Genomic DNA, 54580 nt, shown 5'->3' on the forward strand with positions numbered 1-54580 from the left:
GTCCGCGCCGTGGTGTGGGCGGCCCGGATCGTCGGCCTGCTCACCGTGGCCACCGCGGTGCTGCCCGCGCCGCGCCGGCTGCTGGGCAGGGGGGTGGGCGGCGCGCGCGCGGGCCCCCCCCGCCGGGGCCCCGGCGGCCCGCGACGACGTACAGGAGCGCGCATGTCCGACGACCGGCCGGGCATCGTCCCGCTGCGCCCGCTGGACGCCGTCGAGATCATCGGCGGCGCCGTCCGGCTCGCCCGGCGGTACCCCCTGGTGGTGCTGGGCCCCGCCCTCGTCGTCGCCCTGGTCATCGGCGCCGGGCAGTACGGCCTGCAGCTCTCCGGTGCCACCGCGCCGGAACCCGGTCAGGGCCTGACCGAGACCTTCGTCGATTCGCTGGTCTCCTCGATCCCGCTGGCCCTGCTGAGTGTCGCGCTCCTTCCGCCGGTGGTGGGCATGGTGCTGTCGGCGCTACGACCCGCGGTACTCGGCCACACCCTCTCCTTCGCGCGGGCGTGGGCGACGACCCGGCCGCGGTTGGCAGGTCTGTACGCCCTGTTGCTCGGCCTGAACCTGCTCGGTCTCGTACCGATCCTGCTGTTGGTCGGTGTCGCCGTGCCGCTGGCGGGCGGGGGCGCGGTGGCGGTCGTGATCGCGGTGCTGGCCGTGCTGCTCCCCTACGCCGTTCTCACCTGGATCGGGGTGCTGCTCTACCCGGCGACCGCGGTGATCGTCGTCGAGGGGCTCGGCGTGCGGGACGCCCTGTGGCGCTCGGCCGAGCTCGTCCGCGGCTCGTGGTGGCGGTTCTTCGGGGTGCAGCTCCTCGCCGCCCTGCTGATCACGGTCGTCGGGCTGGCCGTGATGCTGCCGATGGTGTTCCTGGGCGTCGGCCTGGCAGCCGCCGGCGCCGGGATGGTCGCGGTGCTCGCGACCACCGGGATCGCGAGCACACTGGTGGCGGCCGCGGCCCTCGCCGTCGCGCCCGGCGTCGTCGGCCTGCTGTACCTGGACCAGCGGATCCGCCGGGAGCGTTACGACCTGGACCTGGCGCGCGACGCCGCCGCGGGTTGAGCGGCGCCGATCAGCCGACGACCACGGAGTCCCAGCCCTCGACCTCGCTCGGGCGCCGGGCGCCGGGACCGATGTACTGCGCGGAGGGCCGGACCAGCTTGCCCTCGCGCTTCTGCTCCAGCACGTGCGCCGACCAGCCCGCCGTCCGGGCCGAGGTGAACATCGCGGGCATCATGTGCGGCGGCACCTCGGCGAAGTCCAGGATGACGGCGGCCCAGAACTCGACGTTCGTCTCGATCGGCCGGTCCGGGCGCCGCTCACGCAGCACCCGCAGCGCGGTCCGCTCCAGCTCGGCGGCCACCTCGAACCGGGGTGCGTTCAGCTCCCGGCAGGTGCGGCGCAGCACCCTCGCCCGCGGGTCCTCGGCCCGGTACACCCGGTGGCCGAAGCCCATCAGCTTCTCCTTGCGGTCCAGCAGCCCCGTCACCAGCGCCTCGGCGTCACCGGTCCGCTCGACCTCGTCGATCATCGGGAGCACCCGGGCCGGGGCCCCGCCGTGCAGCGGACCGGACATGGCACCGATCGCGCCGGACAGCGCCGCCGCGGCGTCGGCGCCGGTGGAGGCGATCACCCGGGCGGTGAAGGTCGAGGCGTTCATGCCGTGCTCGGCGGCGGACACCCAGTAGGCGTCGACGGCGGCGACGTGCCGCGGGTCCGGCTCGCCGCGCCACCGGGTCATGAACCGTTCGGTGATCGTCGAGCACTCGTCGATCCGGGCCTGCGGGACGGCCGGGACGCCGATGCCGCGGGCCGACTGGGCTACGTAGGACAGCGCCATCACCGAGGCGCGGGCCAGGTTGTCGCGGGCCTCGGCGTCGTCGATGTCGAGCAACGGGCGGTAGCCCCAGTAGGGCGCGAGCATGGCCAGTGCCGCCTGCACGTCCACCCGGACGTCACCGGTGTGCACCGGGATCGGGAACGGCTCGGCGGGCGGCAGGCCCTGGCCGAACCGGCCGTCGACCAGCAGGGCCCACACGTCGCCGAAGGTGACGACGCCTGCCAGGTCCTCCAGGTCGACACCGCGGTAGCGCAGCGAGCCGCCGTCCTTGTCCGGTTCGGCGATCTCGGTGCGGAACGCGACGTGGCCCTCGAGACCGGACCGGAATCCGGGAGGTGGCGGGGGTACGGCGTGGGACGGTTCGGTCACGGTCACCGGGTCTCCTTCGGCTCGGGCCTCGCCGGTCACCCTGCTCCGGGGATGCGGACCTCGGCAACGTGCGGTGCCGTGTGCTCGGTCACCCGAGCGGCGTGTCCGGGAAAACGCCGTTCGGCGGGTGCACCGGCGACCGGGTCCCGCCTACGGTCGGGGCCTGCGCCACCCGGCCGGGGGTGCGCGAGGGGAAGGGGACCCATGACCGACGCTCCTGAGCTCGAGCGGATGCGGATCGACTACGACGGGCGGCCGTTCGACGTCTCCGACCTCGCCCCCACCTGGCACGAACAGCTCGCGATCTGGCTGGAGGAGGCCCGCGAGGCGAACCTGGCCGAGCCGAACGCGATGGTCCTGGCCACGGCGGACCCGGAGGGCACGCCGTCGTCGCGCACGGTGCTGTGCAAGGGCCTCGACTCGGGCGGCATCGTCTTCTACACGAACTACACGTCCGCGAAGAGCCACGACCTGGACCGCACCCGGGTCGCCTCGGTCACGTTCCCCTGGTACGGGCTGCACCGCCAGGTGCAGCTCGCCGGCCGGGTCGAACGCTGCTCGGAGGCCCAGTCCGACGCCTACTGGGCGACCCGCCCGCGCGGCTCGCAGCTCGGGGCGTGGGCGTCCGCCCAGTCGAGCGTGGTGGCCGGGCGCACCGTGCTCGACCAGGCGCTGGCCGGCGTCACCGCCCGGTTCGACGGCGTCGAGGCGATCCCGCGCCCGCCGCACTGGGGTGGCTGGCGGATCCTGCCGTGGCAGGTCGAGTTCTGGCAGGGCCGCGGCGACCGGATGCACGACCGGCTCCGGTTCGACGTGGGCCGCGACGACCGCTGGACGGTGCGCCGGCTCGCCCCGTAAGGGGAACCCCGAGGCGGAGCCCGGGAGCCCCGGTGTAGACGTGGTCTCGTGAGCGAACGCAACGATCCCGGCGACGGGCCGACGCTGCCGGTGCCGGGCGGGGACCGGGAATCACCCACCCGGCCGATCGTCGACGAGAACGCCGTCGCCCCGACCCGGCGGGTCCGGGCGGGAGCCCGGATCACCGGCGCGCTGCGGTCCGCGTTCGCCGACACCACGCCGCTGCGCACACCGGCCTACCGGCGGTTGTGGACGGCCGGGATCGTCACCGTGGTCGGCGCCCAGCTCGCCGTGGTGGCCGTCCCGACGCAGATCTACCAGATGACCGGGTCGTCGGCCTACGTCGGACTGACCGGGCTGTTCGGCCTGGTCCCGCTGGTCGTGTTCGGGTTGTGGGGCGGCGCGATCGCGGACGCCGTCGACCGCCGGGTGATGCTGCTGTTCACCGGGTCCGGGATCGCGCTGACCTCGCTGGCCCTGTGGGTGGTGTCGGCGAGCGGGGTCGGGAACGTCTGGACCGTGCTGGTGCTGTTCGCCGTCCAGTCGGCGATGCTCGCGATGAACCAGCCGACCCGCAGCGCCGTCATCCCCCGGTTGCTGCCCGCCGAGCAGCTGCCCGCCGCGAACGCGCTGAACATGACCGTCGTGCAGATCGGGGCCGTGGTCGGTCCGCTGCTCGCGGGCGTCCTGATCCCGGTCATCGGCCTGCCGATGCTGTACCTGCTGGACGCGATCGCGCTGCTCGCGACGCTGTGGGCGACCTGGCGGCTGCCGCCGTTGCCCAGCTCGGCGCAGGCGGAGGGCGGCCGCAGGCCCAGGGTCGGGTTCCGGGCCGTCGTCGACGGCTTCCGCTACGTCGGCATGCACCGGATCCTGCTGGTGTCGTTCCTGGTCGACGTCATCGCGATGGGCTTCGGGATGCCGCGCGTGCTCTTCCCGGAGATGGCCGAGCGGACCTTCGGCGACCCGCCGGGCGGCGGGTTCGCGCTGGGCATGCTGTTCGCCGCGATCCCGCTCGGGATGGTCGCCGGCGGGATCCTGTCCGGCTGGCTGCAGCGGGTGGAACGCCAGGGGGTCGCCGTCGTCGTCGCCATCTGCGTGTGGGGTGGCGGGATCGTCCTGTTCGGCCTGACCGGGTCGCTGTTCCTGGCCGTGCTGGCCCTCGCCGTCGCCGGGGCCGGCGACCTGGTCAGCTCGGTGTACCGGTCCTCGATGCTGCAGACCGTCGCCACCGACGAGATGCGCGGGCGCATGCAGGGCGTGTTCATCGTGGTCGTCGCGGGCGGGCCCCGGCTGGCCGACATGTGGCACGGCGCCGCCGCCACCGCGATCGGCCCCGGCGTCAGCGCGATCCTCGGCGGGCTCGCCGTCGTCGTCGGCACGCTGGTCGTCGTCGCCCGGTTCCCGGAGTTCTGGCGGTACCGCGCGCCCGTCGCCGGGCGCGAATCGGGGTGACCCTCGTCGCCGCGTTCTGCGGATCGGCCGCAGCGGGCTAGCGTGTGCGGCTGAACCCACATGACCCAGCTGTGAGAGGGAACCTCCACATGTCCGACGAGACCGCCGCCCGCGCCGACTCCGCCGTCCTGTCCCATTCCGGCGGGGAGTTCGAGATGGCGGTGCACACCCCGACGGAGGGGTCGCAGGCCGTCGACGTCAGCAAGCTTCTCGGCAAGACGGGCCTGGTCACCTTCGATCCGGGCTTCACCAGCACCGCCGCCTGCGCGTCCGCGATCACCTACATCGACGGTGACGCGGGGATCCTCCGTTACCGCGGATACCCGATCGACCAGCTGGCGACGAACTCGACGTTCCTCGAGGTCAGCTACCTGCTCATCTACGGCGAGCTGCCCTCGCAGGACAAGCTCGCCGCGTTCACCAACCGGATCAGCCGGCACACGCTGCTGCACGAGGACCTGAAGCGCTTCTTCGAGGGCTTCCCGCGGGACGCGCACCCGATGCCGGTTCTGTCGTCGGCGGTGAGCGCGCTGTCGACCTTCTACCAGGACAGCCTCGACCCGCACGACGAGGCGGCCGTCGAGCTCTCCACCGTCCGGCTGATGGCGAAGGTCTTCACGATCGCCGCCTACGCCTACAAGAAGTCGGTGGGCCAGCCGTTCCTCTACCCGGACAACTCGCTGGGGCTGGTGGAGAACTTCCTCCGGATGACCTTCGGCTTCCCGGCCGAGCCCTACGAGGTCGACCCGGACATGGCCCGGGCGCTGGACACCCTGCTCATCCTGCACGCCGACCACGAGCAGAACTGCTCGACGTCGACGGTACGGCTCGTCGGCTCCAGCCAGGCGAACCTGTTCGCCTCCATCTCGGCCGGGGTGAACGCGCTGTTCGGCCCGCTGCACGGTGGGGCGAACCAGGCCGTGCTGGAGATGCTGACCCGGATCAAGGACGTCGAGGGCGGTGACGTCGACGACTTCGTGAGCCGGGTGAAGAACAAGGAGCAGGGCGCGAAGCTGATGGGCTTCGGGCACCGGGTCTACAAGAACTACGACCCGCGCGCGAAGATCGTCAAGGAGCAGGCCGAGACGATCCTGAAGAAGCTCGGCGTCAACGACCCGCTGCTCGACATCGCCATGCGGCTCGAGGAGAAGGCGCTCGCCGACGACTACTTCGTCGAGCGCAAGCTGTACCCGAACGTCGACTTCTACACCGGTGTGATCTACCGGGCGATGGGCTTCCCGACCAGGATGTTCACCGTGCTGTTCGCGCTCGGCCGGCTCCCGGGCTGGATCGCGCACTGGCGCGAGATGATGTCCGACCCGCAGAACAAGATCGGCCGTCCGCGCCAGCTGTACACCGGCTCGGCGGAGCGGCCCTACGTCCCGGTGGGTCAGCGCTGACCGGGTAGCGCCCGAACCCGAACGGCCCCGCCGACCGGCGGGGCCGTTCGTGTGCCGTCCCGCCGTCCCACACCCACCGCGCCCGCCCCGGCCCGCGCTGCCCCGGCCCGCGCTGCCCCGGCCCGGCCCGGCCCGGCCCGTGCTGCACCGGCCGCCGCGCCCGCCCGCCCGCCGAGATGCAGCTCAGCGGGCCCGAGTGATCGAGAACTCCCGCCCATCTGCATCTCGGCGCGCACCGGGGTGCCGGCGGGCGGATGTGCGTCGGCGCGCGGGGTGGCCGCTGCGGCGCTAGCGTCGGCCAGCATGGCGCCGAGCACCGCTGTCGTCTGGTTCCGGCGCGACCTGCGGGTCGCCGACCAGCCCACCTTCCTCGCCGCCGCGGACGCGGCCGACCGCGCGCTCGCGCTGTTCGTGCTGGACCCGGCGCTGCTGGGGCCCTCCGGTGCGGCGCGGACGAACTTCCTGTACGGCTGCCTGCGCGCGCTCGACGAGTCGCTCGGCGGGCGGCTGCTGGTCGTCAGGGGGGATCCGGCCGGCGCGGTCCCGGGGGTGGCGGCCGCGGTCGGGGCGACCACGGTGCACGTCGCGGCCGACTTCGGGCCCTACGGCCGGGAGCGCGACGAGCGGGTGGAGAAGGCGCTCGCCGACGACGGCGCCGAGCTGGTCCGCACCGGTTCGCCGTACGCGGTCGCACCCGGCCGGGTGGAGAAGAGCACCGGCGGACCGTTCAAGGTGTTCACCCCGTTCAGCCGGGCCTGGGCCGACCACGGCCGGCGCGCCCCCGCCCGGACCGACGCGTCCAGCTGCAGCTGGATCGACCCCTCGGACTCCGGCGGGGGCCCGCGCGCGGTACGGATCCCGGACGACGAGCCGTGCGACGCCGACCTGCCGGAACCGGGCGAGCGAGCGGCGCTCGCGCGCTGGGCGGAGTTCCTCGACGACGGTGTCGCGCACTACGGCACCGACCGCGACATTCCCTCGAAGGCAGGCACCTCCGGTATGTCGCCCTACCTCAAGTACGGCTGCGTGCACCCGCGCACACTGCTCGCCGATCTGGACCGGCGGCGCGGGGACTCGGTGTCGGCCTTCCGCTCCGAGATCGCCTGGCGCGAGTTCTACGCCGACGTGCTGTACCGGCGCCCGGACTCGGCCAGGGGGAACTACGACCGGGCGTTCGACCGGCTGCCGCTGCGCACCGGGAAGGACGCCCGCGCCGACTTCGACCGCTGGCGGGAGGGGCGGACCGGCTTCCCGATCGTCGACGCCGGGATGCGTCAGCTGCGCGCGACGGCGTGGATGCACAACCGGCTGCGGATGGTGGTCGCGTCGTTCCTGGTGAAGGACCTGCACCTGCCGTGGTGGTGGGGTGCGCGGCACTTCATGACGCTGCTGGTGGACGGTGACCTGGCGTCCAACCAGCACGGTTGGCAGTGGACGGCCGGCTCCGGGACGGACGCCTCGCCGTACTTCCGGATCTTCAACCCGATCACCCAGGGGGAGCGGTTCGATCCCGACGGCGACTACGTCCGGCGCTGGGTGCCGGAGCTGGCCGGCGTCGAGGGCAAGGCGGTGCACCAGCCGTGGAGACTGCCCGGCGGGATCCCGGACGGTTACCCGGAGCCGATGCTCGACCACCGCGCCGAGCGGAGGGACGCGCTGGACCGCTACGAGCTCGTCAAGAACGCCCGGGGGTGACCCGCAGCGCCTCCCGCCAGGAGACGCGGGCACCGGTCCGCAGGATCGAGTTCCGGTAGACCCGCGCGGCGAGGGCGACCATCCCGGCCAGCGCCGCCAACGCGATCAGCAGCGCGACCAGCGGCTCCCACCACGCGGTCACGCCCAGCGCGGTCCGGGCCGGCATCAGGGTCTGGGAGAAGAACGGAACGAACGACAACACCGTGGCCACCGGGTTCCGCGGGTCGGTCGGCAGTATCGCGACCGCGAGCAGGAACGGCAGCAGCAGCGGCACCGCGATCGGTGCCGTCACCGACTGCAGTTCCTCCTGCCGGGACACCAGCGCCCCGGCCGCCGCGTAGAGCGTCGCGAAGAGGAAGAAGCCGACCAGGTACCACGCGATCACCGTGGGCAGCATCCCGAGCAGCAGCGCGGGCACCGCGAGCACGCCGGTGGCGAGCGCGACGGCCGTCCCGATCCCGCCGAGGACGACCAGCTGCAACAGCCCGACCAGGCCCAGCCCGAGTACCTTCCCGGCGAGCAGGTGGCCGGGCGCGACGGTGGCCAGCAGCAGCTCGACGACCCGGCTGGACTTCTCCTCGACCACACCCTGGGACACCGCAGCGCCGTAGGCGGTGACCGAGAAGAACAGCAGCAACGTCACTGCCAGCGCGATGACGACCCGCTGGCCGCGTTCGGCGTCCTGGGGTTCGAGGGTGCGCACGCCGACCGCCGACCGTTCGGTGATCTGCGCCGGGTCGGCACCGGCCGCGGTCAGCGCATCGCTGACCGCCCGCTGCTCGACGACCTCGGTGACCAGCGCGCGCAGGGCGCCGCCGACGTCGTCGCGGCCGACGAGCTGGTAGCTGCCCGGCGCGCCGGTGAGCATCGCGTCGGCCTCGCCGGAGCGGACCATCGACTCCCCGGTGGCCCGGTCGCCCGCCTCGGTGAGCCGCAGCACGAACCCCTGCCGGTCACCGGCGGCCTGCAGGTCCTGCCGCAGCTCACCGGCCGGGCCCTGCAGGACCAGCGACGACTCCGAGGTCTGGGCGCCGACGAACGCGAACACCGCACCGTAACCGCCGAACACGACGAGCATCAGCGCCAGCCCGACGAGGAAGGTCCGGGAGCGGACCTGGGTGGTGATCTCCCGGCGGGCGACCAGGGCGATCGTGGCAGCCGGTCCGATCATTCGGTCGCTCCGCCGGGGACCCGGTCGGCGACGGCGTCGCGGTACAGCTCGGTCAGCGGCGGCCGGTACGGCCCGAACGCGCGTACCGGCCCGGCCGCCAGCGCCGCGGCGAGCAGATCCTGGTCGTCGGCTCCGGTTGCCAGCTCGACGCGGGTCCGGTCGCCGGTCGTGTCCAGCACCGTCACACCCGGCAGCCGGTCGGCCCACCCGGGGGGAGGCCCGACGACGTCGTAGCGGTCGCCGCCGGCCGAGCGCAGTTCCTCGACCGAGCCGACGGCGACCATCCGGCCCGCAGAGATGATCCCCACCCGGTCGCAGAGCCGCTCCACCAGCTCCAGCTGGTGCGAGGAGAAGATCACCGGGGTCCCGGTCGCGGCCTGTTCGCGCAGCACGTCGCTCATGGTGTCGACGGCCGTCGGGTCCAGCCCGGAGAACGGCTCGTCGAGCACCAACAGGTCCGGGTCGTGCACCAGCGCGGCGCACAGCTGCACCCGCTGCTGGTTGCCCAGCGACAGCTTCTGGACCTCGTCACCGCGGCGCGCCGCGAGTCCGAGCCGGTCGGTCCAGCGATCGGCGGCGGCGATCGCCGCGGCGCGCCGCACCCCGTGCAGCCGGCCCAGGTACACGAGCTGTTCGGTGACCCGCATCTTCGGGTAGAGGCCGCGCTCCTCGGGCAGATACCCGATCCGGCGACGCATCGCGGCATCGACCGGCGATCCCTGCCACGAGACCGACCCGGCGTCCGGTTCGAGCACGCCGAGCACGATGCGCATGGTGGTCGTCTTGCCCGCCCCGTTGCCGCCGACGAAACCGAAGAGCTCACCGGGGCGTACCACGAACGTCACGTCCTGCAGGGCCGTCGCGGTGCCGAACCGCTTGGCGAGCCCGTCGATCGCCAGCACGGCGGCGACGCTACACGGGTTCGCGCCCACGGGCAGATGGTGTTCGTTGCGTGGGGTGGCAGTTTTCGATTTCGCTCTGTAAGCTCCCCGCGGCACAAAGCCCGAGAATATGTCGATTATGTAACGAAATGTGTTTCGGCGTTGCGGTACACATTTCGAAATGGGGGTGCATCGAATGTCCTCGGTTCCGGCCGACCCCGGCAAAACGGACATAGACGGCCAGGCCGAGCCGTCGGTCCTGCGCAGAGCGGTCGCCGCGTCGGCGATCGGAAACGCCACCGAGTGGTACGACTACGGCGTCTACGGATACGTCGCGGTGATCATCGGTGCGAACTTCTTCCCGGGAGACTACGAGCGGCTCTTCGCCCTGCTCGGGCTGGCCGTCTCATTCGTGCTGCGCCCGCTCGGCGGGATCGTGTGGGGGCCGCTGGGCGACCGGATCGGCCGGCAGAAGGTCCTTGCGATGACCATCATCCTGATGGGTGTCGCGACCTTCCTGATCGGCATCCTGCCGACCTTCGAGACCATCGGCGTGCTCGCGCCGATCCTGCTGATCCTGCTGCGGGTGGTGCAGGGCTTCTCCACCGGCGGTGAGTACGGCGGCGCCGCGACCTTCATGGCGGAGTACTCCCCGGACCGCAAGCGCGGCTTCTGGGGCAGCTTCCTCGAGTTCGGCACGATGGCCGGCCTCACGCTGGCCGCGCTCGTCGTCTTCGGTCTCACCGCCGCGATCGGTGACGACGCGATGAACAGCTGGGGCTGGCGGATCCCGTTCCTGCTGGCGCTGCCGCTGGCGTTGATCGGTCTGTACATCCGGAGCAAGCTCGAGGACACCCCGGTGTTCCGCGAGCTGGAGGAGAGCGGGCAGACGGAGGCGGCGGCCACGGGCGCGCTCAAGCGCCTGCTGGTCGACTACAACAAGCCGATCATCACCCTGTTCGGCCTGGTCATCGCGCTGAACGTCACGAACTACGTGTTGCTCACCTACATGCCGACCTATCTACAGGGCACCATCGGGATGAACGCCGACGACGCTACCCTGGTCGGTGTGCTCGGCGGGGCCCTCATGATGGTCTTCATCCCGATGGCCGGGTCACTGTCCGACCGGATCGGGCGCAAACCCTGCTGGCTCATCTCGATGACCGGGGTGTTCGTCCTGGCGATCCCGATGTACATGCTCATGGGGGTCAGCTTCGGCTGGGCGGTGGTCGGGTTCACCGTGCTGGGGCTGGTCTACGCGCTGCAGCTGGGCACCATCTCGGCGACCTTCCCGGCGATGTTCCCGACCCATGTCCGGTTCGCCGGGATGGCGATCTCCTACAACGTGGCGACCGCGATCTTCGGGGGATGGGCGCCGGTCGCGAGCGAGGCGCTCGTGGAGTCGACGGGCGACCTGCTCGTCCCGGCGTACTTCATGATGGGCGCCTCGGCCATCGGGCTGGTCGCGCTCTACTTCGTGATCGAGACGAAGGGCTCGTCGCTGGGTGGCCGGGAGATCCCCGGTCTCGCCGAACACGAGGCTCGGCTGGCGGCCAAGGCACGCGGCTGACCCGGACACCGGGTGCCGGTCCGGTGCCCACCGGACCCGGCGCCCGGTCAGCGGCGGGCGGCCCAGCCACCGGGCAGCGGCACGTGCCCGTCCCGCGGGGCCGTCCAGAGCCAGGCCCAGCAGACGGCCCCGTCGTCGAGCACCACCCGGATCCGTCGGTACTCGGGGCCCTCGTAACCGTCCAGTGCCGGCAGCGCGAGCACCGGGTCGGCGAGCTCGACGACATAACCCGGGACGCCCGAGTTCCCGTCCAGGTTCAGGGCGGGATAGCCGCGCCCGGTGTCGGCGACGCCCCCGGCGGGCAGGAACGCCGGCCGCGGCAGCGTCCCGGGGTCGGCGTGCCCGCGCACCAGCGGCCAGGCGCGCTGCCTGGGCATCAGCGATCCGTAGACGAAGATCCGCGGCGGCCATCCGTCCGGATCGGGGGCCCCGGTCACCGTGCGGGCGTCCAGTCCGTCCGCACCCGGTGCGCCGGTCAGTACCGCCGCGTCCGCCTGGCCGACCTGCGCGCACCGCACCGGTGCGCCGTGCACCAGCAGCGGGCGCCGGTCGGTGCGCGCGACACCGGTGGGGCGGCCGGGTGCGACGTAGGCGTACGGGCGGTCCAGCACCGCGCCGGTCTCGGGGATCGTGACCGATCCGGTGGCGATCCGGGCCAGGCGGTAGCGGGGCGGCGCCGCGGTACGTCCCTCGACCGCGTCGAGCGCCGTGAACTGGTCCGGTGCCGCCAGCCAGACGACGTGTTCCTCGACAGCGCCCGGGACGGCCGCGAGGGTGGCGGGCCGCTGGTCGTCCACCACCCGCCGGCCGGCCGACCAGACGGCGGCCAGCCCCTCGACCCGGACCTGTAGCGCGACGACCGGGCCGGTGAGCCCCCGGTGCTCCCGCATCCAGCTGATCTTCTCCGGGTTCGCGTTCGACCCGTAGGCCAGCACCGGTACCCGGCCGGCGAGCGGAACGGCACCCGATCGGGCGAGCAGGCCGTCGAGGCATCGGCCGTCGGCCCGCCATCCGGACGGCGCGGTGGGGTCGGCCGTGAGGGGAGTGGTCGATCCCCCGTCGTGGGCGCCGTCGTGGAGGAACGAGACGCCCGGCCGCGATCCGGGGTAGGGGTCCGCCGGAAAGGCGGAATCCGGCCAGGGCGGCGGGGTGTCCGGGTGCATGCCGGGCGACGGTAGATCACCCCTCCCGGCGCCCGCACCCCACCGGTCGTCAGCCGGGGTGGTCGCCGTCCGCGCGGCGCACCGCCGGGTGGAAGCGGCGCAGCAGCGCCGAGGCGACGGCGCCGAGCGCGAGGACACCGAGCCAACCCACCACCGCGTAGAGCCAGGCCGGTGTGCCTGCCGGGGCCAGCCACACCACCGCGACCAGTACCAGGGCCGCGGAGACGAGGCCGACGAGCACCCGCTGCCAGCCCGGCACAGCGTCGGGCAGGGTGAAGGCCCGGCCCAGCGCGGAGCCGGGCCGCGACGGGCCCGCCCCGCTCACGGCCGCGGCCCCCGCTCCCGTCCGCGGGCCACCGCGTGGCGGAGCAGGGCTGCGGTCGCCACCATCAGCCCGAGCACCACCAGCATCCCGACGAGCGCCCGGACCCAGCCCGGGGTCGCGTCCGGGAGCGTCAGCGGCACGAAGAACACCCCGACCATGGTGGCGCTCAGCAGGATCAGCACCAGCAGCGGTGGCGGGGTGCCCGCCGGGAACGCCAACGCCCGCACGAGCGGGTTGCGCGGGAGCGGATCGGACATATCGCACACGCTACCCGGACGCCGACACTCCCTCGGGCATCGCGATGCCGTAGCCACGGATCTTGCGGTAGATCGTGGCCCGGCTCATCCCGAGCCGGCGGGCGGCCTCGGCCTTGTTGCCGTCGGCGTCGAGCAGCGCGTCGACGATGGCGTCGCACTCGATCGACTCCAGCGGCGTGAGCACGCGGCGGGTGAGCGCCCGGGTCTCCGGCGGGAGGTCCTCGACCCGGATCACGCCGGTCCGCCTGCGGGCGACGACCTTGCGCAGCACCTGGTAGAGCTGGTCGACGTTGCCCGGCCAGCGGTTGCGCATCAGCACCCGCAGCGCTTCCGGCGAGCAGGTCAGGTCGGCGCCACGGGTCAGCCGGGCCAGCAGGTAGGGCACGAGCTCGGCGACGTCCTCGACATGATGACGCAGCGGCGGCACCTCGATCGTCCGCGGGAACGCGCCCAGCAGCTCGGTCAGCTCCGGAGGGTCGGCACCGTCCTCGGGCACCGGACCGCGGGTCGCGACCACCCATGGGCGCTCGTGGTCGGTCGACTCCCGCTGCGGCTCCAACGCGTCGGTCAGCGCGCTCGCCGCGGCCGGGGACAGCGTGTCGACCTCGCGGAGCACCAGCGTCCCGCTGCCACCGGCGAGCTCGTCGGTGACCTCGGCCAGCCAGCGGGGTGAGAAGTCGGCCGCGTCGAGCACCCGGACGTGGCCTGCGGGGGAGTGCAGGTGGTGGGTGGCCCTGGCCAGCGTGGTCCGCCCCGATCCCGGCTCACCCTCCAGCACCACCCACTCGTTCTTGCGGAGGTGCCGATCGACCGCCTGGGCGCACTTCGTCCACAGTGCGCCGGAACCGACCGCGGTCGGCAGCGCCGTGGTGATCGTCGGGTGCGAGCCGCGGGGACCCGGCGCCTCGCGGTGGGTCAGGGTCACCTGGAGGACCCCGCCCGTGGAGCCGCCCTCCACCCAGCTCGGGCGGCACTGCACCCGGGCCGTCGCGCCGCTGGGCAGGTCGACGACGAGCTGGCGGCTGCGCCCCGAGCGCAACGCGTCGGTGGCACCGGCCAGCAGCGGGACCTGGTCCGACGGCGCGATGAGCTCGCGGGCCCGGTCGTTCATCATGACCAGGTCGTCGCCGACGGCGAGCACGGCGGTGTTCCCGGCCCGCTGCACCGCGGCGAGATAGTCGTGCAGCAGGGTCAGCTCGTGGCGCCCGGAGGCGGCCAGCAGCGCCTCCTCGATCCGGCGGGCGGTGGTCGCCGCGGTCGCCATCATCAGCGCGTTCGCCTCCTTGCGCCAGCACGTCAGGTCGACCACGCCGAGGATCTTCCCGGTCACCGGATGCCGGATCGGGGCCCCGGCGCAGGCCAGGTCCTCCAGGTGCTCGACGAAGTGCTCGTGGCCGAAGACCTCGGTCGGCCGGCGCCCTTCGAGCGCGGTGCCGATCCCGTTCGTGCCGACGTGGCGTTCGGCGTAGGAGAAGCCGGGCGCCAGCCACACGCGGTCGAGGTGCTGGCGCAGTGCGGTGTCCCCGGTCCGGCGGTCGAGGACGACGCCGTCCTGGTCGCAGAGGATCAGGCTGACCGGCTCGGTCGCGAACTGGTCGGCGAGGTCGGCGACGATCGGCGTCGCCGCTCTGGTCAGCGGCCCGTCGGTCTCGCACTTGCGCTCGGCGAGCTCGATCGAGTCGGCCGGGACGTCCATGTCACGGGACCGGATCCAGGAGGCCAGGATCGGGGCGCGGACGGCTTCGGGCGACACGGTGTCGCGATGCAGGAACGCCTCTCGCGCCGCTGCGACCCGCTCTGCTGCGACGAGCGCACTCGGCTGGCCGCCACCGGAGCTGCGCGGGTCTGCGGTCCGCACCGATCCGGTACCGCCCTGCACACCATCGGGCAGGGATGTCACGGGTGGCCTCCTCGCCTGCGTCGTGATCGGGACTCACACCCCGCAACCGACGGCTGAGCAGCGGTGACCTGCTCCGGAGGCGGGTGTGACGACGACGGTACGCGCCGTGAGAGCAAGATCACCAGACGTGACCGTTTTGCAGCGTCTCATATTGAGACCTCAGACCCCCTGCCGAGCCGGTGTGATTCGCAGCACGGGACGAACGGCACCGGGGCCGCGGGATCCACTCGCGCCCCCCGAGTAGCCGCCGGCCCGTGACCGATCTCCACCCGGGGCACCCGCGCTCGCCCCGTGGTCCGGCGGTCGGGCGAGGCGGACCGACACGACAGGCGCTCTCCCCGGACGGATCCGGGGACCCGCGGGGCGCACGCCGCCGGCGGCCGCCGCGAACGACGCACGACCGGTTGGACCGAATCCGACCACCACCCACCACCGTGAGGAGACGACGTGAGTCGGCAGAGCTTGGCAAAGGCTCACCAGAAGATCCAGGAGCTCTCCTGGGAGCCGCAGTACCACGAGCCGTACATGAAGTACGGGACCGACTACACCTTCCGGAAGGCCGCCAAGAAGGACCCGCTCAAGCAGGTCCTGCGGTCCTACTTCCCGATGGAGGAGGAGAAGGACCACCGCGTCTACGGCGCCCAGGACGGTGCCATCCGCGGCAACATGTTCCGGCAGGTGCAGGAGCGCTGGCTGGAGTGGCAGAAGCTCTTCCTGTCGATCATCCCGTTGCCGGAGATCTCGGCGGCGCGCTCGATGCCGATGCTGTTCCACGTGGTTCCGAACCCGGAGCTGCACAACGGCCAGGCGATCCAGATGATCGACGAGGTTCGGCACTCGACGATCCAGCAGAACCTCAAGCGCCTGTACATGAACAACTACATCGACCCGGCGGGCTTCAACAACTCGCTGCGGAACTTCCAGTCGGACTACTGCGGCACCATCGGCCGCCAGTTCGCGGAGGGGTTCATCACCGGTGACGCGATCACCGCGGCCTCGATCTACCTGACGATCGTCGCCGAGACCGCGTTCACGAACACGCTGTTCGTCGCCATGCCGGCCGAGGCGGCGGCGAACGGTGACTACCTGCTGCCGACGGTGTTCCACTCGGTGCAGTCCGACGAGTCGCGGCACATCTCCAACGGTTACGCGACCCTGCTGATGGCGCTGTCCGACGAGGACAACCGTCAGCTGCTCGAGCGCGACCTGCGCTACGCGTGGTGGAACAACCACCGGGTCGTCGACGCCGCGATCGGTACCTTCATCGAGTACGGCACGAAGGACCGCCGCAAGGACCGCGAGTCCTACGCGGAGATGTGGCGGCGGTGGATCTACGACGACTACTACCGCTCGTACCTGCTGCCGCTGGAGAAGTACGGCCTGGTCATCCCGCACGACCTGGTCGAGGAGTCCTGGAACCAGATCTGGAACAAGGGCTACGTCCACGAGGTCGCGCAGTTCTTCGCCACCGGCTGGTGCGCCAACTACTGGCGGATCGACGGCATGACCGACACCGACTTCGAGTGGTTCGAGCACAAGTACCCGGGCTGGTACGACCGGTACGGCAAGTGGTGGGAGAACTACAACCGCCTCGCCAAGCCGAACGGTCACCACGCGATCGTCGCCGAGGACGTCAACTACGTGTACCCGCACCGGTGCTGGACCTGCATGGTCCCGTGCCTGGTCCGCGAGGACATGGTGGTCGACAAGGTGGACGGCCAGTGGCGGACCTACTGCCACGAGGTCTGCCGCTGGACCGACGCCGAGGCGTTCCGTCCCGTGTACCAGGGCCGCGAGACCCCGAACATGGGCAAGCTCGTGGGTCACCGCGAGTGGGAGACGCTCTACCACGGCTGGAACTGGGCGGACGTCGTCCAGGACATGGGCTTCGTCCGTGACGACGGCAAGACCCTGACCGCTCAGCCGCACCTGGATCTCGACCCGAAGAAGATGTGGACCCTGGACCACATGCGGCGCATGCCGGTGCTCCAGAGTCCCAACGTCATCCTCAACGAGATGAGCGACTCCGAGCGCGAGGCGTTCGTGGCGGACTACAACCGTCAGGGGCCGGGCGGACGTCCGGCTCCCACCGACGCCTGAGCGCGGGTCAGGCGAGGGGAGGGGGAACCCGCTGATCCACAGCGGGTGCCCTCTCTCCGCGGCCCGGCCGGGGGGTCGTCTTCCCCGGCCGGGCCCACCCCGGGCCCTCCCTCCGCGGGACGGGCGCGGCTCACATGCTGTTAATTGTCCGAATTGTCGCTTTTCGCCCCAATGGTGCGGTGATGTGCACGCCAGAGAGGTGGTCCGTAGACCGTGGGTGACAAACACGTCGTGCGGTTCGAACCGGTCGGCATCGAGATCGAGGTCGACGAGGACCAGAACATCCTCCGTGCGGCCGCCGAGCAGGGTGTGCAGCTCATGCACGGCTGCAAGGAAGGCCAGTGCGCGGCCTGCAAGTCGTTCGTCCTCGAGGGAGAGGACATCGAGTACGACAGCTACTCGACGTTCGCGCTGCCGGACTACGAGAAGGACGAGGGCTCGACCCTGCTCTGCCGGGCGCACGCCTACGAGGACCTGGTGATCGAGCTCCTCAACTACGACGAGGAGATCATCCGGTCCGGTCTGCCGCTGACCACGGGCACGGTCGAGGTCGTGTCGGTGGAGAAGGTCACCCACGACATGCGGCACCTCACGGTGAAGCTCGTCGAACCGAACGAGATCAAGTTCTTCCCCGGCCAGTACATGGACCTGGTGTGCCCCGGAACCGAGGAGAGCCGCTCGTTCTCCATGGCCAACACGCCCAACCGGGACGGCCTGTTCGAGTTCGTGATCAAGGTCTATCCGGGCGGCCTGTTCGGCACCTGGCTCGACGAGCGCGCACAGCCCGGCGACCGGCTCGCGGTCGAGGCCCCGTTCGGCACGTTCACGCTCCGCCAGAACCGCTCCTCCCGGCTGCTCTTCGTCGGCGGCGGGGCCGGGATGGCCCCGGTGCTCGGCCTGCTCCGCGCGATGGCCGAGGGCGGGGTGGAGCGGCAGGCGACCTTCTACTACGGCGCCCGCACGGTGAACGACCTCTGCTTCGAGAAGGAGATCGCGGAGCTCGCACCGCAGCTCAAGAACTTCCGGTTCGTCCCGGCACTGTCCGAACCGGACGGCGCCGACTGGGCCGGCGAGACGGGTCTGATCACCGACGTGGTCAAGGCGCACGAGACCGATCTGAAGGGAGTCGATGCCTACGTCTGCGGTCCGCCACCGATGGTCGACGCGGCGATCGCGACGCTGACCCAGCTGGGTGTGAGCGAGAACAACATCTTCTACGACAAGTTCACCACGACCGGTGAACAAGAAGGCGAGGTCGGACCCTAATGGCACCGTCCACCACCACGCAGGACACCACGTCCGGTTCGCAGCGCAGCGTTCCCAAGCCCGTCTTCACCGACGCGGAGGCCGGGGCACGCGAGTTCCCGGACTCGAGCTCGAACGCGCGCCGCTACAACTACTACAGCCCGGCCAAGCGCAAGCAGACCCTCTACGAGGACACCACCGTCGAGGTCCAGCCGGACCCGCGGCACTACCTCGCCCAGGGCTGGATCTACGGCTTCGCCAACGGTGAGGGGGGTTACCCGCTGCACTGGACGAAGCTGAAGGCCTGGGGCGTCGACGAGCCCGAGCCGCAGCGCGGCCCCGGCACCGGTGGCCTGCACGTCAAGAACTGGCCGGCGCACGGCTGGCACGAGTTCCGCGACCCGAACGAGGAGTGGGAGCAGTCCCTCTTCCGGTACAACGCGAACGTCGTCCGCCAGCTCACCCAGAACATCGAGAACGCCCGCAACGCCAAGGCGTTCCAGCTGTGGAACTCGAACTGGACTCGCTTCGTCGAGCGCAACGTCGGTGCCTGGATGCACATCGAGCACATCCTGGGCCTGTACGTGTTCGCCGCGAACGAGCGTTCGGCGCCGACCAACATGCACAACACGGCGCTCGCCGCGAACTCGACCCGCAAGATCCGCTTCGCGCAGGACCTGGCGCTGTACAACCTGACGCTGTCGGAGGAGATCGAGGAGTTCGACGGCAGCGCCCACCTCGACGCCTGGGACAACGCGCCGGAGTGGCAGGGCGCCCGCAAGCTGACCGAGGCGCTCACCGCGGTCCAGGACGACTGGGCCGAGGCGGTCTTCGCGGCGAACGTGGTGTTCGAGCCGCTGATCGGCGAGCTGTTCCGGTCCAACCTGGTGATGCAGTCGGCGGCCACCAACGGCGACTTCGTCACCCCGACGGTCATGGGGGCCGGTGAGTACGACTACGCCCAGCGCGACCTGCGCTGGACCGTGGCCTGCTTCGCGCCGCTCACCCAGGACCGGGAGTTCGCCGCGCACAACCGCGAGCTCATGGGCGGCTGGCTGCGCACCTACGTGCCGCAGGCACTCGAGGCCGCCCGCACGATGCAGCCGATGTGGTCCCAGTCCGACTCGAAGCCGCCGACGTTCGAGGACTCCCTCGACCGCGCCAAGAGCCGCTTCGCCGGGATCTGCACCGATCTCGGACTCGACGTTCCCGAGGAGCTGAAGCAGTGATGACCAGCACCGACTCGCCGTTCAAGCAGGACAGCACCGCATCGAACATGTGCGGCTTCACCCTGATGAACAACCAGATCGGCGCGGTCATCGCGACCGTTCTGGACCGCCAGGACAACGTCACGGTCACCCACCTGCCCTCGATGATCCGGGTCGACGCCGAGGGGATGTTCGAGGTCGACTACGCCGCGATGGACGAGGAGGCCGGCCAGGAGGAGGGCTGGTTCGACGCCGCCGAGTTCGAGGAGAACATGTCCACCCACTACGGGCGGATGGTCCACCTCGACGACAAGACGATCATGTTCGCCAACCCCGAGGACGCCGCCGAGTACATCGACTTCGACCTGAAGCCGGTGGACTGATCCTCGGGCACTGACGCGCCGCACCGCCCGGGGCTGATGACGACAGCATCCGGCGCGGTCCCGCCAGGCCCGAGCCGGCTCGGGCGGTGCGGCGCCGCTCGGTCACCGAGCACTCTGCGTTGATCCGCACCCGCGCACTGGACCAACCCATTCCTCCGGGAGGACACCCACCATGGCCAAGGAACTCCGCTTCGGCGCCGAGGGCCGGCACCTGCTGCAGGCCGGCGTCGACCAGCTGGCCGAAGCCGTCAAGAGCACGCTCGGCCCGAAGGGCCGCAACGTCATCCTGGAGAAGATCACGGGCTCGCCCGAGGTCACGAACGACGGCGTGACGATCGCCCGCGAGATCCACCTGCGCGACCCGTTCGAGAACATGGGCGCCCAGCTGGTCAAGGAAGCCGCGGTCAAGACCAACGACACCGTCGGTGACGGCACCACCACCGCCACCGTGCTGGCCCAGGCGATCGTCCGGGAGGGCATGCTCGCCATCGAGCGCGGCGGCAACCCGGTGCTGGTGAAGCGCGGCATCGACATCGCGGTCGGCGCGCTCGTCGACCGCCTGCAGACCGTGTCGCACCCGGTCAGCACCGAGGAGGACTACGCCCGCGTCGCTTCCATCTCGGCCAACGACGACTGGTCGATCGGCAGCGTCGTCGCCAAGGCGCTGCACACCGTCGGCGACGACGGCGTGGTGACCGTCGACGACAACCCGGTCCCCGGCGTCTCGGTCGACTTCGTCGAGGACTTCGAGTTCGACAACGGCTACGTCTCGCCCTACATGGTGACCAACCCGGGCACGCTCGAGGCGGTCGTCGACGACCCCTACATCCTGTTCTCCGCGGGCCGCATCAAGGACGTCCAGGAGATCATGCCGGTGCTGGACCGGATCATGCGCAACGAGCGCCGCCCGCTCGTCGTGATCGCCGAGACGGTCGAGGGCACCGCGCTGCAGATGTTGGTGCACAACCACGTGAACGGCCACTTCCAGGCCGTCGCGATCAAGGCACCCGGTTTCGGCGAGAAGCGCATCCACCTGCTGGAGGACATGGCCGCGCTGTGCGGCGGCCAGGTGCACTCGAAGAGCTCGTCGTTCTCCCTGGAGCAGATCGACATCGCCCACCTCGGCCGGGCCACCCAGATCCGGGTGACCAGCGAGAACACCACGATCATCGGCGGGCACGGGGACAGGCAGAAGCTGGAGCACCGGCTGTCGCAGCTGCGCGCCGAGCTCGCCAGGGCGACCATCGGCACCGACGAGGACTTCTTCTCCGACCGGATCGCCCGGCTCTCCGGCAAGGCCGCCATCATCTCGGTCGGCGCGCCGACCAACGCCGAGGCCCGAGAGATCCGGCACCGGGTCGACGACTCGCTGCAGGCCACCCGGGCCGCGGTCGCCGAGGGCATCGTCGCGGGCGGCGGCGCGGCGCTGCTGCACGCCGAGCCCGCGCTGGACGAGCTCGACGTGACCGGGGACTACCGGATCGGTGTGGAGATCGTCCGGCACTCGCTGACCGAGCCGGTGCACCTGATCGCCTCCAACGCCGGTTACGACGGCGACGAGGTGGTCAAGCAGGTCAGTGCGCTGGACGCCGACTCCGGTTTCGACGCCCTCGAGGGCCGCTACGGGAACATGGTCGAGATGGGGATCATCGACCCGCTGCGGGTGGTGCGGTCCGCGCTGCAGAACGGCGCCTCGGTGGCCGGTCTGATCCTGACGACCAACTCGCTGGTGGCCGAGGAGGTCACGCCCTGGAACAAGGCGCTGATGACCGAGTTCGGTGAGCTGGACGAGGGCATCCCGCAGCCCAGCCCGGACTCGAGCACCCCGCAGTCGATGGGCCTCGGCCCCTCCGTCGGCTGATCTGCCGAGGGCGCACCGCATTGCCGGCCCGGCACGCCGAGCGCGTGCCGGGCCGGTCCGTGAGAGTGGAGAGGTGGTCGTGGTGGACCGGTGTTGCGGGGGTGCCGGCGTCTCGTTCGTCGTGGACGCCCAGGTCCACGGCTGGGACGGGCGCCCGCACAACCAGGCGGGTCCGGCCGGTGAGCAGTTCGTCGCCGACCTGCACCACCGGCACCGGATGGTCGACCCGTCGCCGCGGCCGCTGTCCGCGGACTCGTTCGGTCTGGTCACCAAGGAAGCACTGGCCGCGCACGTGCTCTCGGCGGTGGACCGCGCCGTCCTCGTCCCGGCGACCTTCGACGACCTGTTCGTGCTCGGGTTCGCGGCCCCGGCCTGGCACGCCGAGCTGGCCCAGGAACATCCGGGCCGGCTCGTGCTCGCCGGGGAGCTCGACCCGGCCGACCGGGACCGGGCCCGCGGGATCGGGGCCCAGGTCACCCGGGGCGGGCTGCGCGCGCTGACCGTGCTGCCGTCGCGGCGACCGGAGACCGCGGTGTCGCTGCGCGCGTCCTGGCTGCGCCGCACGCTGATCCGGGCCGAGCAGGCCGGCGCGGGCGTCGTCCACATCGGAGTGGCACCGACCGCGCGACCGCCGGCGGCCGCACCGGAGTGGGCGCACGCCGGCGTCGTCGAGGCGGGGGAGGCGGCGCCGCGCCCGCGCTGGCCGTCCTGGGCGGAACCGGTCCGGGCGGGGTCCGCGCTGCCGGTCCGGGCCCGGACGGCGGGGCCGTTGCCCGCCGGTGCCGTCGACCTCGCCGAGGTCCGGGAGCTCGCCGCCGCGCTGCCCCGGGTCCGGTTCGTGCTCGGCGCGGCGAGTGCGCCGACCGCTGCGCTGACCCGCCTGGCCCGGCTGCCGAACGTCTACGTGCTGCTCACCGACCTGCTGATCGCGTTGCGCCGCAACCCGGGGCCTGCCGCGGCGGCGCTGGGGGAGCTGCTCGCCGCCTACGGACCGGACCGGTTGATGTTCGGCAGCGGTTACCCGCTGGTGCGACCCGCCCGGCTGATCCGGGACCTGATGACCTTCCGCTACCCGGAGCCGCTGCGCGGGCGCTATCCCGAGCTGGACGACGACGTGCTGGAGGCGCTGCTCGGTGGCACCGCCTCCCGGCTGTACCGGCTGGCCGATCCGCAGGTGCCGCAGGCCGGTCGTCGTCGGCCGGCCGGGCCGGTCGCGCTCTCCCGGTCACCGCGGGCCCGCCGAGCCGCTGACCCGCTGAGTCGCTGACCTGCTAAGTCGCTGACCCGCTGAGTGGCTGACCCGCTGAGTCGTCGCCCGGCGTGGTTCATCCCTCGGCGCGCAGCCGCTCCGCCGCCCACCGGGCCCAGTCGCGGACCGTCTCGTACTGGCGTACGCCGAACTCCGCGGCGAGCTGGCCGATGCCCTGCTCGCCGAGCATGGACGCGTCGTCGGGGTGTTCGGCGCGCACCTGGCGCAGCTCGGCAAGGTCCCGTTCGGCCTCCTCGGCGGTCCGGTCGAGCACGGCCAGCGCGTCCTCCCGGGGGAGCGCCGCGATGAGGAACAACCGCAGCACGCCCTCGTTGCGGACCTTGCCCTGCCGCTGCGGTTCCAGCATCCAGCGGCGCAGCTCGGCGCGGCCGTCCTCGGTGAGGGCGTAGGTCTTCGCCCCGCGTGCGCCCTCCTCGGTCACCTCGGCCAGTCCCTGCGCGGCGAGCTTCCCGAGCTCGGGATACACGCTGGTGTGCCCGGCCTGCCAGGCGTAACGCCCCAGGTCGCCGTCGAACATGCGGGCCAACTCGTAACCGGTGGCGGGACGCAGGGCGAGCAGTCCGAGCAGGGCGTGCGGGAGCGACACCCGGGCAGCCTAGCCGTTCGGCCTGATGTGTCAGTATCGACATATAAGTATTGACATGTCGTATCCGGCACCTCGATGCTCGTCGGCATGACGACGACCGACCGCGTCCCGGACTACCTGCAGGGCCACTTCGCCCCCGTCCCGGACGAGATCACCGCGCACGACCTGCCGGTCAGCGGCGCGCTCCCGCCCGAGCTGACCGGCCGCTACCTGCGTAACGGCCCCAACCCGTTACCGGGGGAGGACCCGGGCCACTGGTTCGCCGGGCACGGGATGCTGCACGGGATCCGGCTGCGCGACGGCCGCGCCGAGTGGTACCGCAACCGCTGGGTGCGCACCGGCCTGCTGGAGGGCAGGCCGCCGTTCACCCCGGACGGCACCCCCGACCTGACGGCGGTACCCGCCAACACCCACGTCGTGCCGCACGCGGGCCGCATCCTCGCACTCGTCGAGGCCGGGCTGCCCTACGAGGTGACGCCCGATCTCGGGACCGTCGGTGCCGTGGACTTCGGCGGGCGGCTGCGCACCGCGATGACGGCGCACCCCAAGACCGATCCGGTCACCGGTGACCTGCACGCCTTCGGATACGGCTTCACCCCGCCGTACCTCACCTACCATCGGGTGTCCGCCGCGGGAGAGCTCGTCGCCTCCGCCGGGATCGCCGTGCCGGGGCCGACGTTGATGCACGACTTCGCGATCACCGAGCGGCACGCGATCTTCCTCGACCTGCCGATGACGTTCCGGATGGACATCGCACTCACCGGTGCCATGCCCTACCAGTGGGACGACGGTTACGGCGCCCGCATGGGCGTCATGCCGCTGGAGCGGCCGGGCGAGGTCCGCTGGTTCGAGATCGACCCGTGCTTCGTGTTCCACGTCGGCAACGCGCACACCGACGAGCGTGGCCGGATCGTCGTCGACGGGGCCCGCTACTCCCCGGCCGACGTCGCCGTGATGTGGCCCTCGCTCGGTGACGACCCGGCAGGCCCGGCAGCGTCCGCGGCCGCCACCGGGCAGGCGACGCTGCACCGGTGGACGCTCGACCCGGCCACCGGCGCGGTCACCGAGACCGCGCTCTCCGAGGCGGGCCCGGAGTTCCCCACCGTCGACGACGCCGTCGTCGGCCGGCCGAACCGCTACACCTACGCCGTCCTGGACAGCGCCGACATCGCGGCCGACATCGCCGCCGGTACCGGCCCGTCCGGTGTGCCCCGCGCCGCGGTGCTGCGCCACGACCGGGTCCGGGACGAGCTGGCCGTGCACGAGCTCGGCCCCGACGTCGTCGCCGGCGAGGCGGTGTTCGTGCCGTCCGCCGCACCGGACCGCGCCGAGGACGACGGATGGCTGCTCTCGATCACCACCACCCGCGACGGCCGGGCGTCCGAACTGCTCGTGCTCGACGCCCGGGCTCCCGCCGACGACCCGGTCGCCCGGGTGACGCTGCCGCGCGGGGTGCCGTCCGGGTTCCACGGCTCCTGGGTCCCGGACCCGCAGGCCTGACCGCTGTCCACGTCGGCGGGACGGGGACGGGCCGGACCGGCGGGCGCCGGACGCGGCTTGCGAGGGTGGGGTGTGCCCCGTTCCCTGTCCTCGCCCTCGTTCCTGCTGTTGCTGGGTGCGACCGCGCTCGGGTTCGGCGGGTACGCGCTGCTGCTGCCGGTGGTGCCGCTGTGGGTGGCCCGGGGCGGCTCCGGCGCGTTCGGCGCCGGGCTGACCACCGGTGTGCTGATGGCGGTCACCGTCGGCACCCAGCTGCTGGTCCCGGCGCTGCTGCGCCGGGCGGGGCACCGTGCCGTGCTCGTCATCGGGTCGCTGCTGCTCGGCCTGCCGACCCCGCTGCTGGCGCTGTCCGCGGAGCTCGCGCCGGTGCTGGCGGTCTCGGCGGTGCGCGGGATCGGCTTCGGCATGGCGACGGTCGCCGGCAGCGCGCTGGTGGCCGAACTCGTCGAACCGTCCGCGCACGGTCGGGCCTCGGCCCGCTACGGCTACGCGGTCGGGGTGCCCCAGCTCGCACTGCTGCCGGCCGGGGTCGCGGTCGTCGATCTCACCGGTTTCGCCGGGGTGTTCCTCGCGGCCGGGATCGCGCCGGTGGCCGGCGCACTGGTCGTCGCGTTCGTGCGCGGGCCCCATCGCGGCCGGCTCGCCGCCCGGCGCCCGGCGTCCGCCCCGCCCTCCCGGTCCGCCCGGCCCTCCCGGTCCGCCCGCCTCGCCGGGCACCCACGAGCCCCGCGGCACCGGCTGCCGGCCGCCCCGGTGCTGGCGATGCTGGCCTGCTCCACCGCGCAGGGCGGTGTGATCACCTTCGCGCCGCTCGCCGTCCCCGGCGCACCGGCGGCCGTCCCCACGGCGCTGTTCGCGACAGCGCTGGGTGCGCTGCTCGGCCGCGGGTTCGCCGGGGCCCGGGCCGACCGCAGTGGCCGGCCCGGCGCGCTCCTTCCGGCCGGGACCCTGATCGCCGGGGCCGGGATGGCCGGGGTGTTGGCCGCGCCGCTGTCCGCGGTGCTCCTGGTGGCGGGCGCGGCCGCCGTCGGGATCGGGTTCGGCGTCGTCCAGAACGACGCACTGGTCGCCCTGTTCGCGGCGGCCGGCCCGCTGCACTACGGCCAGGCCAGCGCGGCGTGGAACATCGCCTTCGACGCGGGAACCGGTCTCGGCGCCACCGGCCTGGGTGCGATCGCCGAACCCTTCGGCTACCTCGCCGCGTTCGGTACCGCGGCCGCGGTGCTGCTCGGCGTCACACCGCTGGTCCGGCGCCGGTCCGGTTGAGGCCCGGCGCCGGGGCGGTGGGCCGGCGGCGTCCCGGCGTGCGGCGGGCCCGGCACCGGACATGCCCGGTGCCGGGCCCGGCCCGACGGAGCTGGTCAGGACCCGTTCCGGATCCATTCCTCCAGATGCGGGGCCTCGTCACCGATCTTCGTGGAGTCACCGTGGCCGGTGCGGACCTCGGTGTCACCGGGAAGGGTCAGCAGCGTCGTCCGGATCGACTCGATGATCGTGTCGAAGCTCGAGTACGACCGCCCGGTCGCACCCGGCCCGCCCTGGAACAGCGTGTCGCCGGTGAAGACGACGCCCAGCTCGGGGGCGTAGAGGCAGGACGAACCGGGGGAGTGCCCCGGGGTCTGCAGCACCCGCAGGTCGATCCCGCCCGCGGAGAGCACCTGACCGTCGGCGAGTTCGGCGTCGGGCCTGCGGTCCGGCCAGGTCATGTCCCACAGGACGTGCTCGGCCGGGTTCAGCAGGATCGGAGCCGAGAACCGGTCGGCCAGCACCGGGGCCTGGTTGACGTGGTCGTCGTGCGCGTGCGTGCAGACGATCGCCTTGACCCGGCGGTCCCCGACCGCCGCGGCGATCGCGTCGGCGTCGTGCGCGGCGTCGATCACGAAGACCTCGGAGTCGTCCCCGACGATCCAGACGTTGTTGTCGACCTCGAAGCTGCCGCCGTCGAGGTTGAACGTCCCGGACGTCACGACGTGCCCGATGGCGGAGTCGGCAGCGGCCATCAGAGGACCACCACCGAACGCAGCACCTCGCCGGAGTGCATCTTCTCGAACGCCTTCTCGACGCCGTCGATCCCGATCTCCTCGGTGACGAACTTGTCGAGCGGGAACCGGCCCTGCAGGTACAGGTCGACGTAGGTCGGGAAGTCCCGGCTGGGCAGGCAGTCGCCGTACCAGGACGACTTGAGCGCACCGCCGCGACCGAAGTAGTCGATCAGCGGGATCTCCGGGGCCTGCAGGTCCGGTGTGGGCACGCCGACCAGGACGACTGTGCCGGCCAGGTCGCGGGCGTAGAACGCCTGCTTGTAGGTCTCGGGGCGCCCGACCGCCTCGACGACGACGTCGGCCCCGAAGCCACCGGTGGCGGCCTGGATGGCCTCGACCGGGTCGGTCTCCTTGGCGTTCACGGTGTGCGTGGCGCCGAAGCCCTTCGCCCACTCCAGCTTCTTCGGGTCGGTGTCGACGGCGATGATCGTCGTCGCACCGGCCAGCTTGGCGCCGGCGATGGCCGCGTCACCGACACCGCCGCAGCCGATCACCGCGATCGAGTCGCCGCGGCCGATCTGGCCGGTGTTGACGGCCGCGCCGAGACCGGCCATCACGCCGCAGCCGAGCAGCCCGGCGACCTTCGCGGGCGCGTCCGGGTTGACCTTGGTGCACTGGCCCGCAGCGACCAGGGTCTTCTCGATGAACGCACCGATGCCCAGGGCCGGCGACAGCTCGGTGCCGTCGGTCAGGGTCATCTTCTGGGTCGCGTTGTGGGTGTCGAAGCAGAGGTGCGGCTTGCCCTTCTTGCAGGCCCGGCACACACCGCAGACGGCCCGCCAGTTCAGCACCACGTAGTCGCCCGGCTCGAGATCGACGACGCCGGTGCCGACCGACTCCACGATCCCGGCGGCCTCGTGGCCCAGCAGGAACGGGAACTCGTCGTTGATGCCACCTTCGCGGTAGTGGAGGTCGGTGTGACAGACCCCGCAGGCCTGGATCTTCACCACGGCCTCACCCGGGCCGGGATCCGGGACGTTGATCGTCTCGATGGTGACCGGCGCGCCCTTGGTGCGGGCGACGACGCCGCGTACCTGTTGTGTCATTCGTACCTACTTCCAGGTCGTCGTCGACGACGTCCGTCGACAGATGCTCAGATCACGACTCTGGCATGCGTGCCCGGGGGCTGTCTCGCCGAGTCGGCGCGAAACACGTGTTACTCGACAGTTACCTGTCCACAGGTCGGGCAGCGGCCCACGGCACGGCACGACCGGGCCGCGTACGGTCGACGGCTGTGACGGTGCCGCCACCCGCCTCCCCTGTGTCCTCCGAGCCGGCCGGGCCGCCCGCTCAGCTGCCGCCGCCCGGGCTCGCCCTGGGTGTCGTCGCCGGGGCGGGCCGGCCCGGCAGCTCCCGGATCGCCTGCCCGCTGCCCGACGGCGGCCTGCTCGACGTCGGGTCGCTCGCCACCGCGCAGCGTGGACCGCACCCCGAGCTGCTGACCGCGCCGAACCTGGACCGGCTGCTCGCGGCGGACCGCCGGGTGTGGCGCGAGGTCGTCGAGTGGCTGCGCGGCTGGCGCGACGACCACGAGAAGGCGTTCGCGCACCGGCTCCCCGCCGAGGGGCTGGTGCCGGTGCTGCCCTTCACCGTCGCCGACTACGTCGACTTCTACGCCTGCGAGCAGCACGCCCGCAACGCGGGCCTGATCTTCCGGCCGGACGCCGAGCCGCTCGCCCCGAACTGGCGGCACCTGCCCGTCGGGTACCACGGTCGCGCTGGAACGGTCCGGGTCAGCGGGACGCCGGTCGTCCGGCCGTCCGGGCAGCGCGCCGCGGGCGACTTCGGCCCGACCCGCCGCCTCGACCTGGAGGCGGAACTCGGATTCGTGCTCGGCGGCCCGGCGCCCGGCCCGATCGCGGTGGACGACACCGCGGACCACGTCTTCGGTGTGGTACTGCTCAACGACTGGTCGGCCCGCGACGTCCAGGGCTTCGAGACCCGCCCGCTCGGCCCGCACCTGGGCAAATCCTTCGCCACCTCGATCTCGGCCTGGGTGACCCCGCTCGACGAGCTCGCCGCCGCCCGGGTCCCGGTCCCGCCGCACGACCCGCAACCGCTGCCCTACCTCACCCCGTCGTCACCGGCACAGGGGTTGGACGTCGAATTGGCCGTGCACCTGAACGGCGAGCGGATCTCCACCCCGCCCGCCGCGGACCTCTACTGGTCGCCGGAGCAGCTGGTGGCGCACCTGACCTCGAACGGGGCCGGGGTGCGCGCGGGCGACCTGCTCGGCTCGGGGACGGTCTCCGGTCCGGAGCGCGGACAGTTCGGTTCGATGCTGGAGCTCGCCTGGAACGGCCGGGACCCGGTCGCGTTGCCCGGCGGCGCACAGCGCTGCTGGCTCGAGGACGGCGACGAGGTCGTGATCAGCGCGACCGCGCCGGGCGCCGACGGCCGACGGTTCGCGCTGGGGGAGGTGCGGGGCCGCGTCCGTCCCGCGGGCCGACCGTCGGCGACGACCGGAACGGCAACGGCAGGCGCCTGACGCCGCCTCGCGTCCCTCCCCGACGAGACGGAGTTCCTCGAACGCGCCCGTCCGCGGGTCCCCCTGGACCCGGCAGGATCCAGGGACGGCACACCAGGAAGATCAGCACGATCTCCACCGGCATACCCGCGTAGTACATCAGCTCGGCCCCGGCGCGGGCCTGTTCGACGGGGGCCCCCTCGGGCGGGAACGCATAGAGGGACTTGGCGAGCACGTTGTGTGCGGCGATCGCCATGACCAGCGCCGCTGCCCGCCACGGCGGGGAGGGCCGGTGCCGCACCGGATCGGGACCGCCCAGGACGGCGACGGTGAACAGGTATCCGGCGGCCAGCACGTGCGTGTGGACCACGGCGTGCACCACCGGGTCGGTCTGCATGAGGGCGTGCAGGTCGGTGCGGTAGAGCACCCATAGGCCGCCGATGTTGAGCACGCCCGCCACGAACGGATTCGTCAGCACGGCCAGCGGGGCCGAGGACAGCAATCGGGCGAGGGGGCGGGCCTCGGCCACCGGCAGTGTCCGCAACGCCAAGGTGATCGGGGCCGCCGACGCCAGCAGGAGCGGCCCGAGCATCCCCAGCAGGACATGCCCGGCCATGTGCACGGTGAAGTCGTCGTGAGCCCGTTCGGCCAGGGGGCCGACCAGTGCCACGCCCACGCACAGGAGGCCCCCCGCCCACGAGGCGGTGCGGCCGCCCGGCCAGGAGATGCCGCGCCTGTGCAGGATCACCACTGCCACCGCGTAGCTCGTGAGGGCGGTCAGCAACAGAATCGTGGTTGCCCACTCTCCCGGGCCGAGCAGGGCGGCCTCGGAGCCGTGGTGCCCGTGGTGGTCCATGGATCAGGAGGCCTCGGTGGGTTCGGCGGGCCGGCCGGACCGGCCCGCGTGCCGTGCGGTGCGGGTCCACAGCGCGACTCCACTGACGAGGAGCACGGCGGCGATGACGTTCCACGTCACGTCGTAGGGAACCAGGTTCACGCCGTAACGGATCTGGTGCAGACCCAGCACCTTGTGCTGGATCAACCCGTCGTAGAGCTGGAAGAATCCTGCCCCGCTCAGCCACCCGGCAGCGAAGGCCAGGCCCCAGAACGTGTGTTCGCGACGTAGCGCCGCGACCATCAGCAGCGAGGCGACGGTGGCGAACCAGCTGAAGGCGTGGAAGAGCCCGTCCGAGACCAGTCCCACCTCGCTCGTGGACAGATCGTAGAAGTGGTGCCAGTGCAGGAGCTGGTGGAAGACCACCTCGTCGACGAAGGCGACCGTTCCCAGGCCGAACAGGATGCCCGCGGTCAGATTGCGACGATGGCGTGCGCGCGGTTCTCCTCGCGCTGCTGTGGACATCGGTTCCCCCGAGGCTGTGCCGGTCTCGTGTTGAGTCGGCGTACGTGTCCGAACACCTGACGTGAACCCCTACCTGCCGGACACCTCCGGACTCGGCGGTGGCCGGGGAGGAGGACGCGCCGTGGGGCGTCGAGCCGGGTACCCGGAGGCGTCTCGCCGTAACTCGCCGAGCCGGTGCTCGACGGGCCGGTCGGTCCGCGACGGAGCTCGTGCGCTCGGGGTGAACCACGAGACCTTCGCCGGCGTCGAGGTGGTCGCGACCCGCCGCCGGCCGGCGTCGGGTCCGGGCGCGGGTGTAGGAGTCCCGGGTCCGGGGTAACCGCCGGTACATGACCTGAGATCACGGATCGCCCCGACTCGCGTACGCCGAGTTCTCCGTTCCCACACCCTGTGTTCTCCGCTCCTACATCCTGAGGTGAGATCGCCTGTGTTCTTCCACGTGCAGCGCCTGTTGAACGAGATCGTTCCCGACGAACCGGACCCCGCCGCAGCGAACGCGCTGCAGGAGGGGCTCGGCGGCCAGTTCGGCGAGATGCGCACGATGATGCAGTACCTGTTCCAGAGCTTCAATTTCCGCGGACCGGACGGCAAACCGTTCCGCGACCTGCTCTACGGCATCGGTACGGAGGAGATCGGCCACGTCGAGCTGATCGCGACCACGATCGCCCGGCTCACCGACGGCTCCCCCCGCTACCAGGGCGACCCGACCGATCTCGACGCCCCGGGTGCCGGCGGAGCCACCCCGCTGAACATGGCGCTCACCGAGGGCAACATTCACCACTACCTGGTCGGCGCTCAGGGCGCGCTCCCGGTCGACGCCCAGGGTGACCCCTGGACCGGCAAGTACGTCTACGACAGCGGCAACCTGCCGCTGAACCTGCTCTACAACCTGATGCTCGAGTCGACCGGGCGGTTGCAGAAGTGTCGGCTGTACGAGATGACGGCGAACAAGACCGCCCGATCGACGATCGCCTACCTCATCGTGCGCGATCAGGCTCACGAGAACGCCTATGCCAAGGCTCTCGAGGCGCTGGGAGTCAGCTGGAACAGGTTGCTCCCGATCCCGAAGACGAACGCCGAGAAGTTCCCCGAGGTGAAGACGCTGCTCGACCAGGGTCTGCAGAGCAAGCAGTACACCTTCAGCCTCGACCAGCTCTCGGAGGCCGGGCGTCTCTACCGCGGTGACTCCCCGTCCGCGGACGGCACGCAGCTGAGCACCGAGCAGGCCCCCGAGGGGGTCCCGATGGACATCGCGGTCGAGCGACCGGAGGAGTTCGGCCCCGGGTTGGACCCTGAGCTCCTCGCGATGGTCCAGGCGGTCGCCGAGATGGAGATGGACGAGCCCGAGGGGCAGTGGGGACGCACGAGCTGACCGCGCCCCACGACGACGAGCATCCCGTTCGACCTTCGAGAGGACACTCATGACGGACACTCCTGCCATCATCGCCCAGCTCCGCACGCTGGAGCAGCTGACCCGCACCGAGAACCAGGTCGCCCGCATCCGGATGGCCCAGGCCCGCACCGACCAGACGCGCAAGGAACTGGCGGACAACGCCGAGCGCGCCGAGCAACGGCTCGACCGCATCCAGCAGGCACTGCGCGAGCTCGACGCGGTCCCGGACTTCGTCGGAACCCTCGCCGGGCGGATCGTGGCGCTCGTGAAGAGCCAGGCCGAGCAGGCCCAGCGGTTCGACGAGGCACTGCTGGGTGACCTCGCTCTGGAGCGCCAGCTCCAGGACCGGGCCCGGTACCTGCAGGCCCTCACGGCCGACGGTCCCGACCGCGTCCACCGGTTGGCCGGTGAGCTGGTCGAGGCCCACACCGAGACCGTCGAGTGGCTGACGACCGTTCTCGCCGAGGCGGCGGTGGGCGGTCCCGCGCCGCTGCGCGCCACCCCGATGCAGGTCGTGCGCGGTGGATTGACCCACGTCGTGCGGCTGCCCGCACGGGTCACCGCGGGCGGGATCAACCGGGCCGGCAACGAGATCAGCCGGGCCGGGGAGCGGGCCCGACGCTCGATGGCGGCACTCGCCGACGGTGTCGACCGCGCCGCCCGGGACGCCGGGGACATCCTGGGCGCCGGGTTCGACGCCGCTCTGGACCGTGCGGAGCAGGTCGCCCGCGGTGAGGGTGCTCCGGACACCGCCCGCCTGGTGCACGGCATCCGTCGTACCCGCGGTGCGCTGACCGCCGCGGAGCTCCCGGTGCCGGACTACGACGCGCTGCCGGTCGGCGAGGCGGCCGACGCGATCCGCCGTCTCGACTCTCTGGAGGCGGTGCAGGCCGTGCTGCGCTACGAGGAGCAGCACAAGAACCGCACCGGTGTCGTGACCGTGGCGCGAACCCGACACGCCGAGGTGGCCCGCGAGGCCGTGTCCTGACGTGGGCAGCGTCCGGCCGTGCCCGGCGGGCTCGGGCCACCGGCGCGCGAGGCGCACCGTGTCCGCCGGGCCGGCCGGGGTGACGACGACCGACGACGGTCGGCGGCACCCTGCGTCCCGCCGTGCACGTCGCAGTCCGTTCCGGGCCGCGGGTCGCCGCCCCGGCACCCGCGCCCACCTCGTCCGGCGCATCGCCTGCGGGACAGGTGGGCGTGCAGTGTCAGGTCAAGTGCCGCGCAACGGTGCGGGGGTGCCGAGCGCCCGCTCGATCAACCGTGGGATCTCGCGCTTGCCGGACCCGTCGACGGCGATCACCACGTAGGTGGTGCGGGCCGTGCAGGTGGCCGTGTCGTCGCCGCGTCGGACCGCGAAGTCGAGGTCGAAGCTCGTCGTGCCGATCCGCGCCGTCGACACGGCGACGACGACGTCCTCGCCCCAGCCGATCCCGGCCCGCCAGTCGATCTCGGTGTGCACGAGCTGGACGTCGTAGCCGGCGTCGAGCATCGCCCGGTAGGTCAGCCCGCGGTGCTCCAGGAACTCGGTCATGGCCTCGTCGAACCAGGCCAGGTACCAGGCGTTGAACACCACACCCTGGGCGTCCACCTCGTGGTAGCGCACCCGCACGGGGAACTCGAAGCTCGCCATGCGGTGATGCTACGGCGGCCCGGTGTGGTTCACCCGCTCTGCGCCGCGCCGCCCATCCGCTCCCGGATCGTCCGGTTCACCGCGCGGCCGAACGTCGTGACGACCCCCTGCACGGTGATCGGCTTGAGCCGGGACAGCGCCGCGGCGAGCCTGCTTCGCTCCTCGGCGGGCCGGCCCCGGTCCCGGTAGGGCTGGAGCACCTCGTGCTGGAACAGCGCCATCAGGTCCTCGGCCAGCGCCGAGGTGTGCTTCTCGATCACCGCCTGGGCGCGCTGCCACATCTCCGGCGGCAACCCGGAATCCAGCGCGGCGAGTGCGGTGGCGAGTGCGGTCGCGCCGTGCACGCGGACCCGGCCGTCGTCACCGCGGACCAGCGCGCCGAGCGTCTCCAGGGTGTCGACGTCGTCGTCGGTGAGCGCCCGCCCGGCCCGGCGGTCCAGCTCGGCGCGGGTCAGGTCCTCGCCGTGCTCGGGGATCCAGGGGGTGAGCAGCGCGCGCTGCAGTGCGAGCTCCTCGGGACCCGCGTCGTGCGGGAGCCGTTCCAGCTGGCGTTCGATCGCGGCGAGGGTGAAGCCGAGCCCGGTCAGCTCGCTGATCAGCTCGAGGCGCGCGCGGTGCCCCGCGTCGTAGAGGCCGGTCCGGCCGCGCAACCGCGGAGCGGGCAGCAGGCCCTTCGCGGCGTAGAACCTGATCGTGCGCACCGACAGCCCGGTCCGTTCGGCCAGCTGGTCGACGGTGAGCAGGTCGTCAGGGGTTGCCGGAGCGGACATGGCGAGCAGGTTACGGCGCGACCGGCGAACGTGACAGCAGCGATGTGACATCTTCGGTGTGACATCATTGCTGTCACATACTCGGTCAGGCGTATTGACCATGTGACAGTGCTGCTGTAACAAAAGCTACCAGCAAGTAGGAACGATGACGTCCCACGCGTCACGCCTACCGACCACCCACGAGAGGTTCGGATGAGCGAGATCCCCGAGGCCTACATCTACGACGCGATCCGCACACCGCGCGGCCGGGGCAAGGCGTCCGGCTCGCTGCACGAGGTCAAGCCGATCTCCCTGGTGGTCGGCCTGATCGACGAGCTGCGCAGGCGCAACCCCGAGCTGGACCCGGCCGTCGTCGACGACCTGGTGCTCGGGGTCGTCTCACCGATCGGCGACCAGGGAGGCGACATCGCCAAGACCGCCGCCATCGCGGCGGGACTACCGGACACCGTCGCCGGCGTGCAGCTCAACCGGTTCTGCGCCTCCGGCCTGGAGGCGGTGAACACCGCCGCGCAGAAGGTGCGCTCGGGCATGGAGGAGATGGTCATCGCCGGCGGCGTCGAGGCGATGAGCCGGGTGCCGATGGGCTCGGACGGCGGGGCCTGGGCGATGGACCCGGACACCGCGTACGAGACCGGTTTCGTGCCGCAGGGCATCGGTGCCGACCTGATCGCGACCCTGGAGGGCTTCTCGCGCGAGGACGTGGACGCGTTCGCCGTCGAGTCGCAGACCCGCGCCGCGAAGGCCTGGGCGGACGGCCGGTTCGCGAACTCGGTCGTGCCGGTCAAGGACCGCAACGGCCTGACCGTCCTGGACCGCGACGAACACATCCGGGCCGGGGCGACCGTCGAGACGCTCGGCGGGCTGAAGCCGTCGTTCGAGATGATGGGCCGTGACGGCGGGTTCGACGCCGTCGCGCTGCAGCGCTACCACTGGGTCGAGAAGATCGACCACGTGCACCACGCCGGCAACTCGTCCGGCATCGTCGACGGTGCTGCGCTGACCCTGATCGGCACCGAGGCGGCCGGGAAGGCCAACGGCCTGACCCCGCGGGCCCGGATCGTCGCCACCGCGCTGTCCGGCGCCGACCCGACCATCATGCTGACCGGCCCGGCGCCCGCGTCCCGCAAGGCGCTCGCCAAGGCGGGGCTGACGGTCGACGACATCGACCTGTTCGAGATCAACGAGGCGTTCGCCGCCGTCGCCCTGCGCTACCTGCGCGACATGGGCATCTCGCACGAGCAGACCAACGTCAACGGCGGCGCCATCGCCATGGGTCACCCGCTCGGTGCCACCGGGGCGATGATCCTCGGCACGCTGGTCGACGAGCTGGAACGCCGCGACCTGCGCCGCGGGCTGGCCACGCTGTGCGTCGGCGGCGGCATGGGCATCGCCACCATCGTCGAGCGCGTGTGAGCGCGGCTGAAGGACTGGAGAACACAGTGACTGAGCAGAAGGCCGTCCGCTGGGAGACCGACGCGGACGGGATCGCGGTCATCACCCTCGACGACCCGGACCGCAGCGCCAACACCATGAACGACCGCTACCGGTCGGCGATGGGTGAGGTCGTCGACGAGATCGTCGCGGCGAAGGACGACATCGTCGGTGTCGTCATCACCTCGGCGAAGAAGACCTTCTTCGCCGGTGGCGACCTGGAGCAGCTCTCGGCGGCCGGGCCGGACGACGCCCCGCAGGTCTTCGAGATGGTCGGCGAGGTGAAGGCTCAGCTGCGCAGGCTGGAGACCTTCGGCCGCCCGGTCGCGGCCGCGATGGCGGGCACCGCCCTGGGCGGCGGGCTGGAGATCGGCCTGGCCGCCCACCACCGGGTCGGGATCGACGCGAAGGGCGTGCTCTACGGCCTGCCCGAGGTCACCCTGGGTCTGCTGCCCGGTGGCGGCGGCGTCACCCGCATCACCCGGATGCTGGGCATCGCGAACGGCTTCATGAACGTGCTGGCCCAGGGCCAGCGGCTCAAGCCCGCGAAGGCCCTCGAGCTGGGGATCATCGACGAGCTGGCGGCCACCCCCGAGGAGGTCGTGGCGAAGGCGAAGGACTGGGTGAAGGCGAACCCGGACGCCAAGCAGCCCTGGGACCAGCCGAAGTACAAGATCCCGGGCGGCACGCCGTCGACGCCGTCGCTGGCCTCGATCCTCCCGGCGTTCCCGGCGAACCTGCGCAAGCAGCTCAAGGGTGCACCGATGCCGGCCCCGCGCAACATCCTGGCCGCCTCCGTCGAAGGCACCCAGGTCGACTTCGACACGGCGCTGCGGATCGAGGGCCGGTACTTCACCGAGCTGGTGACCGGCCAGGTCTCGAAGAACATGACCAAGGCGTTCTTCTTCGACCTCAACGCGATCAACGGCGGCAAGTCCCGCCCGGACGGCCCCGCGAAGTGGCAGCCCACCAAGGTCGCCGTGCTCGGCGCCGGGATGATGGGCGCCGGGATCGCCTACGTCTGCGCGCTCGCCGGCTGGGAGGTCGTGCTCAAGGACGTCTCGGCCGAGGCCGCGGCGAAGGGCAAGGCGTACTCCGAGAGCCTGGTCGCCAAGGGCGTCTCCCGCGGGAAGACCACCCAGGAGAAGGGCGACGCGCTGCTCGCCCGGATCACCCCGACCGACGACTACGCCGACCTGGCCGGCGCCGACGTCGTGATCGAGGCGGTGTTCGAGTCGGTCGAGCTCAAGCAGGAGGTCTTCCGGGAGGCGGCCAAGCACGTCGCCCCGGACGCGCTGCTCTGCTCGAACACCTCGACCCTGCCGATCACCGAACTGGCGCGCGGCGTGGACCGCCCTGACGACTTCATCGGTCTGCACTTCTTCTCCCCGGTCGACAAGATGCCGCTGGTCGAGATCATCTCCGGCGAGCGGACGAACGACGAGGCGCTGGCCAAGGCGTTCGACCTGACGCTGGGGATCAAGAAGACGCCGATCGTGGTCAACGACTCGCGCGGCTTCTTCACCAGCCGGGTGATCGGCACCTTCATCAACGAGGGCGTCGCGATGCTCGCCGAGGGCATCGACCCGCAGACGATCGAGCAGGCGTCGTCGCAGGCCGGTTACCCGGCGCCGGTGCTGCAGCTGATGGACGAGCTGACCCTCACGCTGCCGCGCAAGATCCGCGAGGAGACCCGCAGGGGTGTCGAGGCCGCGGGCGGCACCTGGACGCCGCACCCGGCCGACGCGGTGATCGACCGGATGGTCGACGAGTTCGACCGCAAGGGGAAGAGCTCCGGTGCCGGGTTCTACTCCTACGCCGACGGCAAGCGGACCGGGTTGTGGCCGGGGCTGCGCGAGGAGTTCGGCGCGACCAACCACGACGTCGACCTGCGCGAGCTCAGCGAGCGGATGCTGTTCATCGAGTCCATCGAGACCGTGCGCTGCGTCGACGAGGGCGTGCTGAGGACGGTGGCCGACGCCAACATCGGCTCGATCTTCGGCATCGGCTTCCCGCCGTGGACCGGTGGCGTGCTGCAGTACATCGAGGGCTACCCGGGCGGGCCGGCCGGTTTCGTCGCCCGCGCCGACGAGCTGAAGGCCGCCTACGGCGAGCGGTTCGACGTCCCGCAGTCGCTGCGTGACCGGGCCGCGAAGGGGGAGTCGGCCACCGCGGCCGCCTGATCGGGCACGGCCCCGCGAGCCCCGTCCGCACCCTCCGTGCGGGCGGGGCTCCGTCGTGGGCCGGGCCCCCGCGGGTGGCCCGGGCTCGCCGCGGGCCGGGGCCGCGCGGACCGGCCGACCTGACGCCGGTTTCCCGTCACGTGCACCATGGAGTGCGTGACGCAGTGGGTTTTCGACATCGTGGACCGGCTCGGGGCGGCCGGGATCGGGTTGCTGATCTTCCTGGAGAACGTCGTCCCGCCGATCCCGTCGGAGGTCATCCTCCCGCTGGGCGGCTTCCGTGCGTCGACCGGTGCGATGGACCCGATCGGCGTGTGGGCGGCCGCCACGATGGGTGCCGTCGCGGGTGCGCTGGTGCTCTACGCGCTGGGCGCGATGCTGGGCTTCGAGCGCGTGCACCGGCTCGCCGGGAACCGCTGGTTCATCCTCTCCAGTCAGAAGGACCTGGAGAAGGGCCTCGACCTGTTCGAGCGCTACGGCAACTGGTTCGTGCTGTGCGGGCGCTGCATCCCGATCGTCCGGAGCCTCATCTCCATCCCGGCCGGCATCGCCGGGATGCCGCTGCTGCGGTTCGTCGGGCTGTCCACGATCGGCAGCGCCGTCTGGAACGCGATCTTCGTCTATCTCGGGTTCACGCTCGGCGAGCGCTGGGAGGACATCGAGGGTTACATGTCGCCGCTGAGCAAGGTCGTCGCGATGATCGGTGCCCTGGTGCTGGGCTGGTTGATCTGGCGGAAGGTCCAGCAGCGCCGGGCGCGCGGCGGGGTGCAGGAGAAGGACGCGCCCGCCCCGCGCTGAACACGCCGTTCCCTGCGGCGGACGGGTGATCGCGAACGCCCCGCGTGCCGGTCCCACCACGGGGGGTACCGGTGTGCTACCGGTCGGAGGTCGATCATCGCCGCTGTGCGAACCTGATCCGCAGCCAGCTGACGGACTGACGGGTGGAGGTGGTCGTGCGCCTCGTCGGCATCCACCACACCCACGCGTCCGGGATCGTCGCGCTGCGCGGGATCGACCTGGTCGTCGACCCGGCCGCGCCGACCGTGCTGCGCGGTCCGGACGGTGCCGGCAAGACGACGCTGCTGCGCGTCGCGGCGGGCGCCGTCGTCCCCACCGCGGGTGAGATCGAGGACCCGCCTGCCGTCGTCGGGTACCTGCCCGACCGGTTCCCCGCGCGGACGAAGCTGCCGCCGCGGCGCTGGCTCGACCACATGACCCGGGTCCGTGGGCTCGACCCGGACGACACCGGTGAGCGGGCCGACGAGCTGCTCGAGGAACTCGGTTACGGCGGCGCCGACGACGAGCCGATGTCCGAGCTGTCCCGGTCCGACGTGCAGAAGATCGGTCTGGTGCAGGCGCTGGTCTGCGATCCGGACCTCGTGGTGCTCGACGAGCCGTGGTCCGGGCTCGACGACGACGCGGCCGACGTGCTCACCCGGTTGCTGGCCGAGCGTTCCGGCGGGCTGCTGCTCACCGACCGCACCGGCACCGCGGCCGGCCTCGCGGGTGCCCGCCTGTACCGGCTGCGGGCCGGCAGGTTGGCCGCCGCCTCCGACCCGGACTCGGTGCCGCTGCGCACGGCGCCGCCGCCCGGCTCGGTGATGCGGCTCGACCTCGCCTGCGCCGGTGATCCCCGTCCGGTGCTGGAGAGCCTGCCGCCGGCCCGGGTGGAGGCGGCCGCCCCGGGGCGGCTGACCGTCCGGGTGCCCGTTCCGGACAGCGACGCCTGGCTGATGGCCGCGCTGGCCGCGGGCTGTGCGGTGCGATCGGTCCGGCCGGTGCGCCGGGAGGCCGACGGGACCCCCGCCGCTCCGGATACCCGGTCGCGGACCGGCGTGCCCCGCCCATCCGACCGGCCCGCGCGGCGCCCCCGGGGGCCGGGAGCGCCGCAGTGGTGAGGCGGGCCCGGTCGGCCTTCGCCGTGGCGATGCTGCTCGGTGAGGACCTGGCCCGCTCGGAGCGGTTCATCGCCCCCGCCGTGCTCTACGTCGCGGTGGTCGCGTTCCTGTTCGCCGGCGACCCCGCGCCGCTGCCGGAGCCGTGGGCGGCGAGCGCGCTGCTGCTCTACCCGGTCGGGGCGTGGTTCGCGCACGCGCTCGCCGAGGCCGAGGACGACGTGGCCCGCACGGTCACGCTGTCCGCCGCGGGTGGGCCGCTCCCGGTCGCCGCGGGTGTGCTGCTCGCCGCGACCGCCGGGATCGCCGCGCTCGGGCTGGTCGCCGTCGTGTGGGGGGTGGTCGCGGCCTGGGGTACGGCCACCACGGGTGGTCTGCTCGACGGCATGCTCGCGCACCTGGCCTGCGGGATCACCGGTGCGGCGGTGGGTTCGGTGTTCGCCCGGCCGCTGTTCCGCAGCGAGGGCGTCGCGCTGGTCGCCGCGCTGACCTTCTTGGTGGTCACCGGGACGAGCGCCTGGCTGCCGCCGGTCGGCACGGCTGCGGCGTCGCTGGGCACCGGCCGAGGCGGGCTGGGCCCCTTCGGTGACCTGCTGCTGGCGGTGCTGGTGGCGGGGGCGGCGCTGACCGTGGTGGTGCGGGTCGAGCAGGGTGGGTTCGCCACCTGGCGGAAGCGCTGGGATCGGCTGGTGCGGCGACTGCTCGAGCGGTTGCGTCCCGGCCACTGAACCTCCGGTGCGCTGAACCTCCGGTGCGCTGGGCCTCCGGTGGTCCCGGGTGCACTGAGCTCCGGGTGCACTGAGCGTTCGGCGCGCGGTGTTCGTCGTGCACCGGCTTCCGGTGCACGGGTTCGGTGGCCGGGTGGCCGGTCACCGGGTGCCCGGTGGGCCGGGTCCGGGGCGGTCAGGTGCGGAGCCCGGCGATCCGGCCGAGCCGGACGACGGTGGCGTCGAACGCGGCGGTCCGATGCTCCAGCAGCTTCTCGAACTGACCGAACAGCTCGAACGAGACGTGCCCGAACAGTCCGGTCCAGGCGGTGATGGCGGCCAGCAGCACCTGGTCGGGCAGGTCAGGGGTGTTCAGCGCGGCGCGGAACCGGTCGGCGTCGGCGGCCGGCCCGGCTGCCACCGGCGCCGGGTCGACGGCGAGCGTGCCCGCGGCGTGTGCGTCGGCGAGCAACCGGCCCAGCGGCGCGATGCCGCGGGCCGCGGCCGGGACGGTGTCGGCCGGAGCCCGGTAACCGGGCACCGGGGAGCCGTAGATCAGGGCGTACTCGTGCGGGTGGGCGAGCGCCCAGTTCCGGATGGCGTGGGCGAGCGCGCGCCAGCGGGCTGCCGGGTCGGTGCGGCCGGCGACCGCGCTCTCGATGGCATCGGCCAACGCGTCGTAGCTCTGCACGATCAGGGCGGTGAGCAGGTGGTCGCGGGTCGGGAAGTAGCGGTGCAGCGCCGAGGAGACCATGCCGAGCTCGCGGGAGACGGCCCGCATGGAGAGCGCGGCGGCACCGGTGTCGGCCAGCTGCCGCCGCGCCGCGGCGGTGATCTCGGCGACGAGCTCGGCGCGGGCGCGCTCGCGGGCGGTGCGGGAGGCGTTCACACCGGCACGGTAGACGACCGCCGCCGTTGTGAAGCGATAGTCTGAAACGAGAGCATTGCTCTTGCGTTTTCCGGCCGGTGCTGCGAGCGTCGGGGTCGACGGCGCGGTGGACACGAGGCGGAGGGGCCGTGATGGATCGGACGGGATGGGGGATCCGGGCGCTCGGCGTCGCAGGGGTGGCGTTCGCCGCCTACCCGGTGCTGCGGCCGTGGACCGACGGGCCGCAGGTCTGGGCGCAGCCGCTGTGGGTGCCCTCGCACCTGCTCGGGGTGGTCGGGTTCGCGCTGCTGGTGCCGGGCTTCGCCGGGGTGTGGGCGCGGTTGCGCGGCACGCCGGGGGAGCGGTCCGCTGCCGTGGCGCTGGTGTCGGCCGGGGTGGGCGCGGCCCTCGTCCTGCCGTACTACGGAGCGGAGGCGTACGCGCTGGAGCGGATCGGCCTGCTCGGCTCCGGGATCGACGCGGGGCTCGCCGCCGCGCTCGCCGAGGGCATCCGGCTGGGGCCGTACGCCGCCGCGACCTTCGCGATCGGGCTCCTCGCGGTGGCCGTGGCCGGGATCGCGGTACTGGTGGCCGCGCGCCGGGGCGGGCTCGGCGTGCTGGCGGCCGCCGTGCTCGCCACCGCACTGGTGCTGTACCTGCCGCAGTTCTTCGCACCGCCCGCGCTGCGGATCGCGCACGGGGTGTTGCTGGCGGTGGGTTGCCTGCTGCTGGCCACGGCGCTGCGCAGGCCGGTGGGTGCGGAGCGGGCCGCAGCGGTGGGCTGACACGCGGCCCGCGGCCGGGTCCCGACGCAGGCGAGCCGCGCGGTGAGCCGACGCAGCGGGGCGGCGCAGTGAGCCGGCGCGGTTCAGTCCAGCGGTGGCCGGACGAAGCCGCCGAACTCCCGCTCGACGAGATGGGCGAAGGCGAGGGTGGTGCGGTCCCCGTACAGGGGGCCGATCGCCTGGACGCCGACCGGTAGACCGTCGCCGGCCCGGCCGACGGGCAGCGCGGTCGCCGGGAGGCCGGGCAGCGTGGCGATCCCGGCCAGTGCGAGCTGGTCGAAGTACGGGTACGTGACGCCGTCGACGGTGATCCGCCGTCCGGCCGGCGGAGTGTGGTCGTGCGGGTGGGCCGTGATCGGTGCGATCGGTGCGATCACCACGTCCACCACGGCGAACAGCTCCCGCCACTGCCCCTGGACGCGGGCACGGCTCTGCTCGGCGGCGACCCGGTCGCGGTGGCTGAGCACCGCGCCGCGGGCGCGCTCGGCGGCGAGGCCGTGGTCGTCGTCGGCGAGACCTGCTGCCGTGGCGCGTGCGCGTTCGTAGACCTCCTGCGGGTGTCCCGCGGCGAGACCGGACTCCAGCAGCCGCATGTACACACGGGCCGACTCGGCCTGGTCGGGCAGCGACGGGTGGTCGCGCAGCACCGTGGCCCCGGCGCCGGCCAGCGCCGTGGCGAACGCGTCGATCACCGCCCGCACGGCCGCCGAGCTGGGCAGCAGTGGATGGCCGTCGAGCACCAGGACACGGTGGTCGCGCAGCTCGGCGCGACGGGCCGGCGGGAGCGTGAGCCGGTACGCGGCCGCGTGGGTGAGCTCGTCCGGCCCGGCGAGGACGTCGAGCAGGAGGGCGAGGTCCGCCGCGCTGCGCGCCATCGGCCCGATCACCGCGAGATCGTGCTCGGCGGGCAGGACCGGGAACCCGGGGGGTGCGTGCCCGCGCAGCGGCAGCAGACCGACCGAGGGTTTGTGCGCGTACACGCCGCAGCTGTGCGCCGGGTTGCGCAACGACCCGCCGATGTCCGAACCGATCGACAGCGCTCCGTAACCGGCCGCCAGCGCGGCGGCCGACCCGCCCGACGACCCGCCCGGCGTGCGGTCCGGGTCCCACGGGTTGCGGGTGGTGCCGTAGACGTCGTTGTAGCTCTGCAGGTCGCCCAGGTGCAGCGGCACGTTCGTGGTGCCCAGGACGACCGCACCCGCGGCCCGGATCCGCTGCACCGCCACCGCGTCGGTGTCCGGGACGGTGCCGGCGTGCTCCGGGATGCCCCAGGTGGAGGGCAGCCCGGCCACGTGGAACGACTCCTTCACGGTGAGCGGCACGCCGAGCAGCGGCCGCCGCTCACCCCTGGCGAGCGCGGCGTCGGCGGCGCGAGCGGCGTCGCGGGCCCGGTCGAGGTCGGGAACGCACACCGCGTTGAGCGTCGGGTCGTGCCGCTCGATCCGGGCGATCGCGGCGTCGGTGAGCTCGACGGCCGAGACCCGGCCCGCTGCCAGGTCGGCCGCCAGCTCACCCGCGCTCCGCCAGGTCGGTTCGGTGTCGTGCACCGGGGCCCCCGTCCGTCGTTCGTCGTGTTCCCGCGGCGGCCGCCACCGGGCGCCGGCACAGTGTCGGTGACCGGGGCCCGCGGCGGCCATCGGGTTACCGGCTCGGCGCGGTCGTTCGGTGCGGCCGTTCGGTGCGGCCGTTCGGTGCGGCCCTCAGTGCGGTCGTTCGGTGCGGCCCTCAGTGCGGTCGTTCAGTGCGGTCGTTCAGTGCGGTCGTTCAGTGCGGTCGTTCGGTGCGGTAGTACTGCGCGGTCGCGGCCAGGGTGGCCTCCCAGTCCGGCATCGGCCCTCCGGACAGCACCGCGGCGAGCCGGTCCAGGTACCAGTGCCAACCCGGCCCGGCGTCGGCCGGGTCGAAGGAATCGGGCAGCACCTGCTCGAAACGGAGCACGGTGCCGGACCCGGAGGCGTGCAGTGAGACCGCGAGCTCCCACGCGGGCCCGTCGTCCTCGGCGATCCGTACCGTCAGGCGGTGCGGGGGCTCGCACTCGGTGATCAGGGCCTCCGACGGTGGTCCGCCGCCGTCCTCCTCGCTGGTCAGGCTCAGCGCGACCGTTCCACCCGGCCGTGCGTCACCGGTCCAGGTGCCGAACCAGCGGGCGCACCGCGTCGGATCGGTCACCGCAGCCCACACGTCCTCGACCGGGTCCGGGAACTCCCGTCGGAAGGCCAGTACCCGGCGCCCGTCGGGGCCGGTGCGCACCTCGCCCGCCGGGCCGCTCACCGGTGCCACCCCGGCGTACGCGCGAGGGCGTAGGGGTGGCGATGTCGCGGCCGGCCGGTGCCGGGGGCGCCCACCGAGCCGGCGGGCGACGGGCCGCTGAGCCCGTCCGGGACGGTGCGCACGTCGTTCATCGGGGCTCCTCGGGTCGGGTGCGGCGGCGACCGCGGGCGAGTTCGGTGCCGAGTGCGTCCAGGCGCTGCGACCAGAACCCGCGCAACCGGGTCAGCCACTGCTGGGCCTCGTCGACCCCGGACGGGTCGACGGCGTAGATGCGCCGGGCCCCTTCCGCGCGGACGGTGGCGAACCCGTTCTCCCGGAGCACGCGCAGGTGCTGGGAGACGGCGGGCTGGGAGATCCCGAACTCGCCGCGGACGACCGTGGTGATCTCGCCGGCGCTGTGTTCACCCGCGGCGAGCAGCTCCAGTATCCGCCGGCGCACCGGGTCACCGAGCACGTCGAAGGCTTCCACGCGACGAAGTTAGCATGAAACTTATATAAGTAAAAACTGATCCCTTTAGGCCTGGACAGTCCGAGCTCGTTGGTCCTATGGTTCATTACATGAGTAATGAACCACCGCACTACAGCACCGAGAGGTCTCCGTGAAGGACGACGGCCGACCGCTGTTCGTGCAGATCGCCGAGGAGATCGCCTCGGCGGTGGTGGACGGCACCTATCCCGAGGAGACCCAGGTGCCGTCCAGCAACGAGCTCGCCGCCTTCCACCGGATCAACCCGGCGACCGCGGCCAAGGGGCTCAACCAGCTGGTCAGTGAGGGTGTCCTCTACAAGAGACGGGGGATCGGGATGTTCGTGGCGGAAGGGGCGAGGACCCGGTTGCTGGAGCGCCGCCGGGAAGACTTCGCCCGGCAGTACATCGCTCCGCTGGTGATCGAGGCCCGCAAGATCGGGATCGATCCGGAGCAGCTCAAGAAGATGATCGACGTCTGGGGGGACGACCGATGAGTGCCACCGTCGCGGCCATGCACGGCGTCACGAAGCGCTACAGCGACGTGACCGCCCTGGACGACGTCACCTTCGCGCTGCAGGAGAACCGCATCCACGGCCTGCTCGGCCGCAACGGTGCCGGCAAGACCACCGCGATGCAGATCCTGACCGCGCAGAACTTCGCGACCTCGGGGGCCGCCGAGATCTTCGGCGAACGCCCCTACGAGAACGCCCGCGTGCTCGCCCGTACCTGCTTCATCCGCGAGTCGCTGAAGTACCCGGACGACTACAAGGCCCGGCACGTGCTCACCGCGGCCTCGCACGTCTACCCGCACTGGGACCGCGCCTTCGCCGACCGGCTGGTCGAGGAGTTCGCGCTGCCGGTCGACCGGGCCTGCAAGAAACTCTCCCGCGGTCAGCACTCGGTGGTCGGGGTGATCATCGGGTTGGCCTCGCGGGCCCCGCTGACCTTCTTCGACGAGCCCTACCTGGGCCTGGACGCGGTCGCCCGGCAGATGTTCTACGACCACCTGCTCGCCGACTTCGCCGAGAACCCGCGCACCGTCGTGCTGTCCACGCACCTGATCGACGAGGTGTCCGACCTGATCGAGCACGTGGTGCTGATCGACAAGGGGCGGGTCCTGATCGACGAGGAGGCCGAGGCGCTGCGCGGTCGCGCGATCACCGTCACCGGCCCGGTCGAGTCGGTCGAACGCTTCGCCCGCGGCCACGTCGAGCTGCACCGCGAGCAGCTCGGCGGGTTCCTGCGGGTCACCCTGTCCGGGGTGCAGCCGGCGTCGGCGGAGCCGAACCTGCAGTTCGAACCGGTCTCGCTGCAGCAGCTCGTCGTCCGGACCACCCAGCAGAACTCCGGCGCCCGCCTCGAGAAGGAGGTCCTGTCATGACCGCCGCCACCGTGCACCCCGACCCGGACACGGCGTTCTCCAGCACCGACCGGGTGCTCGCCGCCGCCCGGCTCAGCACCGTCGCGCTGCGCAGCCGGCTGGGCGGGGCCTGGGTGATCCTGACCGCGATCTTCGTCGTCCACCAGGCGATCTGGTGGGTGATCCGGGCCAACGTCGGAGCCGAGGAAACTGGTTACACCGGGGCGCTGGCGTCGTTCTACTTCATCGTGGCCAGCACGTTCCTGGCCGTGATGACCCAGGTGATGCCGTTCGCGCTGAGCCTGGGCATCACCCGGCGACACTTCTACATCGGGACCTCGCTGCTGGTGGCGGCGGAGACACTGTTCAGCGCGGTCGTCCTGACCCTGCTCCTCCAGATCGAGCGCTGGACCGGCGGCTGGGGGCTGGGGGTCCAGTTCTTCGAGATGGGCTTCATAGGCCAGCCCAACCTGTTCCTGCAGGTGCTCGCCTACTGGGTGCCGCTGATGACGATCTCGTTCCTCTTCCTCGCCATCGGTGCCGTGTTCCGGCGCTGGGGTCAGACCGGGGTCTGGGCGGTGTGCATCGGGCTGCTCGTCGTGGTCGCCGCGATCGTCATGTACCTCACCTGGCAGAACGCGTGGTTCTCGTTCGGGAGGTTCTTCGTCGAGACTCCGACGATCCTGTTGCTCGCGGGCTACCCGCTGATCCTGGCGGCGCTGTCGGTGGCCGGTGGTTACCTGGTGCTGCGGCGGGCGCAGCCCTGATCCGTCCTCGATCCACGGCCGGGCGCGGGGGACCCGGCCGCACCGTGCGCGGTCCGGCATCCACTGGGGGGTGGTGCCGGGCCGCGCACCCGTGTCAGGGCCGGACCATCACCTTGACCTGTGCCGGGTCGGGGGCCAGCGCGTCACCGACGTGGTCCAGGTCGACGTGTCCGGTCACCAGCCGGTCCAGATCGACCGACGGCGCCAACGCCACCGCGGCCGGCCAGGTGTTCGCGTAACGGAACGTGCCGGTCAGCGTGATCTCGCGCGACTGCAGTGCCGACACCGGCAGGGTCATCTCGTCGGTGCCCGTTCCGACCAGCACGGCCGTCCCGCCCGGGCGCACCGCCGCCAGCCCGCCGAGCACCGCGGGGGTGGCGCCCGAACAGTCGACGAACACGTCGACCCCGGCCCCGCCCGGCGCCTCGGCCACCGGGTCCAGCACCGCGGTCGCACCGAACGTCCCGGCCAGCGCGCGCCGGCCGGGATCAGGGTCGCTCACCAGCACCTCCGTCGCGCCGGTCGCCGCCGCGACCTGTGCGACCAGCAGCCCGATCGGTCCGGCGCCGGTCACCAGCACCCGCGACCCGGGCCCGGTCCCGGCCCGGCGGTGCGCCCAGATCGCCACCGACAGCGGCTCCAACAGGGCCGCTGCGTCGTCGGAGAGGTGGTCGGGCACCGGATGGGCGAAGTCGTCGGCGATCGCGACGTACTCGGCGAACGCGCCGTCCACCGGTGGCGTCGCGAAGAACGAGATGTCCGGGCACAGGTTGTAGGCGCCGCTGTGGCAGTACCGGCAGCGCCGGCACCCGACGCCCGGCTCCAGCGACACCCGCTGACCGACCCGTGCGGGGTCCACCCCGTCACCGACCGCGACGATCCGGCCCGCCGGCTCGTGCCCCAGCACCAGTGGTTCGCGCACCACGAAGCTGCCGATCCGGCCGTGCCGGAAGTAGTGGACGTCCGAGCCGCAGGTTCCGACGGTGGCGACCCGGACCAGCACCTCCCGGTGTCCCGGCCGGGGCACCGCCCGCTCCTGGACCTCCAGCTCACCGGCGGTGCGCAGCACGCTGCACCGCATCGACTCCGGCACCTCGACACTCGCGGTCACAGCGCAGACCGTGGCACGCGCGGCCGTGATCCGCCCGCCGACGGCCACCGGGGACCGCTCGTCGACCCGGTGGGGAGGGGTGCCGTGGCATCACCGAGGGCCACGGTCGATCATGTGCAGCGGTGCGGATCTGGACACCGGGTCGGTCCGACCGATTGACTTCAGGCCGTACGGGCGGCCGGACGAGGAGAAGGTGCCGATGGGTGCGGGCATCGAACGACCGACCGTCACCGGCTTTCACCACGTGTCGGCGGCCGTGTCCGACGTGGAGTCCAGCGCGACCTGGTACCAGCGGGTGCTCGGCCTGCAGCGGTTGCCGATGACCTTCCCGCACCACGGCACCGGCGGCTCGCGCTACCCCGCGCCGGACCCGGAGAAGGCGGCGCTGCTGCTCGACTCGGCGACCGGGGTCATGATCGAGCTGCACACACCGGCCGGCGGCGACGGCGGCCCGGACCGCGGCGCGCTGGACCACCTGGCGTTCGGCGTCGCCTCCCGGGACACCCTCGACAGCTGGGCGGCCTGGCTGGACGCGCTGTCGGTGCCGCACGGGGGCGTCGTCGACCGGACCGACCCGACCACCTATGCGACGCTGGAGTTCCGCGACCCGGACGGCATCGCGCTGGAGTTCATCTACTTCCCCGGCCGAAGCTGACGCTCACGGGTCCACGCAGACCAGTCCCCACGGCCGGTCCTCGACCCGGGTCATGACGACGGTCGCCCGCCGCGGACCGCGGCCGCGCAGCTTGCGGGTGAGCGCGTCGACGTCGCCGGCGAGACCGCGGCGCCGGACGTCCACGGCACCGATCCCGAGCTCGCGCAGCAACCGGGGCAGCCGCTTCTGGTCCCACGGCCGGGAGTCGAGCACCCGCAGGGTCCGGGCGAACGGGGTGCCGGGCGGTTCGTCCTCCGCGGTCAGGAACGCGATCCGCCGGTCGATCCGGGACGTCCCGGTGCGGTCGGCCAGCGCGGTCACCAGGCCGGCCCGGGTGACGGCCGGGTTCGGATCGAGCAGCCAGCGGCCCGGTTCGACGACCGGCACGCCGGTGTCGCCGTCCTCCGGATCCGGCTCCCCGGTCAGGACGTGCGCGGTGCCGTCGGCGTCCAGCACGCTCGCCCTGGACCGGGAACACGCCAGGGCGGGTGACCACAGCGCCGCCTCCTTCAGGTCCCGGCCGAGGGCGATGAACTCCAGCTCCCACCCGGGTGGGGCCACGGTGTGGTCGATCCCGGGTGCGGCCTTGACCCCGACGGCGTCGGTCCGGGTGGTCAGCCCGACGCACCACTCCAGCGGCGGCTCGGAGTCGCCGCTGCGCATCCGGCCACCGGACGAGCGGCGGGCCGGGTCGACGAACGCGCCGTCCGCGCCGGACAGGTCCGCCTCGCGCACGTCGCACCGCACGGTGCGCAGGGCCCCTCCGTGCACCGCGACGTTGCGCCGGGCCATCCACAGGTGCACCGGGTCCGTGTCGACGCCGGTCACCTCACGCCCCGCGGCGAGCGCGAGCGCGTCCCCGCCGATCCCGCAGCACAGGTCCACCAGACGCCCGAGACCGGCGTAGCGGGCGGCCCGGTGCCGGGCGATCACCTCCGACGAGGCCTGTTCCAACCCGGCCCGGGTGAACCACATCGACCCGGCGCGGGTGAACTTCGCGGTGGCCCGGTCGCGCAGCTCGGCCAGCGCCATCGCATCGGCGACCAGGCCGGCGTCGTGCGCGCGGCGCAGCGCGGTGCCGATCCGCAGCGCCGCGGCGCCGGAGCGGTCGGTGCCGGCCAACCGGTCCAGCAGGGCGGTCCCCTCCGGGCCGGCGAGCCGTTCCAGCCGCGCGGTCTCGTCGTGCTCCACACCGGCCACCTTCCCGGACGGTCGGTCGCCGGCTGCTCCCCGGGTCCCGGGGCGTACCGTCGGTCCGGGTTCGGACGTCAGGAGGGATCGTGGTCGAGCACGACGGCCGCGTCCCCGGCGTTCCGGCGCCCGGGGCCCGGCTGCCCCGCGAGATCCACGTACTGGTCGGGGCGTCGTTCGCGATCGCCATCGGGTTCGGTCTGGTCGCGCCGGTGCTGCCGGCCTTCGTCCGCTCGTTCGACGTGGGCATCACCGCCGCGTCCGCGGTGATCAGCGTCTTCGCGTTCTCCCGGCTGGTGTTCGCGCCGCTGTCCGGGACGGTGGTCGGCCGGTTCGGCGAGCTGCCCGTCTTCGTGTGGGGTCTGGCGGTGGTCGCCGTCACGACCGGGGGCCTGGCATTCGCGACGGCCTACTGGCAGCTGATCGCGCTGCGCCTGATCGCCGGTGTCGGCTCCACGATGTTCACGATCTCGGCGGTGTCGCTGCTGGTCCGGCTCGCGCCGGCGGACCTGCGTGGGCGGGCGACGAGCCTGTGGGCGACCGGGTTCCTGCTCGGGAACATCGCGGGCCCGCTGCTCGGCGGGACACTCGCCGCGATCGACGTCCGCGCGCCGTTCCTGATCTACGCCGGACTGCTCGTGCTCGTGCTCGCCGTCGGCGGGCGGCTGCTGCGCAGCCCCGACGGGCCGATGGTGGAGGACGCGGCGCCGAGTGCCCGGTTCCGGGACGCGCTGCCGCACCGGGCCTACCGGGCATCGCTGGTGGGGAACTTCGCGAACGGCTGGGCGGTGTTCGGTGTCCGTATCGCGCTGGTGCCGCTGGTGGTGGTCGAGTCGCTCGGCCGGGAGGACGCGTTCGGTGGCGTCGCGCTCGCGGTGTTCGCCGCCGGGAACGCGCTGACCCTGCTGCCCGGCGGCCGGATCGCCGACCGGTCGGGGCGGCGTCCGCCGCTGATCGGCGGGCTCGCCGTCTCCGGTGCGGCGACCGCGCTGCTCGGTTACACGGACTCGGCGTGGCTGTTCCTGGCGCTGTCGCTGATCGCGGGGCTGGGCAGCGGCCTGCTCAATCCGCCGTTGAACGCCGCGGTGGCCGACGTGATCGGCGAGCGCGCCCGCGGCGGGTCGGTGCTGGCCGGGTTCCAGATGTCCGCCGATCTCGGTGCGATCACCGGGCCGCTGGTCGCAGGTGCCCTCGCCGAGGGCGTCGGGTACGGGCCTGCGTTCGCGGTCACCGGTGTGCTGTCCCTGGTGGCGGCGTTGGTGTGGTGGCGGGCACCGGAGACCCTGCCGGACCGGGGCCCCACCGCCCCCTGACCCGGGCCGGTCGGGCGGTCACCCACGGCGCACGGTGCCCACCCGGACGGGGGCCCACCACGTGCCTCCCGTCGTTCACAGCTCTGCACCGTGGTCCCCGGTTGCCCGTCCGCCCCGCGCCGCCGACCGCTCGCCGACGTCCGGGGACCCCGCGGACACACATCGGGGGACGCCCGTCCGGGTGGGGTCACCGCACCGTCGGGTGGCTCGCGTGGTCGGTGCACGCGTTCCGCACATAGCGTCCGCGATATCGGACAAGCCGGACACGGACGGGGACGGATCGGGGCCATGAGGCGCGGACTCGCACGACGCACAGTGATCGGCACGACAGCCGTCGTGACGGCGGGTGTTCTCGCCTTCATCGGGAGCGGGGTCGCGTTCCCCGGTGAGGGGGGCGCCCCGCCGGAGCGGACACCCGCCGTGTCCGGACCGTGGGCCGACGACGGTGCCGCGGAGTCCGGGATCCCGGACTCCGCCCTCCGCGAGGGCTCCCGATTGCGTGCCGCGGCGCCGGCCGGATCCGATCCGACGGGCGGTGCACCGGCGGTGTCCGGCCCGGAGGCCGCGGAGCCGGCCCCGACGGCTCCGGCCTATCGTCCGGCAGCCGGTCCGGTGGGATCCGCCACCGAGTCGGCCGAGCCGGCGGAACCGGGCTCCGCTCCGGCGGACGCGGCCACCGGGCGGGGTGGTCCGGCCGAGCCGGGTCCCGGCTCCGTCGAGCCGGACGATCCCGCTGACCCCGTCGGCCGGGTCGCGGAGCCGGCCGACGGCCCCGTCGGTGCGGTCGATCCGCCCGACCCGGCCGGTGCACCCGCCGTCCCCGCGGCACCGACCGAACCTGTCACCGGCCCGGCCGGCCCGGTGGAGCCCGCCGCACCGGCCGATCGCGCGGCCGGACCGGCCGAGCCGGTCACCGAACCTGCTGCGTCGGCCGATCCGGCCGCCGAGCCCTCCGATCCGGTTGCGGCCCCTGCCGATCCGGCTGACCCGGCCGATCCGGCTGACCCGGCCGATCCGGCTGACCCGGCCGATCCGGCTGACCCGGCCGATCCGGCTGACCCGGCCGATCCGGCTGGCCCGGGTGACCTGGCCGATCCGGCTGATCTGGCCGATCCGGCTGATCCGGCTGGCCCGGCCGACCCGGCTGACCCGGCCGACCCGGCCGATCGGGCTGACCCGGTCGACCCGGTCGACCCGGCCGATCCGGCCGATCGGGCTGACCCGGTTGATCCGGCTGGCCCGGCTGGCCCGGCTGGCCCGGCCGACCCGGCCGACCCGGCCGACCCGGCCGACCCGGCTGGCCCGGCCGACCCGGCCGACCCGGCTGCTCCGGCCGACCCGGCCGATCCTGGATCCGGCCAGGGTCCGGACGACCCCGGCGCCGGTGCCGAACCCGTGCAGGAACCCACCGAGGAACCGGCCGACACCGCCGCCGAGCGGCACGGTTGGGGAACCCCGCTCCCGGCGTCCGACGAGTTCGACTACGTCGGCCCACCGGACCCGGAGCGTTGGCACCAGGCCGGTGAGTGCTGGCCCGGGCACGACGGCAACGGTGGCCGGTGCGCCAGCCGGTCCACGGTGGACGGGGAGAAGCTCGTCCAGACCGGTCTCGCGAACGGCGACTCGGCCTGGGTCGCCTCCCGTTTCAACCAGCAGTACGGGCGCTGGGAGGCCCGGGTGCGCTCCGAGGGACACGGCCCGAACAACGGCCGTCAGTACCACCCGCTGTTGATCATCTGGCCGGAGTCGAACCGCTGGCCGCAGGACGGTGAGTACGACTTCCTGGAGAACATGGCCCCCGGCGAGGAATGCGCCCAGGCGTTCATCCACTACCCGCACGCCCCCGGGCCGGTGCAGCAGGAGTTCGTCCGGGAACAGGACTGCGGCGAACCACTCAGCGAATGGCACAACATCGGCTTCGAGTGGACCCCCGACCATGTCAAGGGTTTCATCGACGGTGAGGAGTGGTTCAGCTTCTCCGACGGCGCCCGCGGTAGCAGGCAGAACATCCAGGACATGCCCAGCGGACACCTGACGATCCAACTGGACAACTTCTTCGGCGGGAACATGCAGCCCGCCACCTACGAGATCGACTGGGTCCGCATCTACTCGCTCGACGACTGACGCAGGACCGCCCGTGCGCGACGCGCACGGGCGGTCCGGTCGTCAGCTCCCCAGCGCCGAGGCCAGCCGCAGGTACGGCTCGGCCTCGTCGTGCCGGGAGCGGCGCTGCAGGGTCCGGCCGAGCAGCAGGTGCACGTACCCGTCGGACGGGGTGCGCTCCAGCAGCTCGCGCAACACCGACTCCGCCCGACCGAGCTGGGCCGAGTGGTAGTAGGCGCGGGCCAGGAGCAGTCGGACCGCGACGGCGTCCGGCTCGGCCTCGACGAGCTCGGCGAGCAGCCGCGCCGCCGCCACGTGCTCACCGGAGTCGAACAGGTACGTCGCGCGCTCCCACCGGGCGGCCGGTTCGGCTGCCCCGTCGACCGTCCAGGGCAGGGTCTCGAGGTTCATCGGTCCGGCCTCCCTCGGCCTCTCGTACTTCAGTTGATACGTCAACCACAACCGCGGCGGGTCTGTTTCTGTTCCCGTGACCAGCACGACAACGGCACCGCCGGACATCTCAGCGTCGTCACAGCGAGTGACCCGCACGATGGGTGCATGGCTACGACACCGGACGAACCGACCTGGGTGGGCGAGCTGGACCGGCTGGCTCCCGCGCGTGACCTGGTGGTCGACGCGCGCTTCGGCGCCGCCCGGCTGCTGGTCACGGTCGGGGGAACCCCGCAGGGCCAGGTGACGGTGCCGCTGCGCGCCGGCCGCGCCACGGTCGCCGATCTGGAAGCCGCCCTGACCACCCTCGGCCCGCCCGAGCAGGT

General features: G+C 72.6%; 52 protein-coding genes. 30 read left to right on the plus strand and 22 right to left on the minus strand.

Going from position 1 to position 54580, the window contains the following annotated elements; translation table 11 throughout:
* Positions 1-1056: hypothetical protein (locus AB0J24_RS25625; RefSeq protein ID WP_358685845.1), on the plus strand; the 1056-nt coding region annotated here is incomplete at its 5' end.
* A 10-nt stretch (positions 1057-1066) separates the two neighbouring features.
* Here the strand turns inward: AB0J24_RS25625 and AB0J24_RS25630 are convergent.
* Positions 1067-2203 (minus strand): citrate synthase 2, encoded by a 1137-nt coding sequence (locus tag AB0J24_RS25630; RefSeq protein ID WP_358685847.1) that lies wholly within the window; start codon positions 2201-2203, stop codon positions 1067-1069.
* A 204-nt stretch (positions 2204-2407) separates the two neighbouring features.
* Between AB0J24_RS25630 and pdxH the strand changes: the two genes are divergently transcribed.
* From pdxH to AB0J24_RS25650, 4 genes are all read left to right on the plus strand, one after another.
* A complete protein-coding gene (gene pdxH / locus AB0J24_RS25635; RefSeq protein WP_358685849.1) occupies positions 2408-3061 on the plus strand; it encodes a pyridoxamine 5'-phosphate oxidase in 654 nt (217 codons plus the stop codon).
* Positions 3062-3109: 48 nt separating this feature from the next.
* Positions 3110-4516: an MFS transporter gene (locus tag AB0J24_RS25640; RefSeq protein WP_358685852.1), complete on the plus strand. Its 1407-nt coding sequence runs from the start codon at positions 3110-3112 to the stop codon at positions 4514-4516.
* 89 nt (positions 4517-4605) lie between these two features.
* Positions 4606-5916 carry a citrate synthase gene (locus AB0J24_RS25645; RefSeq protein WP_358685855.1) on the plus strand — a complete coding sequence of 437 codons (1311 nt, stop codon included), beginning with the start codon at positions 4606-4608 and terminating at the stop codon, positions 5914-5916.
* A gap of 303 nt (positions 5917-6219) precedes the next feature.
* The gene (locus AB0J24_RS25650) at positions 6220-7611 is read left to right on the plus strand and encodes a deoxyribodipyrimidine photo-lyase (protein WP_358685857.1); all 1392 of its coding nucleotides are present in this window, start codon (positions 6220-6222) and stop codon (positions 7609-7611) included.
* Here AB0J24_RS25650 and AB0J24_RS25655 read toward each other — a convergent pair.
* Together AB0J24_RS25655 and AB0J24_RS25660 are read right to left on the minus strand one after the other, a co-directional pair.
* A complete protein-coding gene (locus AB0J24_RS25655; RefSeq protein WP_358685859.1) occupies positions 7592-8782 on the minus strand; it encodes an ABC transporter permease in 1191 nt (396 codons plus the stop codon). The genes AB0J24_RS25650 and AB0J24_RS25655 overlap by 20 nt on opposite strands.
* Positions 8779-9684: an ATP-binding cassette domain-containing protein gene (locus AB0J24_RS25660; protein WP_358685961.1), complete on the minus strand. Its 906-nt coding sequence runs from the start codon at positions 9682-9684 to the stop codon at positions 8779-8781. Before AB0J24_RS25660 ends, AB0J24_RS25655 begins: the two co-directional genes overlap by 4 nt.
* A 175-nt stretch (positions 9685-9859) precedes the next feature.
* Here AB0J24_RS25660 and AB0J24_RS25665 point away from each other — a divergent pair, with 175 nt between their 5' ends.
* Entirely contained in the window at positions 9860-11233 is a 1374-nt protein-coding gene (locus AB0J24_RS25665) for an MFS transporter (RefSeq protein ID WP_358685862.1), read from the plus strand.
* A gap of 47 nt (positions 11234-11280) precedes the next feature.
* On the opposite strand, the gene AB0J24_RS25670 is transcribed toward AB0J24_RS25665, so the two are convergent.
* The 4 genes from AB0J24_RS25670 to AB0J24_RS25685 are packed head-to-tail and all read right to left on the minus strand — an operon-like array spanning position 11281 to position 14878.
* Positions 11281-12396 carry a gamma-glutamylcyclotransferase family protein gene (locus tag AB0J24_RS25670; protein ID WP_358685864.1) on the minus strand — a complete coding sequence of 372 codons (1116 nt, stop codon included), beginning with the start codon at positions 12394-12396 and terminating at the stop codon, positions 11281-11283.
* A 49-nt stretch (positions 12397-12445) separates the two neighbouring features.
* The gene (locus AB0J24_RS25675) at positions 12446-12721 is read right to left on the minus strand and encodes a hypothetical protein (RefSeq protein ID WP_358685866.1); all 276 of its coding nucleotides are present in this window, start codon (positions 12719-12721) and stop codon (positions 12446-12448) included.
* Positions 12718-12978 carry a hypothetical protein gene (locus tag AB0J24_RS25680; RefSeq protein WP_358685869.1) on the minus strand — a complete coding sequence of 87 codons (261 nt, stop codon included), beginning with the start codon at positions 12976-12978 and terminating at the stop codon, positions 12718-12720. Before AB0J24_RS25680 ends, AB0J24_RS25675 begins: the two co-directional genes overlap by 4 nt.
* A gap of 10 nt (positions 12979-12988) precedes the next feature.
* Complete coding sequence (locus tag AB0J24_RS25685; RefSeq protein ID WP_358685870.1) at positions 12989-14878, minus strand: helix-turn-helix domain-containing protein; 1890 nt, start codon at positions 14876-14878, stop codon at positions 12989-12991.
* Between the two features lie 462 nt (positions 14879-15340).
* On the opposite strand from AB0J24_RS25685, the gene AB0J24_RS25690 reads away from it, so the two are divergent.
* The 6 genes from AB0J24_RS25690 (at position 15341) to AB0J24_RS25715 (ending at position 22942) form a co-directional block, all read left to right on the plus strand.
* Complete coding sequence (locus tag AB0J24_RS25690) at positions 15341-16978, plus strand: methane monooxygenase (protein WP_358685964.1); 1638 nt, start codon at positions 15341-15343, stop codon at positions 16976-16978.
* Between the two features lie 213 nt (positions 16979-17191).
* Positions 17192-18244: a 2Fe-2S iron-sulfur cluster binding domain-containing protein gene (locus tag AB0J24_RS25695; RefSeq protein WP_358685872.1), complete on the plus strand. Its 1053-nt coding sequence runs from the start codon at positions 17192-17194 to the stop codon at positions 18242-18244.
* Entirely contained in the window at positions 18244-19452 is a 1209-nt protein-coding gene (locus AB0J24_RS25700; protein ID WP_358685875.1) for a toluene hydroxylase, read from the plus strand. Before AB0J24_RS25695 ends, AB0J24_RS25700 begins: the two co-directional genes overlap by 1 nt.
* Positions 19452-19814, plus strand: coding sequence for a propane 2-monooxygenase effector subunit MimD (gene mimD / locus AB0J24_RS25705; protein ID WP_358685878.1), 363 nt, complete (start codon positions 19452-19454; stop codon positions 19812-19814). The genes AB0J24_RS25700 and mimD overlap by 1 nt, the downstream gene beginning before the upstream one ends.
* 172 nt (positions 19815-19986) lie before the next feature.
* Positions 19987-21675 (plus strand): chaperonin GroEL, encoded by a 1689-nt coding sequence (gene groL, locus AB0J24_RS25710; RefSeq protein WP_358685880.1) that lies wholly within the window; start codon positions 19987-19989, stop codon positions 21673-21675.
* A 73-nt stretch (positions 21676-21748) separates the two neighbouring features.
* On the plus strand, positions 21749-22942 hold the full coding sequence (locus AB0J24_RS25715) for an amidohydrolase family protein (protein WP_358685883.1): 1194 nt from the start codon (positions 21749-21751) through the stop codon (positions 22940-22942).
* A 58-nt stretch (positions 22943-23000) separates the two neighbouring features.
* On the opposite strand, the gene AB0J24_RS25720 is transcribed toward AB0J24_RS25715, so the two are convergent.
* The gene (locus AB0J24_RS25720) at positions 23001-23531 is read right to left on the minus strand and encodes a PadR family transcriptional regulator (RefSeq protein ID WP_358685885.1); all 531 of its coding nucleotides are present in this window, start codon (positions 23529-23531) and stop codon (positions 23001-23003) included.
* A gap of 87 nt (positions 23532-23618) precedes the next feature.
* Between AB0J24_RS25720 and AB0J24_RS25725 the strand changes: the two genes are divergently transcribed.
* Entirely contained in the window at positions 23619-25031 is a 1413-nt protein-coding gene (locus AB0J24_RS25725; protein WP_358685888.1) for a carotenoid oxygenase family protein, read from the plus strand.
* A gap of 72 nt (positions 25032-25103) precedes the next feature.
* Positions 25104-26297, plus strand: a complete 1194-nt coding sequence (locus tag AB0J24_RS25730; RefSeq protein ID WP_358685891.1) for an MFS transporter — start codon at positions 25104-25106, stop codon at positions 26295-26297.
* Between the two features lie 95 nt (positions 26298-26392).
* On the opposite strand, the gene AB0J24_RS25735 is transcribed toward AB0J24_RS25730, so the two are convergent.
* Entirely contained in the window at positions 26393-27031 is a 639-nt protein-coding gene (locus tag AB0J24_RS25735; RefSeq protein WP_358685894.1) for an MBL fold metallo-hydrolase, read from the minus strand.
* The gene (locus AB0J24_RS25740) at positions 27031-28119 is read right to left on the minus strand and encodes an S-(hydroxymethyl)mycothiol dehydrogenase (RefSeq protein ID WP_358685896.1); all 1089 of its coding nucleotides are present in this window, start codon (positions 28117-28119) and stop codon (positions 27031-27033) included. The genes AB0J24_RS25735 and AB0J24_RS25740 overlap by 1 nt, the downstream gene beginning before the upstream one ends.
* Positions 28120-28313: 194 nt before the next feature.
* Between AB0J24_RS25740 and AB0J24_RS25745 the strand changes: the two genes are divergently transcribed.
* Positions 28314-29561, plus strand: coding sequence for a fumarylacetoacetate hydrolase family protein (locus tag AB0J24_RS25745; RefSeq protein ID WP_358685966.1), 1248 nt, complete (start codon positions 28314-28316; stop codon positions 29559-29561).
* On the opposite strand, the gene AB0J24_RS25750 is transcribed toward AB0J24_RS25745, so the two are convergent.
* Positions 29443-30396 (minus strand): cytochrome c oxidase assembly protein, encoded by a 954-nt coding sequence (locus AB0J24_RS25750; protein WP_358685898.1) that lies wholly within the window; start codon positions 30394-30396, stop codon positions 29443-29445. The genes AB0J24_RS25745 and AB0J24_RS25750 overlap by 119 nt on opposite strands.
* A 3-nt stretch (positions 30397-30399) precedes the next feature.
* The gene (locus AB0J24_RS25755) at positions 30400-30900 is read right to left on the minus strand and encodes a DUF2243 domain-containing protein (protein ID WP_358685900.1); all 501 of its coding nucleotides are present in this window, start codon (positions 30898-30900) and stop codon (positions 30400-30402) included.
* A 415-nt stretch (positions 30901-31315) separates the two neighbouring features.
* On the opposite strand from AB0J24_RS25755, the gene AB0J24_RS25760 reads away from it, so the two are divergent.
* Positions 31316-32272, plus strand: coding sequence for a manganese catalase family protein (locus tag AB0J24_RS25760; protein WP_358685902.1), 957 nt, complete (start codon positions 31316-31318; stop codon positions 32270-32272).
* A 49-nt stretch (positions 32273-32321) separates the two neighbouring features.
* On the plus strand, positions 32322-33281 hold the full coding sequence (locus AB0J24_RS25765; protein ID WP_358685904.1) for a ferritin-like domain-containing protein: 960 nt from the start codon (positions 32322-32324) through the stop codon (positions 33279-33281).
* A 225-nt stretch (positions 33282-33506) separates the two neighbouring features.
* On the opposite strand, the gene AB0J24_RS25770 is transcribed toward AB0J24_RS25765, so the two are convergent.
* Positions 33507-33926 (minus strand): acyl-CoA thioesterase, encoded by a 420-nt coding sequence (locus AB0J24_RS25770; protein WP_358685906.1) that lies wholly within the window; start codon positions 33924-33926, stop codon positions 33507-33509.
* Between the two features lie 29 nt (positions 33927-33955).
* Positions 33956-34696 carry a MerR family transcriptional regulator gene (locus AB0J24_RS25775; RefSeq protein WP_358685909.1) on the minus strand — a complete coding sequence of 247 codons (741 nt, stop codon included), beginning with the start codon at positions 34694-34696 and terminating at the stop codon, positions 33956-33958.
* A 192-nt stretch (positions 34697-34888) separates the two neighbouring features.
* Here AB0J24_RS25775 and AB0J24_RS25780 point away from each other — a divergent pair, with 192 nt between their 5' ends.
* The 5 genes from AB0J24_RS25780 (at position 34889) to AB0J24_RS25800 (ending at position 40933) form a co-directional block, all read left to right on the plus strand.
* Complete coding sequence (locus tag AB0J24_RS25780; protein WP_358685911.1) at positions 34889-36109, plus strand: acetyl-CoA C-acetyltransferase; 1221 nt, start codon at positions 34889-34891, stop codon at positions 36107-36109.
* A 26-nt stretch (positions 36110-36135) separates the two neighbouring features.
* A complete protein-coding gene (locus tag AB0J24_RS25785) occupies positions 36136-38310 on the plus strand; it encodes a 3-hydroxyacyl-CoA dehydrogenase NAD-binding domain-containing protein (RefSeq protein WP_358685914.1) in 2175 nt (724 codons plus the stop codon).
* Positions 38311-38466: 156 nt separating this feature from the next.
* Positions 38467-39108 (plus strand): DedA family protein, encoded by a 642-nt coding sequence (locus AB0J24_RS25790; RefSeq protein WP_358685917.1) that lies wholly within the window; start codon positions 38467-38469, stop codon positions 39106-39108.
* A gap of 143 nt (positions 39109-39251) precedes the next feature.
* Positions 39252-40208 carry an ATP-binding cassette domain-containing protein gene (locus AB0J24_RS25795; RefSeq protein WP_358685919.1) on the plus strand — a complete coding sequence of 319 codons (957 nt, stop codon included), beginning with the start codon at positions 39252-39254 and terminating at the stop codon, positions 40206-40208.
* The gene (locus AB0J24_RS25800; protein WP_358685922.1) at positions 40202-40933 is read left to right on the plus strand and encodes a hypothetical protein; all 732 of its coding nucleotides are present in this window, start codon (positions 40202-40204) and stop codon (positions 40931-40933) included. Before AB0J24_RS25795 ends, AB0J24_RS25800 begins: the two co-directional genes overlap by 7 nt.
* Before the next feature lie 175 nt (positions 40934-41108).
* Here AB0J24_RS25800 and AB0J24_RS25805 read toward each other — a convergent pair whose 3' ends face one another.
* Positions 41109-41801, minus strand: coding sequence for a TetR/AcrR family transcriptional regulator (locus AB0J24_RS25805; protein ID WP_358685924.1), 693 nt, complete (start codon positions 41799-41801; stop codon positions 41109-41111).
* 131 nt (positions 41802-41932) lie between these two features.
* On the opposite strand from AB0J24_RS25805, the gene AB0J24_RS25810 reads away from it, so the two are divergent.
* Positions 41933-42565, plus strand: coding sequence for a hypothetical protein (locus tag AB0J24_RS25810; protein ID WP_358685926.1), 633 nt, complete (start codon positions 41933-41935; stop codon positions 42563-42565).
* Positions 42566-42648: 83 nt separating this feature from the next.
* Here AB0J24_RS25810 and AB0J24_RS25815 read toward each other — a convergent pair whose 3' ends face one another.
* From AB0J24_RS25815 to AB0J24_RS25830, 4 genes are all read right to left on the minus strand, one after another.
* Positions 42649-44112 carry an amidase gene (locus AB0J24_RS25815; protein ID WP_358685929.1) on the minus strand — a complete coding sequence of 488 codons (1464 nt, stop codon included), beginning with the start codon at positions 44110-44112 and terminating at the stop codon, positions 42649-42651.
* Positions 44113-44329: 217 nt separating this feature from the next.
* On the minus strand, positions 44330-44836 hold the full coding sequence (locus AB0J24_RS25820; protein WP_358685932.1) for an SRPBCC family protein: 507 nt from the start codon (positions 44834-44836) through the stop codon (positions 44330-44332).
* Entirely contained in the window at positions 44833-44967 is a 135-nt protein-coding gene (locus AB0J24_RS25825; protein ID WP_358685934.1) for a hypothetical protein, read from the minus strand. The genes AB0J24_RS25820 and AB0J24_RS25825 overlap by 4 nt, the downstream gene beginning before the upstream one ends.
* A complete protein-coding gene (locus AB0J24_RS25830) occupies positions 44964-45305 on the minus strand; it encodes a metalloregulator ArsR/SmtB family transcription factor (protein WP_358685937.1) in 342 nt (113 codons plus the stop codon). The genes AB0J24_RS25825 and AB0J24_RS25830 overlap by 4 nt, the downstream gene beginning before the upstream one ends.
* Before the next feature lie 130 nt (positions 45306-45435).
* Between AB0J24_RS25830 and AB0J24_RS25835 the strand changes: the two genes are divergently transcribed.
* The 3 genes from AB0J24_RS25835 to AB0J24_RS25845 are packed head-to-tail and all read left to right on the plus strand — an operon-like array spanning position 45436 to position 47431.
* Entirely contained in the window at positions 45436-45798 is a 363-nt protein-coding gene (locus AB0J24_RS25835; RefSeq protein ID WP_358685940.1) for a GntR family transcriptional regulator, read from the plus strand.
* A complete protein-coding gene (locus tag AB0J24_RS25840) occupies positions 45795-46685 on the plus strand; it encodes an ABC transporter ATP-binding protein (RefSeq protein ID WP_358685942.1) in 891 nt (296 codons plus the stop codon). The genes AB0J24_RS25835 and AB0J24_RS25840 overlap by 4 nt, the downstream gene beginning before the upstream one ends.
* Positions 46682-47431 (plus strand): hypothetical protein, encoded by a 750-nt coding sequence (locus AB0J24_RS25845; RefSeq protein WP_358685944.1) that lies wholly within the window; start codon positions 46682-46684, stop codon positions 47429-47431. The genes AB0J24_RS25840 and AB0J24_RS25845 overlap by 4 nt, the downstream gene beginning before the upstream one ends.
* 94 nt (positions 47432-47525) lie before the next feature.
* Here the strand turns inward: AB0J24_RS25845 and AB0J24_RS25850 are convergent, their stop codons facing one another.
* Positions 47526-48542 (minus strand): NAD(P)-dependent alcohol dehydrogenase, encoded by a 1017-nt coding sequence (locus tag AB0J24_RS25850; protein ID WP_358685946.1) that lies wholly within the window; start codon positions 48540-48542, stop codon positions 47526-47528.
* A gap of 199 nt (positions 48543-48741) precedes the next feature.
* Here AB0J24_RS25850 and AB0J24_RS25855 point away from each other — a divergent pair, with 199 nt between their 5' ends.
* Complete coding sequence (locus AB0J24_RS25855) at positions 48742-49197, plus strand: VOC family protein (protein ID WP_358685948.1); 456 nt, start codon at positions 48742-48744, stop codon at positions 49195-49197.
* Between the two features lie 3 nt (positions 49198-49200).
* On the opposite strand, the gene AB0J24_RS25860 is transcribed toward AB0J24_RS25855, so the two are convergent.
* Positions 49201-50388: a class I SAM-dependent methyltransferase gene (locus AB0J24_RS25860; protein ID WP_358685950.1), complete on the minus strand. Its 1188-nt coding sequence runs from the start codon at positions 50386-50388 to the stop codon at positions 49201-49203.
* 89 nt (positions 50389-50477) lie between these two features.
* On the opposite strand from AB0J24_RS25860, the gene AB0J24_RS25865 reads away from it, so the two are divergent.
* Positions 50478-51701, plus strand: coding sequence for an MFS transporter (locus AB0J24_RS25865; RefSeq protein ID WP_358685952.1), 1224 nt, complete (start codon positions 50478-50480; stop codon positions 51699-51701).
* A 288-nt stretch (positions 51702-51989) separates the two neighbouring features.
* Complete coding sequence (locus AB0J24_RS25870; protein ID WP_358685954.1) at positions 51990-53825, plus strand: family 16 glycosylhydrolase; 1836 nt, start codon at positions 51990-51992, stop codon at positions 53823-53825.
* A 42-nt stretch (positions 53826-53867) separates the two neighbouring features.
* Here the strand turns inward: AB0J24_RS25870 and AB0J24_RS25875 are convergent, their stop codons facing one another.
* On the minus strand, positions 53868-54215 hold the full coding sequence (locus tag AB0J24_RS25875; RefSeq protein WP_358685957.1) for a tetratricopeptide repeat protein: 348 nt from the start codon (positions 54213-54215) through the stop codon (positions 53868-53870).
* Positions 54216-54362: 147 nt separating this feature from the next.
* Between AB0J24_RS25875 and AB0J24_RS25880 the strand changes: the two genes are divergently transcribed.
* Positions 54363-54580: hypothetical protein (locus AB0J24_RS25880; protein WP_358685959.1), on the plus strand; the 218-nt coding region annotated here is incomplete at its 3' end.

The organism is Pseudonocardia sp. NPDC049635, from assembly GCF_040659795.1.
Taxonomy (GTDB): Bacteria; Actinomycetota; Actinomycetes; order Mycobacteriales; family Pseudonocardiaceae; genus Pseudonocardia.

Coding starts and splice junctions, on each gene's coding strand:
- AB0J24_RS25755 (WP_358685900.1), bottom strand. CDS start 30,900: ATGTCCACAGCAGCGCGAGGAGAACCGCGCGCACGCCATCGTCGCAAT.
- AB0J24_RS25855 (WP_358685948.1), top strand. CDS start 48,742: ATGGGTGCGGGCATCGAACGACCGACCGTCACCGGCTTTCACCACGTG.
- AB0J24_RS25725 (WP_358685888.1), top strand. CDS start 23,619: ATGACGACGACCGACCGCGTCCCGGACTACCTGCAGGGCCACTTCGCC.
- AB0J24_RS25840 (WP_358685942.1), top strand. CDS start 45,795: ATGAGTGCCACCGTCGCGGCCATGCACGGCGTCACGAAGCGCTACAGC.
- AB0J24_RS25655 (WP_358685859.1), bottom strand. CDS start 8,782: ATGATCGGACCGGCTGCCACGATCGCCCTGGTCGCCCGCCGGGAGATC.
- mimD (WP_358685878.1), top strand. CDS start 19,452: ATGACCAGCACCGACTCGCCGTTCAAGCAGGACAGCACCGCATCGAAC.
- AB0J24_RS25845 (WP_358685944.1), top strand. CDS start 46,682: ATGACCGCCGCCACCGTGCACCCCGACCCGGACACGGCGTTCTCCAGC.
- AB0J24_RS25680 (WP_358685869.1), bottom strand. CDS start 12,978: ATGTCCGATCCGCTCCCGCGCAACCCGCTCGTGCGGGCGTTGGCGTTC.
- AB0J24_RS25665 (WP_358685862.1), top strand. CDS start 9,860: ATGTCCTCGGTTCCGGCCGACCCCGGCAAAACGGACATAGACGGCCAG.
- pdxH (WP_358685849.1), top strand. CDS start 2,408: ATGACCGACGCTCCTGAGCTCGAGCGGATGCGGATCGACTACGACGGG.
- AB0J24_RS25750 (WP_358685898.1), bottom strand. CDS start 30,396: ATGGACCACCACGGGCACCACGGCTCCGAGGCCGCCCTGCTCGGCCCG.
- AB0J24_RS25810 (WP_358685926.1), top strand. CDS start 41,933: ATGGATCGGACGGGATGGGGGATCCGGGCGCTCGGCGTCGCAGGGGTG.
- groL (WP_358685880.1), top strand. CDS start 19,987: ATGGCCAAGGAACTCCGCTTCGGCGCCGAGGGCCGGCACCTGCTGCAG.
- AB0J24_RS25650 (WP_358685857.1), top strand. CDS start 6,220: ATGGCGCCGAGCACCGCTGTCGTCTGGTTCCGGCGCGACCTGCGGGTC.
- AB0J24_RS25735 (WP_358685894.1), bottom strand. CDS start 27,031: ATGGCCGCTGCCGACTCCGCCATCGGGCACGTCGTGACGTCCGGGACG.
- AB0J24_RS25740 (WP_358685896.1), bottom strand. CDS start 28,119: ATGACACAACAGGTACGCGGCGTCGTCGCCCGCACCAAGGGCGCGCCG.
- AB0J24_RS25670 (WP_358685864.1), bottom strand. CDS start 12,396: ATGCACCCGGACACCCCGCCGCCCTGGCCGGATTCCGCCTTTCCGGCG.
- AB0J24_RS25775 (WP_358685909.1), bottom strand. CDS start 34,696: ATGTCCGCTCCGGCAACCCCTGACGACCTGCTCACCGTCGACCAGCTG.
- AB0J24_RS25870 (WP_358685954.1), top strand. CDS start 51,990: ATGAGGCGCGGACTCGCACGACGCACAGTGATCGGCACGACAGCCGTC.
- AB0J24_RS25825 (WP_358685934.1), bottom strand. CDS start 44,967: ATGAACGACGTGCGCACCGTCCCGGACGGGCTCAGCGGCCCGTCGCCC.
- AB0J24_RS25875 (WP_358685957.1), bottom strand. CDS start 54,215: ATGAACCTCGAGACCCTGCCCTGGACGGTCGACGGGGCAGCCGAACCG.
- AB0J24_RS25645 (WP_358685855.1), top strand. CDS start 4,606: ATGTCCGACGAGACCGCCGCCCGCGCCGACTCCGCCGTCCTGTCCCAT.
- AB0J24_RS25700 (WP_358685875.1), top strand. CDS start 18,244: ATGGCACCGTCCACCACCACGCAGGACACCACGTCCGGTTCGCAGCGC.
- AB0J24_RS25770 (WP_358685906.1), bottom strand. CDS start 33,926: ATGGCGAGCTTCGAGTTCCCCGTGCGGGTGCGCTACCACGAGGTGGAC.
- AB0J24_RS25780 (WP_358685911.1), top strand. CDS start 34,889: ATGAGCGAGATCCCCGAGGCCTACATCTACGACGCGATCCGCACACCG.
- AB0J24_RS25765 (WP_358685904.1), top strand. CDS start 32,322: ATGACGGACACTCCTGCCATCATCGCCCAGCTCCGCACGCTGGAGCAG.